The following is a 57671-nucleotide window of genomic DNA, read 5'->3' as shown; positions in this document are numbered from 1 at the left end:
TTTTTCCTTCGTCTCTATAGCCCTTTTTTATCCAATTTGGATTGTGAGGTCCAAACAACTTTTTGTCATTAATGGTACCTTTTCCATAAACTTCAGGGTTTCCCCAACGGAATAAAAGGTCGCCCCCTTTTCCTCTTAAACCACCAGTGTTAGTTGCTGCTTGAGCAGTTGTGGTGCTATGATCAATAATCCAAAATTCATCATAGTTTCTCACACACATTATAATTTGATCCAAATCAGGGTTATAATCTAATCCATTGATGTGAAAATAGTCTTTACTAATCCCATTGTTGTTGGAATAATTGAGGTCTACTTTGTGTGGGTTTTGATCAATAACACCATAATTCGGTAAGCCGACATCTAAGTCTTGAACCAAATGATCCCATAAAAACCACTCCCAAACCACTTGAATTGAGTCAGCACCAATCGGTTTGATTTCTGTTATTTTTTCAGACCACAATTCTCCATCATAATGAGAGATGTCTAGTCCTGCCGCTACCGCATCATTTCTTGATTTAACATCCCATGAGAGCACCAAAAAGTTGCCATTGGGCAATGGCGTGATGTCATGGTGTTGTCGATAATTTGGTCCATCAAATGCATAGGACCAAGTTAAACTATCATCCCAATTGTACCGTTCCAATTGGCCACCTGAGCCACCAGTTATAATTGTTCCTGTTGGGATTTTACCTGTTTTAAGTAAAGATCCATCTTCTAACAAATAAACCGCTGGACCGGGTTTATAAGTACTCGCACTCCATTTATTTACTAATTCTCCGCAGTTATCAATTAAATAAGTTTCTGTAGCATTGATTGGAGCAAAAAGCGTGTAACCATTCAATGCAGTAGAATCGTTTTGAAAGATTCCGACAGTGCGCTGCGCAATTGATGCATTTATCATTAAAAAGGCTCCAACGAGTAGGGCAATTTTGTTCATAGGGTATTGAATTAAATCAAATAAAGATGGACTAAAATACGTTTAAAAAAATAGATTTTAATGAATAGTGAAAATTCTTATTAATAATGACAATGAAATAGCCATTTGGTTGCCTCATTAAAATAATAAAATGACTTACTCTTTAATTTTTGCTAGGTTTTTGTTTTTTACATGCTCTTCCAGCCACATATCTTGTTCCCACAATAAGTGCAGAATACTTTCTTTGGCACTGTAACCATGACTTTCTTTTGGTAAAATTACCAATCGAACAGTGGCACCCAATCCTTTCAAAGCATTGAAATAGCGTTCACTTTGCATCGGATAGGTTCCCGAGTTATTGTCTGCCTCACCATGTATCAATAGGAGTGGGGTCTTCATTTTATCGGCATGCATAAATGGAGACATCGTATTGTATACTTCAGGTGCTTCCCAATAATTTCGCTCTTCACTTTGGAAACCGAATGGAGTCAACGTTCTATTGTAGGCGCCACTTCTAGCAATTCCTGCTGCGAATAAATCAGAATGAGATAATAAATTGGCCACCATAAAGGCGCCATAGCTGTGTCCGCCTACGGCTACTCGGTATCTATCAATGTAACCCAATTGATCTACGGCGTCAATGGCTGCTTTTGCATTGTCAACCAATTGTTTTCTGAATGAATCATTTGGTTCAGTGTCACCTTCACCAACAATCGGAAATGATGCATCGTCTAAAACAACAAAACCTCGATTTACCCAGTAAATTGGCGAACCATAATAAGGGTATGTGAATTCATTTGGATTGGAGGTATTTTGTCCTGCACTGGCTTTGTCTTTGTATTCAGTTGGATATGCCCATATTATCATCGGCATTTTTTCTTTTTTAGCTTTGTCATAACCAACAGGTAAATAGAGTGTTCCTGAAAGTTCTAAACCATCTTCACGCTTGTATGAAATAACTTCCTTGTGCACATTTTGGATGCTTTTAAACGGATTTTCAAATGCAGTGATTTGTCTTAATTTATTTGTTTTTAAGTCTCTGAAGTAATAGTTTGGGTATTCTGTGGCCGACTCTATTCTTACCTCTAATTCATTTTTTGCAACATCATAACCTCTGATGTCTTCAATTTTGTTGGTGTATTTTGATTGATACAATCTTTTGGTTTTTAATGTATTTAAATCATACTGATCCAAGAATGGAAATTGACCCTTTTCAGTAAATCCATCACCTTTTAAAAAGGCAAATGAGCCATTTAGCGCTAAAACATTGCTTCCAAATTGATTTCTTTTCATCTCAAAACTTCCGGGATCGCTGTATTTATCTTGATAGTTTCGATCAAACAAAATGGCTGGCTCTGATACTTGTGAAGGATTGAGTTTATAGACTTTGGTATTTCTAGTGTTCCACCAATAATCGTATACAATAGCAGTAGTTTCATTTCCCCAACGCACACCTGAAAATCGGTTGATGGTTTTAATCAAACTTTTTGGGGTTCCATTAAAAGGTGCTTCCAATTGAAACACTTCATCTCTAAAGTCAACTTCCTTTTCAGGATCTCCTCCATCCAATGCCATTGCAAATGCTAGTGTAGCCGGTTGATCATCTCTCCATTGTATATCTCTTCTGCCTTCTTGAGTCGCCATAAATCCTTGAGGCAATTCTTCCAAAAGTGGAGTTTCTACTATGGTTTCAACCAATTTTCCATCTTTGGAATAAATGACCGTAGAGGAAGGAAATCTCCGGTAAGTTACAATGTAAGAAAACGGTTTCTTGATGGTAGAAATCAATACATATTCTCCATCAGGTGAAAATTTGATTTCGTCGTAAAGATCACTTGCCAATATCAGGTTACTTTTACCATTTAAATCTACTTTGAATAGCTCAGAAAGTGACAATTGCTCGAAATTGTGTTCATCATTTTTATTACTCAATAAATCCTGATACGTTCGGTTTTGAGCCTTTTTTCCATCGTTTACTGAAATAGTTGGACCAGTTGGAATGGCTTCTTTGGTATTGATTAAAGCTTTTCTTTTAGACGAAACCATTTTTACCAACAATGATTCATTGTCTTCATACCAATTTATCGGATCGCCTAAATTGGCATTGACCTTTTCTTCAGTAATCTTGGTTGCTTTCGCTGATTTTAAATCAATCACCCAAACTGAAACACCTTTTGCAGTGGTATTGGTCATTGCTATTTTAGATTGATCAGGTGACCACATAAAGTTGGTCAATTTAGCATTTTCGGGCAGACCTGAGATTTGTTTAGGTACTGTTTTTTTATCAGAAAGGTTCTGAATTTTAATGTTATTGAAGTAATTCGCACGACTACTAATGTTGGTTTTTGGATCAATTCTCAATCCACCCAATCGCATTTCTTCTTGCGATAAGTCTTCTATTGTTTTATATGCATCCCTATATATAAGGAGCATGGACGATTTGTCTTCAGGCATTAATACATATGGTGCTAAAGGCACATCGACCAAATCTAAAATTTCTTTGACCGGTTTTTGATAGGTTAGGTTTTCTTGAGCTGAACTAAATAACATATTCACTGTTAATCCGAATAGAAGAATTGTTTTTTTCATAACTACAATTTAAAAAGATGTTGCAATTTATAGAAAAGTAGCAACTGTTTATTGGCATTATTCTTCAAAAGGCGATAGGGAAGGATAAATGGATAATTGAAGATAAATTTTTGTTTTTTTTAACAGTTGTCCAACTATTTATTAAATTAGTGCGTCTTAAATAGTTAGTCGATTAATTTATATTAATAAGTTAATTCGATTAAGAATAAGTTAATGTTCTTTCAATTAAATCATTAAATGATGAAAAAAAGCTATTTATTATTATTGGGAATTCTATTTTTAGCAGGTAATCTTTTGCATGCACAGCGTTATGAATGGATGAAAATCTACTCAAGCTCTACATTTGGAAACACATCCGCCTCTACAAAAGTATTTGGGAACAATATATACGTTGCTGGAGAATTTCAGGGATCTGTTAGTTTTGGGTCAACTGTCCTTTCAAGTGGGACCAGTTTTAGAAGTCTTTACGTGGCAAACTATGACACATTAGGAAATTTTCGTTGGGCTATAAAAGGAGGATCAGACATTGATTATGATGATTTTATAGATATGGAATTGGACCAATTTGGGAATATTTATATTGTTGGACAATATACCAATACCACCAATTGGAGCTCCTTGGTCCTTAATAGCAGTTCTGGCTCTTCATCCAATGGTAGAGAGGCATTTGTCGTTAAATTAAATTCTCAGGGAGTCGCTCAATGGATCCGAGGAATCTACTCACCTGGTAACTTTTTCCCTGCAAATGGAGTGACTGATATTTCCGTAGTCGACAATAGCTTGTATTTGACAGGGAGCCTCACTAGAACAATTTCTGTAACAAATAGCACTTTCTCACTTATTCAACCTGTCACTCCTTTTCAGAGCAATATTTATGTCGCACGTTGGAATTTATCAGGAGATTTGAAAATGTTAAGTAAGGTCGCTGGTGCAACAGCCTCAAATTCTTCCTCTTCCTCTGTTGGGGCTATTTTTGGATTATCTGATTCTACTTATTTATTATCAAGCGTTTTAAGAAATACGTATTTGCTAGGGTCAAATAATGTATTGGCAACAGGGAACTCATCAGGACTATCAGATCAATACATTATTCGTTACACCAATTCAGCTTGTGATTGGTTTAAAAACGCTTCTGGAGGCGTTTCTACTTCCATTTCAGCTGCTGCACAAATTGAAGTAGGAAATAATAATGAAATCTATTTAGCAGGAGTATTCAGGAATACGTTTCAGTTCCAGGGGCAATCAATAACCGCTCCCGCTTTTGATTATCATTGGTATATCGCAAAAATGGATTCTATTGGTACTTTAATATATCTGAAAGATTATGCGGTAATTGGTTTCAGTACACCTAGAATTAAATATACTGCTAACGATGAATTGGTGTTGGTTGGTAGTTTTAGAGATAGCCTAGAGTTTAATAATAAAAAGACTTTTACTAATGGGAATCAAGATATTATAGTTGCTAACTTAGATACAGCTCTTAATATAAATTGGTACCAAACAGGAGGTGGTGGAAACGTGGAGTATGGTATAGGTATTTCGAGTGATATTGGTCCAAATATATACGTATTAGGGTCTTACACAGGACTGGCACAATTTGGATCTACTTTTTTCACAGGATTAAATACGACAAGTACTTCTATTTTATTTAAAATGAGTGAGTGTGGGTCTTCTCCGATTCCATTCATTTTTAATGGGGATACCAATTTATGTCAAGGTCAAACAGTAAGAATTCAGGCAAACCCTGCTGCTGCGTCCACTTTTCAATGGTTAAGGAATAGCACACAATTAACCGGAGAAGTATACCGAGATGTGGTGGCTAACAGTACAGGAAATTATCAAGTGATTGTTAATGGAGCAGGATGTGTTGATACCTCCCGAAGCGTAAGGGTAGAAGTAGGAACTCCACCAACTGTTACTTTTACACTCAGAGATACTGCTTGCCAGTTTGAAACCCCATTTCCATTATCAGGAGGTCTGCCAGTTGGAGGAATTTATAAAGGTACCGGAATTACAAATGGGGTATTTGATCCTTCTTTAGCAGGAATTGGTAACAAGACGTTAACTTACGTTTATTCCAATGGTGGATGTAAAGATTCCGCTTCCGTTGTAATTTTTGTAAAACCAGCGCCAACAGTTTTCTTCGCACCGCTGTCCAACATTTGTATAACCTCACCTTCCTTTACATTAACAAATGCATTTCCTTTTGGAGGAGTATTTTCTGGCAATGGTGTTTCGGGAGGAATCTTTGATCCTGCCGCAGCAGGAGGTGGTAGTCATGTGATTACATACACTTATGCTGATGGTAATGGTTGTTCAAGTTCTACAACTAGAACTATTAAAGTAGATACCATTCAAACAGCAACTTTAGCTAATTTACCTGTATTCTGTATTAATGATGGAACATATGCATTAACTGAAGGAAGCCCTGCAAATGGGGTGTATCAAGGAATAGGAATTGTAAATGGAGTTTTTAATCCGGCTATTTCAGGAGTTGGAACTTTTCAAGTTAGATACATTTATACCAACCAGTGTGGCAAAGACACTGCGACAGGAACTATAACTGTCAATCCAACGCCTGCAGTAACCCTAGGGAGTTTTGCTTCAGTATGCGAAGGCAGTTCTGTGATTACCCTTTCAGGTGGTTTACCATCAGGAGGAACTTACAGTGGAACAGGAGTCAATAATGGACAATTTAATCCAACTACAGCAGGAACATTTAAAATCTATTATGATTATACCGATGGTTTGGGTTGTTCTGCTAGAGATTCTAGTAACCTGATTGTTAATCCGCTGCCAACAGTTTCTTTAACAAATGATGCTACCATTTGTGCAGGAAGTTCAATCACATTGACCGCTTCAGGAGGTTCAACTTACGCATGGAGTAATTCTGCTACAACAGCTAGTATTTCAGTTTCTCCACTAACTACCACGAAATATTATGTGACAGTAAGCAATTCCAACGCTTGTCAGCAAAGAGATAGCGTAACAGTAACTGTTGTGCCAAATCCAACAGCGAGCATCAGTGGAACAGCATTAATCTGCGAAGGTTCTTCAACAACACTAACAGCAAGTGGAGGAGTAAGCTATGCTTGGAGCAATGCTACTAATACTGCAACGAATACTGTTTCTCCAGCCACTTCAACAACTTATACAGTAACAGTGACGAATTCAAATGGATGTACTTCAACCGCTAGCCAATTAGTTACTGTGAACCCAACACCGACTGTTACTTTAGCTAACTTTACTGCTGTTTGTGAAGGTAGCCAAGTAATTACGTTATCAGGAGGTTTACCAACAGGTGGAACCTACAGTGGAGCAGGAGTAAGCAACGGACAGTTTAATCCAACTGCAGCAGGAACATATAAAATCTATTATGATTATACAGATGGAATCGGCTGTACTTCTAGAGATTCTAGTAATCTAACTGTTAATTCATTGCCAACGGTATCTTTAACGAATGACACGACCATTTGTGCAGGGAATTCAATCAACTTGACTGCTTCAGGCGGATCAACTTATGCTTGGAGCAATTCTGCGACTACAGCAAGTATTACAGTTTCTCCAACCAATACGACAAAATATTATGTAACAGTAAGTAATTCAAATGCATGTCAACAAAGAGACAGCGTTACGGTAACTGTAGCACCAAATCCTACCGCGAGCATTAGTGGCACAGCATTAATCTGCGAAGGTTCTTCAACAACACTAACAGCGAGTGGAGGAGTAAGCTATGCTTGGAGTAATGCTACAAGTGCCGCAGCGAACACCGTTTCTCCAACCTCTTCAACAATATACACAGTAACGGTAACGAATTCAAACGGATGTACGGCAACTGCTAGCCAATTAGTAACTGTGAACCCAACACCGACTGTTACTTTAGCAAACTTTGCTGCAGTTTGTGAAGGTAGTCCACTAATTACACTTTCAGGCGGTTTACCATCTGGTGGAACCTACAGTGGAGCAGGTGTAAACAATGGACAATTCAATCCAACTACCGCAGGAACATTTAAAATTTACTATGATTACATGGATGGAATAGGATGTACTTCGAGAGATTCTAGCGATCTAATTGTTAGTGCATTGCCAACTGTGTCTGTAACAAATGATACTTCAATTTGTGCAGGAAACTCGATTACTTTATCAGCTTCAGGAGGCACAACTTATTCTTGGAGCAATTCAGCAACGATATCCAGTATTACGGTATCTCCATTATCCACCACAAAATATTATGTAACCATTGGCAATGGGAATACTTGTCATAAAGTAGACAGTATCGAGGTAACTGTGGTTCCCAACCCAACAGCAAGCATTAATGGAATATCAAATATCTGTGAAGGAACATCTACCATTTTGACTGCTAGTGGCGGAGTGAGTTATGCATGGAGTAACGCAGCAACTACGGCTACAAATACTGTTTCTCCAATCACTTCAACTAACTATACAGTTACAGTGACCAATTCAAATGGGTGTACTGCCGTAGCTAGTCAATTAGTGACTGTTAATCCGAAACCTGCAGTAACATTAGGAAGCTTTACTGCAGTTTGTGAAGGAAGTTCGATGATAACACTTTCTGGAGGTTTGCCGACTGGTGGAACTTATTATAGTGGAGCAGGAGTAATTAATGGACAATTTAATCCAACAACAGCTGGAACTTTTAAAATCTATTATGAATTCACGGATGGTTTAGGATGTACTTCTAGAGATTCGAGTAATTTGACTGTTAATTCATTGCCTACGGTATCTTTAACAAATGATACGACCATTTGTGCAGGGAATTCAATCAACTTGACCGCTTCAGGAGGTTCAACTTATGTTTGGAGCAATTCTGCTACAACAGCAACCAATGCTGTTTCTCCAACGATTACCACAAAGTATTATGTGACGGTGAGCAATTCCAGTGCTTGTCAGCAAATAGACAGTGTTACGGTTTCTGTTGTACAAAAACCTGTGTTGACCGTTTCTAATAATACCAGTATCTGTTTGGGTGATACTATCGCGTTAACCGCAAATAGTAGCTTCCCTAATTACCTTTGGAACACCAATGCGACTTCTGGTACTATTTTAGTAAGTCCTTCCAATACAAAATGGTATATAGTGCGATCATTTAATGGGAATTCTTGTTTTGCGATTGACTCCATCTTGGTTACTGTAAATACAGGAACTCCATTAAGTATTGGACCTGATATTACTTTAGATTTATTGAATGTGGTTAGCTATACTTACGATGCCGGAGCAGGTTTTAGTGCTTATCTGTGGTTTGATAATTCAACTAATCAAACCAAAACCATCAACTATGACCCGCTAAAAGCCGGTCAAACTGAAATGATAACGGTTATCGCAAATAATACGGTGGGATGCCCATCGGTTGACACAGCTTATGTGCTTTATGATGTGAATACATCGATAAAAACGAATCCAGAAGAAGGTCTAGCATGGGCCATTTATCCAAACCCTACGACGGGACTAGTAAACCTTCAATTTAGTAATGAATTTAACACTCAAAAATTGATTGAGGTATTTGACCTCAATGGAAAGTTAGTTTATCAAATGACGCTGCCAATGAATCAAAATACAACACAAATACAATTGGCCGACGAGAAGTTAAAGCGAGGAGTATATTCGATTAGAGTAACTTCTGATCAAAAAGTATTATTTAAGAAAATAGTACTGAGTTATTAGAATTTTTAATTCATTTAAAGGCCCATTGATAATCAAATTAATGGGCCTTTTTTATTTCAATCTATTTTTAATGAATTGAATCCGCATGCGATGATGTCGTTGCAGAAGAATGGGATACAAATTGCCGATTACATTGATGAAGAGGGTGAAAATAGCCAATTGAACTAAACCAATACTAAGGAAATAAATCATTGAAAGTTTGACGAAAACAAAAGGCATAAAATGTCCCCATTCAGATTTTTTAGATTGAGTGATTAAGTTGTCTATTCCATCAGCTCGACCATTAAAATAGCCTTTTTGTTTCTTTTTAGATCTCCAAATAGTGGCTAAAAGGGCTATTCTGAAATAGTCTACTTTCATCAAGTTATAGATTTTTTTTAAGCGTTTCGGATGTCGAATCCTATAATAGGATTCAGGAAACATTTTTTGAATGGGATAAGCAAAGACTAAAAATGCGAATACTCCAGTGATAAAAAGTGTTAGTAACCAAGCCAATAAAAGTGTTAATAGCCAATTGTCAGAAGTGAAATGTTGTATTTGAAGAATCAGCTTGATAGACTGCCAACCCAAGAAAACCGATGCTACCGAGAGAAAAAATTTCTGCATAAAATTGGGTTTATACGGATTCCCTTTTAAAAAATATGTAGTCAGTTGGAATGGTATCAATTCCTGATTGTGTGATATCTGCCATAATTTGTCCTCGGTGATGGGAGAAGTGATTAGAAACATGCAGTAAAATGTCTACAACACTATGATTGTAAGTTACTCCTTTTGTATTTTTAAAAGTGATCACTGTTTCTAAATCACTCGTTTTAATAATCTCTTCCGTCACTTTAAAGTTTGCAAAATCCATCTCCAAACATTTACCCATTGAATGAACTTCAAACACGCCCAGCTGATCACTACCATTAATTCTAGCATTCCATATTTGATGTGCATTTATGGAATGTGATAACAATTCGATGGTTCTTTCAGAAACGTTTGGCTCATTCAATAACAAATGGTTAATTATTTTTTTATTGGTTACATGATGGTAACTGAATAATTCTTGGAGGTGTTTTTTCATGATGGTTCGTTTGAATTAGAATTTGTTCGGCTTTCATCTGCAGTCTAATTATAAATAATTTATCATAACGTAAAATTTATGGGAAAATTAAAAGAAGTTTCAACGTTATTTCCTTTGTACTTTGCAGGAGTCCAATTGGATTTTGGTAATAAATTAGTAACCCGCAATGCTTCTACTTGTAAGATAGTATCGATGGTTTTGTAGTTTATAATTTTTGGATCCTTTATTTCTCCTTCTACTGTCACTCTAACCGATACAAAAACTCTGCCTTCAATTTTTTTATCTAGTGCTTCTTGAGGATAAATTACATTTTGTTTAATGAATAAATGGATTTTATCATTTCCTTCAGGATAAATTGAGGGAACATCAAATTTTTCTTCTTCGTATCCCAAGGTTTTACGCTCTTCTGGACTCAAGCTATTCACGTATGCCAGTGTAACAGTTTCGCGAAGTTTAATTCCTTCTGCGGTGTATGTCTGACTAGTAAAAAGCGTATCATTTCGATATAGACTTTCCTTTTTTATATTCCCGGAGGGATAATACCATTCAAATTTTCCTTGTTTTACTTCAGGGTTTAAAGATGAATATGCACCTTTCATTTGAATGGTTCCATTTTTAAAATAATCAGTTACGTCAATCAATGCTGACAAGTCATTTTTATTTGAAACTGCAACTCTGTAAAAGTGACTTTTTTTTACTTTAGTCGTTAATTTCCAATCCTTATCAAAATATGAGGTGTCACTTATTTGCGATTGGACAGTTATTACATTCAGCAGGACTATTACCAGAAACGAGGTTCTTTTTTTCATTTTCATAAATTGGTTCATCTATTTATTCTTCAAATAAATCAATCGAATATTGTTTTCACCAGTTTCTTTTACTTCTATTTGAAATTCACCCAAGCTTTTAATGAATGGGTACAGTTTTGGGAAACCGTAGTTACGAGCATCAAAGTCAGGTTTCTTCTTAATGATAAAACTGCCCAATTCTCCTAAGAATGCCCAACCGCTATCGTCTGAAATTTCATCAATGCTTTCGCGGATCAGTTTAATAAGGTTTTTGTCAATTTTACTTACCGAATCATCCTTTTTAGGTGTCGTTTTACTTTGTTTATTTGGCTTTTCAGTCGATTCTTGTTCTTGTGCTTTCTTCAGAATCTCGATGTAGATAAACTTATCGCAAGCTGTTATAAATGGGCGTGGGGTTTTCTTTTCTCCAATTCCGATTACCAACATTGCTGCTTCCCGCAATCGTGTGGCCAGTCGTGTAAAATCGCTGTCGCTAGAAACGATGCAGAAACCGTCTACTTTTTCGGAATACAGTAAATCCATTGCATCTATAATCAACGCACTGTCGCTTGAGTTTTTACCGGTAGTGTAACTGTATTGTTGAATAGGAGTGATCGCATTTTCCAACAACACATTTTTCCATCCGGAAACGTGTGGCTTGGTCCAATCGGCATAAATCCGCTTAATTGTCGGGTTACCATATTTGGCTATTTCGTCCAACATTTCTTTTATGTTGGCATATGGCACGTTGTCGGCATCTATTAGTACTGCTAATTTTTTATCTTTCATAATGTGTTTTCTTTATTTGGGGTAGTATAAGGTTTGGTGGTGAAATTAATCAAAGTTTGGTAATTAAGTTTTTCTCGATAAGGTTTGAATTACAAACCCGAGGATGAAATAAGTGTTGGAAATAATTGCATCTAAATTGTTTTAATGCTGAATAAAATATAGAATTTATGTTGCTGAAATTCAATAACTATTTACTAATATTGTAATATTCAATAATTGCTTTTGATTGAAATGAATTCTAGAAGTAAAAGGGAAAATTAAAAAATGGTAGACTTAAATACTAATGTTTAAGTTAAACAAAAGCACTATATCCTGTAATTGCTCTACCAACAATTAACGAGTTAATTTCTTTAGTTCCTTCGTAAGAGTAAATTGCTTCTGCATTAGCTACAAACCTACCAACGTCGTATTCCAACAGAATGCCATTTCCTCCCATTACTTCTCGTGCTTTGCTTACCACATCTCTAGTCCAAAGAAAAAAAATGACTTTTTTAGGCCCATTTTTATTTTATTGATTGGCTTTAAGTGTTTGTTTTACTGTTGTATAAAAGTATATTAATCGATTATGCAACGGATTAAATTTTCACAACCCGAAGATAATACAAAATATTCAACAAATAGAGTAGGAGTGCTTAAAATTAGAAGGTTAGTGAGAAAGCTATACGATAGTAAAGCTTTAAAACTTATTGCTTTATTATTTGATGTGCTGAAGAATTGGTGCGAATAATATAAATTCCATTTTTCAATTTTGATACATCTAAAACCACATCGCCATTTCCACTCTTCGACTGATCGATTAAATGTGTCACCTCCTGTCCATAAATGGTGTATACGGTTATAGATTCAAAATCGGTTGGGTTTCCATGTAGTGTTACTTTAGAGTGTGTTGGGTTTGGGAATATTTTTGCATTCGCATGACTAGATGTGTTGAGTAGAACGCTTCTTTTTTCGAAGTATTCATAATCACCATTAAAATCGGTTTGCTTTAATCGGTAATAAGACCAACCTTCAATCGGGTTTTTATCAACTGTATTGTAATTTAACAGCGAAGAAGAATTTCCAGCTCCTTTTATCCTTTCAATTAAATCCCAATTATTTCCATCTATGGAACGCTCAATACTGAAGAAGTCATTGTTTATTTCCGATGCCGTATTCCATTTCAATAACACTTGATTTGAGAAGTTAATTGTTGCTTCAAAATTTAATAAATCAATTGGCAAAGCTGCACAAAGAGCCGCTGCAGTATACTCTATGGATACAATTATAAAAGTACTCGGATTTTTTTGATTATTAAATTCTGTTGCCAACCAATCGGATGAAAGTGCAGTTGTGCTAGCTCTTACTTCATCCAAATCTCCATTGAACCTGTTTGTATTTTCACCAGAGGCAATTTCACCCCCAATGGATGCATTTCCCGATGCTGCAGTTAGAGTGCCGGTTACAGTCGCACTGCCGATTAAAGCACCATCAATATATAATCGTTTCACTTTAGTGACATTGTTATAAGTTGCTGCAACAAAGTACCAAGTATTATTGAGTATTGAGTTGATGGGAGAATCTATTGATACTGGTGTTAATCCTCTAATGTAAAACCGGACGGATCCAGTTCCAGGATCTCCAAGACTAATCGCATGACCACCACCATCATTGATGGCATCGTCACAAATGACGCGTTGCCCTGTTTGATTGTTTGTAGTGGTTCTCATCCAAGCAGAGTAAGAAAAACTACTCGTTCTGTTGGGGTGATTGCTCAATTCTATCCAATGATTGGGATCTACAAAATTTCGTCCATCTCCAATTAAAGCAGGAGAGCGGTTGGTTGAGCCATTGTTGGTCCCATTGTTAGAGCTGCCACTTCTGTCATTTACATTATTATTCAGGTGCCATACACCATCATACCCTAAAGAAGACCAAATAGCGGTTGTCGATTGGTTGGTTGAAGCTGAGCTGTTTCCATAATACATGAAAAAGCGAGTATTCGTACTATTACTTAAGGATGGAACTTGTACCCAAACTACTAATTTTCCGGCAGTAGGGCTGTATGATTCCAAATCAAAAAGTAGGGCAGAGTTGCAATTGGTTTGAGTAAATGTAATGTCGAAGCCATTGTTGTTTCTAACCTTACCTCCATTTGCTATGGTTCTTAAATCGGGATCAGTAATACTTACTAATACTGGAAAATTAGACAAGGCAGCTGCTCCAGAAACTTTTGTGGCATCTATGGTGATTGCTTTACCAAAACCATATCCAGCTGGTTGTGCATGTGCACAAAAGCCCATGATTAAGGTTATAAATAGATAAATGATTTTCATATTATTCATCTATTATATAGGTTGATAGAGTAGGTGTTAAGCAAATTTTTAGAGTTTAGGTAGTGTAGTAAAATCAAAAATAAGACATTAATTAAATATCAAAGGTTTTTTGAAAATAGTTTATTCTTGGTTGTAATGCAAATCAATCTTTCCTCTTTGTTCATTGAATAGCATTTCTATTTGTTTTAATAAATTGATTAGTAATGATTTTGCAATTGAGAGAAGTTCAAAAAGTATTCATATTTAACAATAAAGGAAAATCCTTGAATAGTTATGTTTTCAAAAGCTCCTGCTGAAAGGCAGTTAAGTATTTTGAAAGATGTAAACCATCCAATAAACCATGGTGCGCTTCAATTGAAACTGGTAAATATTTTCTGCCATCTCTAATGGAATACTTCCCAAAAGTGATTTTCGGAACAGATTCTTTTTGGTTAAAACTAGTGGGGTGTAGTAAACTAGAAAATGAGGTCCAAGGAATGGTAGAATGACGAATTAGGTTCTTTTTTATAGCATCATTGTTCAACCTTAGTCCTGTAGAATGATGCACCGATTTAATTTCATTTTGCAATTCGGTATTAAATGTCTGAAAGTCGTTTGAAAAATTTACGAAAATAAAGCAAAAGGTTCCATCTTTTCTTCCAATGGTAGCTCCTGCATGGATCACGGGATAAGAAACTACTTGATTATCCTCAATTCGATAAGTTAACTCTTCTACCGAGTTCACTGCAATCATTGATCTGTGCAAATAGGTGGCAAAAAAAGAGTGGCCATTTTCTTTTGCTCCTTGATAAGCGACTGAGCAATCCACCTCAGTGGTTATACCGAAGTAGGGAGAGTCCATTTTAGAAAAAAAGTGATAGTGTTCTTTTCTTTTCCAATTATCAATGTCTATAATTTTCATTCTTAATTAAAGCTTTTATTTAACTCCAAGTTAGTCACAAAAGTAAGTATAAAGCTATTGTTAGGTACAATTGTGTACATGAAATAAATTAATGTCTATTTTATTTATGTGGTTTATATTGTATTTGTTATGTATTTTTTTTAGTTACGAAAATATAACTGTGTTGTAAAAAATAAGGCAAAAAAAAACATCTTCCTTTTCAGGAAGACGGCTCTAGTAATTTTATAAATAATGATTTTAACATTCAACTTTCTTTTCCTTTCTATTCCAATCAATAAGTTATAACCTAAAAGAAGGTTGTCTTCTCTCTTTGATAAATGATTTCTGATGATAATTCCTAGAGCGAAGCTAATAAAGAGGCTACTCTTTTAAATTCATAACCTAGTGTAATAGGCACTGCCAATGATAGTCTTCTGTATTGATAATTAGTTGATCATCTTATTATTTCAGGATATGATGATCCATTCGTATTAATTTGAGATTTTTACAAATTCGAGAACGCTGCACCTGCACCGATATGCCAACCACTATTAAAATCATAATTTGCAATAAGGGATAATTGAAAAGATAAGTTTCTCGTAATTCTTTCTAAATTTTCAATTGTATTTTGATTAGTATCTCTAAAAGGAAAAAATGGCAAATATTTATAGTGTGTATACTGAAAACCTAAGAGATTTCTGATGCTAATCTTTTTCATAACAAATAATTAAGCTTCCTCCTAGATTACCTCCAAAAACTGCTTTTGTAGAGGGGGTATCTAAAATTGTATAATCACTAAAAAAGCGCATTTTAGTTTGACTGAGGCGAACCTGTGAGCCAAAACCTAATTTTGGGATTTAATAGAGTTAAATAGTATAATTCCTTGTATTAATAAGCGAAATGTATGGAGTTATTCTATTACTTATTAACGTTATTATTTCAACGTCCAACCCAAGGTCAGAAAGCTCATTAACAAGTACTCTTCATTCTTCCAATCGTAGGCAATACCGACTCTAATGCCTCCAAACGTGCTATTGAAAAGTGAGTTGTCTTGCCATCCAAAAATTAAACCTGCTAATTCTCTGTTTAATGATTTTCTCTCGATAAGGTATTTATAGGTTCCTGCTATAAATGGCCCAGAAAAGTTGTAATTGCTTTTTCCTTTTTCACTTCTTTTGCCTTGTCTAAAGAAGTATCGAAGTTCAGTTGATACATCGTAATTAATGAATGTACTGGTATTTCTTTGTTGTTTTCCAAAGAAATTCATTCCGATTGAACTGTAGAAAGAAATGGGTTTAGCCACTTTTATTTCGAAGCCCAACTCAGGTCTTAAAAAACTAATTCTACCAATGATAAAATTTGAACTATTAATCACTGAATCATAGGGCAACAGCACTGATCCTTTAATTGAATCATTCTCTTCCATTATTTTAGAAATGAATTGATTTCGGTTTATTTTTGCTTCATTGCTTTCAGATGAATTGATTAATAGGTCAAGTGTTCCACTAAAACCATTTGGTGACACCTCTAAAATATAATTGGAGTTTCTAGAAATTCCAATACCTTCTCCATTTACTTCAAACAAGTTTACGTTTCCTCTATCTATTACTTTTACCAATGCAGTTTTAAGCGGAAAGTCGTGTACAAAGTAATTTTCATTATTGAAAATCAAGCTATCAACTTTCCCAATTGAAATTGCTTTGGTCTTGTTATCTGTAATAATTTTAAATCTAGCTCTTGAAAATAGACTGCCTTTAAGTGTTCCCTGTATAGAGCTTCCTTTGGATGGGTAGATCGTTATGTTTTGATCTGTTGTTTGTGCGGTTACATCACAAAAAGAGAGAACTAAAAAGAGAAATAAAAAGTATTTTAACTTCACAGGTATTTTTTTAAGTCCTAAATTTAATATAAAACTAGCTAACAAGTGGAGTTGGAGTGATTGTAAATTAGAAAGTTATGTTTTTGGACTTTCAATCCACTTTTTTATTTTTCTTGCCAATCAATAAGTTGTAACCCAAAAGAAGGTTGTCTTCTCTCTCTTTGATAAATGCTTCCTTATGATTTCTGTTGGTAATTCCTAGAGCGAAGCTAATAAATAGACTACTTCTTTTCCATTCATAACCTAGTAGAATAGGCACTGCCAATGAGAGTCTTCTGTATTGATAATTAGTTGACCATCTTATTATTTCAGGATATGATAATCCATTCGTATTAATTTGAGATTTTAACAAAATCGAGAACGCTGCACCTGCACCTATATACCAACCATTATTGAAGTCATAAGTTGCGACAGATGTTAATTGAAGAGAAAAGTTCCTAATCATTCTATCAGTATATCCTATTGAACTTCCATTAACGTCTCTGAAATAAAAAATAGGTATATATTTATATTGTGTATACTGAAAGCTCAAGAAGTTTCTGATGCTAAATTTCTCATAACGAACAATTAAGCTTCCTCCAAGATTTCCACCAATTATTGCTTTTGAATCGAGTTCATCTTCTAATTCAAACTCACTTGAAAAGCGCATTTTAGTTTGACTAAGGCCTATCTGTGCACCAAAATCTAATTCTTGAGATTTGATAGAGTTAAGTAGTATTATTCCTAGTATTAATAAGCTGAATTTTTTCATGGTTGATCTCTTTTTAAGAGATGGTCTTGAAAAACGTGATCTCCAATTCTTACTTCACAATAATAGCTTCCATCTTCTTCAGCACTAAAATCGAGATTGAACTCACTTTCAGTAATTCTTAGTTTTTTATAATCGCCTTTACTGTCAGTAATAAATAACTCAATGATTTCATTGTTATAATTAGGACTAAAGCTAAATTGGATATTTGTTTCAAATGGGTTAGGAGCGATGGAATGAGAAATAGAAGTATATGAACCTTTATCTGTGTTTTTTATTGGATCTTTTTTAACACTAATGTATTTAATGTTTAATTCTTTAGGGGTATATTCCTTTTCACAACTTGTCAGTAGAGAGCTCATCAATAAAAAACAACAGCTAATTAAAAGGCTTTTTAGTTTTATCATCTTGTTGGTTAATTGTTATGGCTGTAAAAATAGAATATTTTCTAAAAAGAAACTTATAATATTAAAATCAAATATCCTCTAAATGACTATCCACAAAAAAACCGTCTCCCTTTCAGGAAGACGGCGATTTACACTATAAATACTATCAGAATTAACCGATAGAAACTACTTCAATGTCGAAAACTAAATCCTTACCGGCCAATGGGTGGTTTGCATCTAATTTAATGTGATCGTCAGCTACTTCAACAATTGTTACTGGCATTTGCGTACCATCTTGTTGACCTGCAGATAAAGTCATCCCAATTTCTGGTTTGATTTCAGCAGGTAACTGATCTTTAGGAACTGACATAACCATGTCTTCTCTTGGATCACCGTATGCTTCTGCACATGGAATATTTGCTACTACAGATTCTCCTGCTGCAAGTCCTATCACTGCATTGTCGAATCCTTTAATTAATTGACCTGATCCTACTGTGAATTCCAATGGCTCTCTGTCTTTTGAGCTATCGAAAACAGTTTCGTCAGTTAATTTTCCTGTGTAATGTACTTTAATCGTGTCGCCTTCTTTTACTTTTGACATATGCTTGTTTTTATTCTAAACTCCTTGATTTTTATCAAGTTTTTTGCAAATTTAACAGATATATAAAGGTCTACCTAATTATATTGCGGTAACTTTCTTAAATTATTATAAATTCTAGCCTTTAAATGATGGATCTCAATAAAATAATCAAAAGTGCCCAATCGTCTAGTTTTGGGTTGTGGAAATTTAATTTCATTCTTCATCGAGTGATTCCTTTTAATAAACCGCACAATTTAAAAGTGGTGCACATCGATTCCAACAAAGTTGTGGTCAATATTCCCTATCGAAAATCGAATTTAAATCACATAAAAGGGTTGCACGCCTGTGTGCAAGCAACGGCAGCTGAATATGCTTCAGGGTTGTTGTTGCTTTCGCGATTGGGGTTCAAAGATTATCGGATTATTATGGAAGGAATGGAGCTAAGTTATTTGTTTCAAGGGAAGTTGGATGCAGAAGCGACATTCGAAATCAAAGAGGAGACTTTACAACAGGAAATTATGACTCCCTTAAAAAATGGAGAAGTAATCTATTATAAATGTCACATTTCTGTGAAAGATAAAAAAGGGAACGAATTATGTATTGCTAAGACCAACTGGCAATTGAAGCCATGGAACAAAGTAAAAACCAAAATGAATTAAAATGAAAAATTTAAAAGTAACAGTAGCGGCAATAGCAGTATCACTATTAGGTATAGTGTCTGCCAATGCACAAGAAACAATGAAGAAAAAGCCTGCAAAAGAGATGCAGAAGGAAGAAGCCATGAGCTCTAAAGTAATGGCAGAAACAGTGACTGAAAAGAAAAGTCCACTTCGAAAAGCGGATGCTACTATTAATGGAGTAGCAATCGCAGTTGAATACAGTGCTCCATCAGCTAGAGGCAGAGACGTGATGGGGGGATTGGTACCTTACGGCGAAGTATGGAGAACCGGAGCAAACAATGCCACTACCATCATGTTTTCTAAAAAGGTATTTGTAGAAGGTGAGGAAGTACCAGCAGGAACTTATTCTTTATTTACCATTCCTAATGAGGGTGAATGGACAATCATTTTGAATAAAGAAGCCAAACAATGGGGCGCTTATAAGTATGATGAGAAAAAAGATCAGCTTCGAGTGAATGTAAGCGCTAAAAAAACCGACAATAAACGGGAAATGATGAATTTTAGTTTCAACGAAAACAATGAGTTGGTGCTTCATTGGGACGATGTAATGGTTCCCATCCAAATCAAATAATAGCGCTTAAAAAGATTAAAACCTCATTTAGTAAATTAAGTGAGGTTTTTTTATGCGATTTCATTAAAAAATCACCATTAATTCAAATAGAATTGGTAGTATTTAAGCGATAAATGGCCACCGAAAGAGGACGTTATTCATTTAATTTAGGTAGCTATTTACATTAATGAATTGGTCATTAAAATGTTATGCTTTCTCGATTAGTCATAAATAATCCCTAACTATTCATTTAATAAACTTACTTTTGCACCTTAATAAAATACAACACATTTGAATAAATTTTCAGCATTAGGGCTTTCAGATTTACTGACGAAATCCCTTCAAGAAATGGGCATTGAAACCCCATCAGAAATACAGGAGAAAGCAATTCCAGTATTAGTCAAAAACGAAAACCATTTTATCGGATTAGCGCAAACAGGAACAGGAAAGACTGCTGCTTTTGGTTTGCCACTAATTGATTTGATTGATATTAACGATCGACATACACAAGCGATTGTTTTAGCTCCAACACGAGAGTTGGGACAACAAATTGCTGCACAGTTTCAAAACTTCTCTAAATATTTGCCACAGATTAAAGTGCTTGCTGTTTATGGTGGAGCACCAATTTCTAACCAAATAAGAGCGTTAAAAGACAAGCCACAAATTATTATCGCGACTCCTGGTCGTATGATTGATTTGTTGAACAGAAAAGCATTAAACATTAGTAAAATTCGCTACGTTGTTTTAGATGAAGCTGATGAAATGTTAAATATGGGTTTTAAAGAAGACCTCGATGAAATTTTAAAGCACACTCCAGAAGAAAAATTGACATGGTTGTTTTCGGCTACAATGCCAAAAGAGATTCGTAGAATCGTAAAAACATACATGAAAGACCCGATAGAAATTTCAGTGAATTCTGGGACTTCTACTAATAAGGACATCGAGCATCAATATGCTGTGGTAAAAATTTCTGATAAAACAGAAGCCATCAAGCGAATTATGGATGTGACTCCTAAAATGAAAGGGATTATCTTCTGCAGAACTAAAAGAGATACACAGGCTTTAGCCGACGATTTAAAATCAGCAGGATATCATGTAGATGCATTGAATGGTGATTTATCTCAAGCTCAGCGTGACCGTGTAATGCGTCAGTTTAAAGCACATGCTTTGCAGATGATTGTTGCAACGGATGTAGCAGCAAGAGGAATCGATGTAGATAACTTGACGCACATTATTCACCATGCATTGCCAGATGACATTACCTATTATACACACCGAAGTGGACGAACAGGTAGAGCTGGTAATAAAGGTATTTCGATCGCATTTATCTCTTCAAGAGATCAAAGAAGATTAAGAGATATAGAGCGCAATTTAGATGCTACTTTTACTAAGATCGAAATTCCTTCATCAAAGGATATCGCAGAGAAAAGGGTATTACAGTGGGCTGAATTATTAGCCAAAACGGAGATAGCTAAAAGCATGAATCATGATTTATTAGCTGCTGCTTTAGAAACATTGGATGGTTTTTCGAAAGAAGAATTAATTTCTAAGTTAGTTTCCAATGAATTGTCTAGTTTGAAATTGGATAATTCCAATAGAGACCTGAACGAAGCAGAGGGCAGAGGATCAAGAGGAGGCGACGATAGAGGAAGTAGAGGTCGTGGACGAGATAGAGACAGAGGAGATAGAGGTGACCGTGGTGGTGATAGAGGCGGAAGAAGAAGCGACAGAGGAGACAGAGGTGGAGATAGAGACACTAAATTCGGTGGCGACAAAAAAAAAGAAAAAGAGGGCCGAAGAGATTTTAGTCGTCCAAAAGAATGGATGATGCTTAACATCGGAAAACAAGACGCGATTCGTAAGAAAGATTTAGTTGAGTTTATCGCTGGTGAAGCTAAAATCGACCGAAGAGATATTGGAGACATCGTTGTAAAAAACGATCGTTCTTACTTCGAAATAGAAAAGCGTCAGATGGATAGAGTTTCAAAAAGTTTGAGAAACTTCCCATTGGATGACCGAAAACTAGAAGTAAGTCAAAGTACGCCGAGCGGAAAATAATCCTTTTATAAAGGAGTTAAAAAGTCAAGACTACTACTAGTTTTGACTTTTTTTTTGTCCTATTGTTAGAAGTTTGCATAACCAACACTAGACGAGAGGTTGATAGAAAGTAATCAACAAAAAATAAATTATAATTAATTGCATAAGAATTGTTTTATGAAGTATTTATCTCTTACATTTGTGGCATAATAAAAATAATTACAATGAAAGAAGGAAAAGTAAAGTTCTTCAATGATACCAAAGGATTTGGTTTCATTAAAGATGACAACGATGACAAAGAGTATTTTGTACACGTAACAGGATTAATTGATGAGATTAGAGAAAATGATGAAGTAACGTTTGAGTTGCAGGAAGGCAAAAAAGGCCTTAACGCTGTTAATGTAAAACTTGCTTAATATTTATAGAATTTGAATCTTTAAGCCTAAGCCTTCCTCTTTTTGAGGAAGGCTTTTTCTTTGCCTATTATTTTGTTATTCTTTTTTCTGAAGCACTAATACAGTGTGCACTTCTGTAACAACGCCTCCTTTTTTGTAGTCTAAATCAAATTGTTTTAATAATTCTATGTTGTGCTTGGCGTAGGTCGAAAGAATCAACTCTTTTTGATGGTAATGAAAATATACTCGATCTCCACTACTTCCAGTTTTGAATCCGGATAACGTGGAGTTGCCTTCAATAAAACTGAGGTAAATCTTTACTTGATCTTGAAATAAATGTGAAGAGTCGTTGATAAAGGTGATTAAATCTTCTTTTGAAAGGTAAGGAATACAAAAGCCACAAGAAATTCCATCGTATTTCTGATTGTGACTTTTAATGTCTCTACAGTCCATTATTCTGAAATTTGCAGTAGGGACATTCTTTTTTGCATATTCTATCATTGAAGGAGCGATATCAATCCCAGTAATTTTACTTTTTGGAAGCTTATTTTGTAGATACCTACTAATATTACCAGGTCCACATCCAATATCCAAAATTTGTGGTTGTTCTTTCTGAATTTGTTTGCAGAAGAAATCATAAGATTCATCATAAAGGTCTAAATCCATAAACTTCTCATCATAAAGCGCAGCTATTTTATCCCAAGTATTAAAGGTTTCTTCGTATTAATCCATTGACATTGATTTATTATTTAAAAGTAAAGTAAATAGTCTTGCGTCAAACAATTCACGAGAAACGATGTTTTACCTACTAAACCATAACTATGTTTGGATTATTTAAAAAGAAGACTGAAAAAGAGAAATTACAAGAACAGTACAAAAAGTTATTGGAACAATCATTTGAGCAATCAACGATAGATCGCAAGAAAAGTGACCAATTGCAAGCAGAAGCTGAAGAGGTGATGAAAAAAATAGAGCAATTAAAACAATAGTTTTAAACCATTAAATGATCTTTTCACCGATCATTCCTACTAAGAATCCAAGAATAGCACCCATAGATGTCGCTCTTTCATTCTTTAATTGACTATTTGGAATGATGTCTTGAATCAATAAATATAAAATCCCGCCACTAGAAAAGACCATTAATATCGCCGTGAGATTTGGATACTGACTTAATACAAAGTGTCCTGTTAGTGCACCAATAATTCCTAAAAAGCTAAGGAAGAAGAAAATGACTAAAGTTTTTTTGGTAGAGAAGCCGCTCATGACTAAATCGCGATATGAGTTGAATGCTTCAGGTAAATTTTGAAGACCAATAAATACTGCTAAAAGAGTAGCCGTTGATGGTTCAATTGCAAAAACAGCTCCCAATGCGATAGACTCTGGAACAAAATCCATCAGCATAGCCAATAGTGTGGCAGTTTGTCCACCTTTTTTCGCCAAGTAAGAATCTAGGGCGTAGAAGCATATTGCTCCGGATAAAAATGAAATAATCAAAGGAAACAGACTTAACTCTTCCAGGCCTTTTGGAATTAAAACCAATGCTAAAGCTGATAATATTATTCCTGCACCAAAAGACATCAGTGTATAAATGATGTCATACTTTATTGGACTTTCTTTAACATGATGATTAAACACATGCGCTAAAACGCCACCGAAAAAAACGGTGATCCCTGCAAATCCAGAATAAAGCAATAAGTTGGTTAGCATGTTTCTTGAATTAAAACTTTACGATGACTCTACCTTTTGTTTTTCCCGCAAGGATAGCATCTAAATAGGGATCTAATTCTTCTAAAGTGATGAAGGTGGCGCTACCTTCAGGTAAGTTAGCATTCCATTCGTCTCCTAATTTACGCCATAATGCTGCGCGAAGTTCCATTGGGCATTCTGCAGATTCTACTCCTAATAAGTTGATTCCATTTAAAATAAAAGGATATACAGTTGTTATTAGATCAGCGCTAGCCACTAATCCGCAAGTCGCCACATTTCCATTTCTATCGCAGCCTTTCAATAAAGTTGCTAGAGTGTTTCCGCCAACGGTATCAATTGCTCCTGCCCATTTAGGTCGGAGTAGTGGGCGTCCACTTTCGTCATTGGTAAATGCTCTATTTTGTATATCTGTCGCACCCAACTCCTTTAAATAGGCGTTTTCAGATTTTCCAGTAGACGCAATGACTTCAAAACCAGCATGCGAAAGAATGGCAACTGCCATAGAGCCAACACCGCCTGTAGCACCAGTGACTACAATTTTTCCCATCTCGGTTTTTTGTCCTCCTTGAATCATTTTATATAAAGCTAAGGCAGCAGTGAATCCAGCAGTTCCAAACTGCTGACTTTTTTCAAAGCTCAAACTTTTTGGCTTTTTGACCACCCAATCAGCAGGCACACGAATGTACTCTGCAAAAGCACCATCGTGATTCATTCCTAAATCGTAAGAAGTAACAATGACTTCATCGCCTATTTTGAATCTTGAATCTTCACTAATTTCTACAATTCCTGAAGCATCAATTCCTGGTGTGTGTGGGTAATTTCGTGTAATTCCTTTGTGTCCTGATGCAGAGAGTCCATCTTTATAATTTAATCCTGAAAACAATACTTTAATAACTACTTCACCATTTGGGAGTTGATCAATCGTTTTGTCTTCTATTTTTCGACTAAAAGTTCCGTCGCTATTTTCTCTAACTACTAGCGCTTTAAAAGGGTTTTTCATACTGACTTATTTGGCAATTAGTAATTTAAAATTGTCGTATTTCATATACGTTCGATCTGCGTTCCAGAAATACACTTTTAATTCTTCTTGTTTTTTGAATGGCAATTGAGTTCTGAATTGAATATGTTCCCAAACTCCAGTTGTATCTATATTGTTTTGAATATAATAAGGTTCGTAAAAATCACCAAAGCTAACCACTAAAGTGGCTGTGGAATTGGTGTCCGGCATCCAAACGTCAGCATCAATCACCACATCAATGGGGGTAGAGTCGTTGCGATTAAGAATTTGGCTGTAGGTTAATCCGTATTCAATGTGCTCGTTTAATTCTAGTTGCTGATCCTTATTTGGTGTTATATTGCTATATCCTTTTGGAATAGAATCTTCAGTATTATTAAAATCAAGTTGACTGTAATGGTAAAGCTGTTTGAAAAACCCAATCGAGTTAATGTCAGTAGTCGGTCTGAATAAACGCACTTTAGAGGTTTGATCGACTAAATCCAATTCTCTTATGATGTTTGGATAATTAAGATACACATCTGAAAATAAGAAGGTATCAATCATGGCAACATAATCCAATTGAAGGTCTAATCCATTTTTAATGTTTGTTGAGTCTGTTGTTAGAATGGCAACACCATTTCGATTCATTAGAATAAATGGGCTGTTAGTAGTGACTGCATCCATTGCTAAAACTGTTGCACTTTCAGGAATTTGGATTTTATCCATTAAGATTCTAGCGTCTTTGAATGCACGGTAGGCAATTTTTTCTCGATCTATTTTGTGGGTTTTGTATCGTTCGTTTAGGATTGTTTTGGTGTTAATAACCATATTGATAGTGAAAATTACAAATAGGGTAGCAGCCAAATTTCTATATTCAGCTTTAATTGTGATATAAGAAAGACAAATTCCGATTAATAACAATATGGCAGGAAAGAAAGTATCTATGAAATAGTAATCGTGATCTACAAATTGTTGACCCATTAAAATAAAAAACACCATGCAACCGATCAAATAAATCATAGAGAAACGAAACAGCTTATTCTGAATCGTACTTGGGTTAAATGGATTTACAGTCTTCCATATTATAATCCAGATTATACCAATAATAATTAAGTAGTGATAAGGGCTAAAGTACTCACTGGCCCAATGTAATTTAATTTCACTTAAAGTAATTGATAAAGTTTCAAAGGAATCAATGGAAAGAAATTTACTTAAGAAAATGGAACCATAAATCGTTGCTAAATATTGATTGTAGAACCAATAACCTGTGACTAAAACAATGCCAAAGAAAGGTAGAATAAGCTGTGTTATTTTGTTTTTTTCTTTTATGCTTAACCAAACTTTCAAGCAAAGAAAGGCAAACAATGGAATGACAAAAGGTAAGCGAATTAATGCGGCTAACGTAAGAAATCCAATTCCAATTAAATAATGCTTGTTGTTGTTTGCATTCCAATTGTTTAGTATATAGTATAGGCCAATAAAAAGAAAAGTAAACGCAGGAATAGAAGGTAAAAATCCATTGAGGTAATAGGCGTAAAATGGAGCTAAGAAAGTGAATAGCATCATGACTATTCCTTTTAATCCATCAGAAGTAAATAAAGCAAAAAAGCGATAAACGAAATATAAACCTATCAATCCTAAAATGAGAATGTAAGATCGAAATAAAAGAATAATGTCCCAATTAAAAATACTTGAAATACCTGCAACTATGTATTCACTAACAGGAAAGTCTATTGCAGTGATTCCTTGAGTAGTAATTAAATTAAAATTGCATGGATGGAAAAAATCAAATCCATTTTGTTGAAAACACATTGCTATAGCTAACCGATCTGATTGAGTCCATGCGTGAACATGAGTTGGAAAAAGGGACATCGATGACCAATAAAAAACAACAGCAATAATAGATAACACTAATAGAACTATTCTGTTAGCGTTCTTTGATTGACGGAGATATGCGTGTATTTTTTCCATTTTTTACTAGTCGTGAAAGTAGTCATTTCTATGGAATGTATAAAGTGGTTGATTGCCATTTTTTTGAGTGGAACTGTCGCTTTTGATATTGAAGAAAGGAGGGGTCTGGACAAAAAAAAGTCCCTTGATTGAATGTAAACCAAGGGACTAAACCAATCTAACTATTATTAACTAACTACTTCTTTTTCAATAGGTGCTCTAAAAACAATTTGCTCATCAAAGACATCCATAACAATGGTGTCGCCACTTTGAACTTTTCCTGCTAAAATTTGTTTCGACAACTCGTTCAATACCTTTTTCTGAATCACTCGCTTGACAGGTCTTGCACCAAACTGAGGATCAAAACCTTCGTCTGAAATATATTGTATAGCTTCGTCAGAGAAGCTTAAGTTGATTTCGTTCTTAGCTGCCATTTTCACAACCTGTTGCAATTGAATTTTAACAATCTGAATTAAATTCTTTTTGCTCAATGGAGTAAACATAATCGTTTCGTCAATCCGGTTAATAAACTCAGGGCGCATGGCCGTTTTTAATAACCCGAAGACATCTGTTTTTGTTTTCTCATATACATGATCAAACTCAGCCTCAGTTATGCCTTCAAAATTCTCTTGTATAATGTTGGAGCCTAAGTTCGAAGTCATAATAATGATGGTATTTTTAAAATTTACCAATCGGCCTTTATTGTCGGTCAATCGTCCATCATCGAGCACTTGAAGCAAGACGTTAAATACATCTGGATGGGCTTTTTCAATTTCATCCAATAAAATCACGGAGTAGGGACGTCTTCTAACCGCTTCCGTCAACTGACCACCTTCATCATATCCAACGTATCCGGGAGGCGCTCCAACCAACCTTGAAACAGCATGGCGCTCCTGATACTCACTCATATCAATTCTCGTCATTGCGTTTTCGTCGTTAAACAAATAGTCGCTCAACGCTTTCGCCAATTCCGTTTTACCAACCCCTGTTGTTCCCAAAAAGATAAATGATCCGATTGGTTTCTTTTGGTCTTGTAAACCAGCTCTGCTTCTCCGAATGGCATCAGAAACCGCAACAATTGCTTCATCCTGTCCAACAACACGTTTGTGTAACTCATCTTCTAAGCGCAATAACTTTTGACGCTCACTCTCTAACATTTTACTGATCGGAATTCCAGTCCAACGCGCAACTACAGAAGCGATTTCTTCAGCATCTACTTCTTCTTTAATTAAAGTGGACTTTCCTTTGTTCTCCTTCATTAATTGCTTGAATTTCTCCAATTCAGTTTCTGCATCCTTTATCTTTCCATATCGAATTTCAGCTACTTTTCCATAATCTCCTGCACGTTCCGCTTGTTCAGCCTCCAACTTGTATTGGTCGATGGCTTCTTTTGCTTTTTGAACGCCATCAATTAGGCTGCGTTCGCTTTGCCATTTGGCGTTTAGCTCGTCACGCTTCTCAGAAAGGTTGGCGATTTCTTCAGAAAGTAAAGAAATCTTCTTTTCATCTTTTTCACGTTTAATGGCCTCTCGCTCAATTTCTAATTGCATGATTCTTCGATCCAACTCATCCAATTCCTCGGGTTTTGAATTGATTTCCATTCGCAACTTAGAAGCAGCTTCATCAATTAAATCAATGGCTTTGTCCGGTAAAAAACGGTCAGTGATGTATCGCTGAGAAAGCTCTACAGCTTGAATTATTGCCTCATCTTTTATCTGAACTTTATGGTGTGTCTCGTATTTGTCTTTAATTCCTCTTAAGATAGAAATCGCATCTTCTGTAGTCGGCTCATCAATGATCACTTTTTGAAAACGTCGTTCCAATGCTTTGTCTTTTTCAAAATACTTTTGGTATTCGTTTAAAGTGGTGGCACCTACGGCTCTTAATTCACCTCTTGCTAGAGCAGGCTTTAAAATGTTTGCGGCGTCCATTGCACCTTCGCCACCTCCAGCACCAACTAAAGTATGAATCTCATCGATAAACAAAATGATCTCACCAGCTGAAGAAGTTACTTCTTTTACTACTGATTTCAATCGCTCTTCAAATTCTCCTTTGAATTTTGCTCCGGCCACCAAAGCTCCCATATCTAAACTGAAAATCTTTTTTGAGGCTAAGTTGTCAGGCACATCACCGTTTACAATTCGATGTGCAATTCCTTCTGCAATAGCTGTTTTACCTACTCCAGGCTCACCAATTAGAATAGGGTTGTTCTTGGTTCTGCGTGTTAAAATTTGCAATACTCTACGAATCTCTTCATCTCGACCAATTACTGGGTCTAATTTTCCTGAAGCCGCCATTTTATTCAAGTTGATGGCATATTTCTCTAAGGCGTTGTAGGTTTCTTCTTGTGAAGCGGAAGTTACTTTTTCTCCTTTTCGTAATTCTTCAATTGCTTTCTTTAAGTCCTTTTCATTGACTCCGCTATCTTTTAGTAATTGTGCAATTTGATCTGAATTATTGAGAACTCCTAACAGTAAATGCTCTAAAGAAACGTATTCATCTCCAAAGCTCTTTAAATAGGAGGAGGCTAATTGCAACGCTTTATTAGACCCTTTAGATAAGTAAGCTTCGCCACCACTTACTTTCGGGTAAGAAGCGACAATTCTGTCTAGCGCTTGCTGTACATTGGTGATGTTAACACCTAATTTCTGAAATAGGTAAGGGCTTACATTTTCATCAACATTGAATATTCCTTTAAGGATATGGCCTGTTTCAATGGCTTGTTGTCCATTTTCCATCGCAAGCTGCTGTGCATTTTGCACTGCTTCTTGGGACTTTATTGTGAAATTATTAAAATTCATATCGTGGTCTGTTAAGTTAGTTTTTACTCGTCAAGATGGTATTATCAATTCATTACCCAATCCACAAAAAGGCTTAAAATCGGAAATAATGGCATAAAAAAATGGTCTTTTTTGAGAAAAAGACCATTTTAGTTGACAAAATGTCTGTATTATTCTACAATTAACTTCTTTTTGATTATGCCTTGATCGGTAGTCACAGTTACAAAATAGATGCCTGCATCGAAAGGTGTAACATCAATTTGATTCAAATTAATTGATGACAAAACGCTTTGACCAATAGCGTTAAAAACTTCTAAAGAAAGAACCTTAGTGTTTTGGTTATTAAACTCAATGGATACAAAGTCTTTTGCAGGGTTAGGGTAGAAGCGCATCTTGTTTGATACACTTCCAAGGTCTGCGATAGAAGTAATCGTATTGTTACGCGTTAAAATCCATTGTTCAGGATCAAAGGTGGCATTGGTTATTGGAAACGGAATTGAAACATTAAATGTCTGACCAGTAAAAGTGTGATCTAAAACAATTGTAGTGTCTGCTCCGTTTGGTCCTTCAAAATAAATAGGAACAGGCATTTCAAAAAAGCTAACAGACGAATGCGATGATGTTTGTCTAATGTTGATATCAGTTGTAGCCCCAAGTTGGTTGTATGATACTTGATAATTTGGATACCCCTGTCCGTAATACCAATCGTCTAAAAATTCAGTTAAATTCAATCCTGAACTCGCTTCTAGATGTTGTTTCAATTGAGCAGTCTTTGCATATCCATAAGCCAATGCAGGATCAGTTAGATAGTTTCTGCAACCTTGAAAAAAAGCAGAATCTCCCATTTTCCATCTTAACATATGTAATATATAGGCGCCTTTATTGTATGATAAACGACTACTAAATATAGAGTTTACACTCGTTGTGTCTGTTACGAATACAGAGCCTCCAAACTGGGAAGTAGCAGAATTTGAAGCTGAACTCTTCCAATTGTTCCAAAACTGTGGTTGTATATTTTCATAACTCAATCCTGTTAAGTAGGATGCAAAACCTTCATTCAGCCAGATGTCTTGCCAAGTACCACAAGTTACCTTGTCGCCAAACCATTGGTGAGCTAATTCGTGTGCTACTAAACCAAAACTATAATTAACCATAAAACTCATCGTTTGGTGTTCCATTCCGCCACCCCAACCAAATTGAGCATGACCGTATTTTTCGTCTTTAAAAGGATACGGTATAAATAAACTATCAAAAAGCGCTATTAAATCAGCTGTAATTGGTGTTTGTGTAACTGCGGTCGAATAGGTTTCTGGATAAACGTAATTCAAGATTTCTAAGGAGTCGGTTCCTTTTATTAAGTAATCAGAGTAGATCGTATAATTGGTGACCGCAAAAGCCACTAAATAAGCTGTAATTGGGTATCTGTGGCGCCAATGGCTTCTAGTTTTAGAATTGATGGTATCTCTAGCAATCAAAAGCCCGTTTGAAGCTGCAATATACGCGACTGGATTGGTAATGATAAAATCAATTGAATCTGCTTTGTCGGTCAATGTTTGTTTACAGGGCCACCAATCTCTCGCGCCATAAGGTTCAGATAAGGTCCACATAGCAGGAGTTCCATTGTGTGCTTGAGTTATAAATGAACCGAAACCACCACCAGTGGGGACGCCTTTGTAAAATATTTGAATTGAGTCTAATGTGCCGATTTGTAAATTTGTTGGAAAAATCACCCGCAACACATCATTTGACAAATGCATAAACGAGATGTTTGAATTGTTGTACTTTATTGAATCTACAGTTAATGAATTTAACAAGTCCATTTCTATAGTGCCTGCATTGTTCTGACTTGCAACAAAATGCATCGTTACATCGCCTTTGATGTACAGCACAGCTGGGTCAACATCAATGTTTAGTCGATAGTATTTTACATCGTAATTGGATGAGTTTGCATTGGATTTTTCGTTGTTCTTTATTGTTGATTTTGAACTTAATATATGTGATTTACAATCGTGAGTGCTAAAGTCTGGAAGCTGAGCATTTACACAATTCACTGTCAAATAAGCGGAAAACAATAAAGCGAGTTGTTTTTTTATCATAACTAATGGTTTGAAAATTCAATTGTAGAACCTAAAATTAAACTAAAAGTTGGGAATTTGGGTTGCTTTTTTCTGTCTAATTTTCTGAATAGTAAAGACGATTCCGAAAAACACTCCAGTCATAGTAGCCATAGCACCAGCTATCGAGCCATTTATTGCATAAGCGATATAGTATCCGCTTATCGCCGATAAGATGCCAAATAAGGCAGAAATAAGTAACATTTTCTTTAAATCATCGACAATTAAGTAAGCGGTAGCAGCAGGAACGATCAAAAAAGCAACGACTAAAATAGCGCCAACTGATTCAAAAGCAACAACTGTTGTTAATGAAACAGAGCTCATTAATGCATAATGCCAAAAAGCAGCACTTATTCCAATCGCTTTGGCGTATTCTTCATTGAATGTAGTGATAAATAATCCTTTGTAGCCGATAATTATGAATGAAATAATGACTGCTAATGTAACACCTGCTATCCAAACGGGACGAGGCCCTAGCGCAGTTCCCGCTGCAGTTCTCAACATGTCCAAAGGAACCATTGCGATTTCTCCATATAGAACGCAATCTTGATCAAGGTCGATATTGTCAGCGAAGAACGAAATTAAAATGATTCCTATTGCAAACAACCAGGTAAAGGTGATTCCAATAGCAGCATCGGATTGAAGTCTTGCTTTTTTGTGAAATAGCTCAATGATAACGGTTGTGAGAACGCCCAAGCAAGCCGCTCCAATCAGCATTGGAATTGCTTCTCTACTTCCTGAAAATAGAAATGCCAATACAATTCCAGGCAGCACAGCATGTGAAATGGCATCTCCAACCATCGCCATTTTTCTTAAAATAAGGTAACATCCCAATAAGCTGCAACTTACAGCAATTAATGCACCTGTTAATATGATCCAAAATGACGCCATTAGTTGCTTGAGTATTTAATGAGAACTTGTTGCCATTTGGTTTCTATTTCTTGCTCCGATAGTTGGAGTATTTCAGTCAGTAATTGCATTAATTCTTTATTAGTTGACGTATTTCCATTGATTAATGCATTTATTCCCGAATCACCTTTGTACTCATCTATCAATTCACAAATTGCTGCTCCTGCAGGGTAGGAAGCTTGATAACCATTGTATCGATTTTTTTGGTCAAAAATAGAGTGAAGGTTGATGGAAGAGTCGTTTAGTATGTCATCATTCAATTGCTTCATCTTCAAAATGTACTCTTTTTTATGTTCTCTGGTCCCAAGATAAGTAGCTAATCCTTCTTCAATAATGTGGCCTCTTAGTTTATTGGCAGGTAATAACTGATGGATGAATTCATGTGGATAAAATTCGTCGCCAATCGAGGATATTACTATATTCTCCTTTGATTTGCCAGTTGTGATTCCTGCAAAGTAATAATCAAAGTTTTCCAATTCTCCCATTTGGTCAATATCGTTTGTGATGTAGTAGTTAAACTGATAGTTGAGTGCAGTTGGATTGTATTTTTTTAAAATCATGTGGCAGAATTCATTGGATTGATTTGCTCGTTCGTTGGAATATTGATGTGAAGTTGGAAAGACGAACTTAATATGTTCCATCGTTTCTGTATTCCAATTCGAGGTGACGTTTTGAATTGAGTTTTCTAACACCCACGAATTATCTTCTTTAATGGCAAATAGCTGATGAATGGCCCAAACCTTTGAGCCAATATATTTTGGATCGGTTGTGTTGGTTGAGTAAAGAACTTTGATTCTATATTTTTCTCCTACCGGGTCTACTGATAATATAAAGGGAGGGTAGTAGCGTTGTATTTCTTCTCCTGTAAATGAGTGAAATAAAGATGTTCTCGAAAGGTCGAAGTCCTTGTATTTGGCTTTCTCTGTTGAATTCCAATAAGGGTTATCGCTTATAATTTCGGGTGAAGAGTTTAAGTAGTTGATATAGAGTTTTATAACTGATTTAATAGCTGAATTGTTGGTGTCAACTCGATTGCTAATAGATATCGTTGGTGTTGGCCTTGTTGCCAATGCAGAGCATGAAATAATGGCAATTGAAACTCCAAAAGTGAACCATAAAATGTGTTTTATCTTCATCATCTATCGGTATAAGGGATGTTACTTTGGTGCGGATCTTTGGTTGGGTAATTCAGTTCTTTTTCCAATAATTTTTCTACTTCAGGAGTGATAATGTGTTCAATTGCTTCAGCATCATTGTGAACATGATCTGGCGCTAACTTTAACTTTTGGTTTAAGTACATTTCCCATAATCGATGTAATCGAATGATACGTTTAGCTTCCACTAAACCAGATTTTGTAAGGTGCCACTGATCACCTAATTTCCGCAATAAATTTTTCGATTTTAAGTGAGCCAATCCCTTGGTTAGTTCTTGTGGATAAAAATCTCTTGAGTCCAACAAAGTGGAATAGCTAAATCCTTGATGGAAATCTTGGCTTTCTTCGCTTAGGTGATAAAATAGTTTCAATACATTTTCATTTCTTATTTTCAATCGATTAGATCGCTGTCGTCTGATTTGAGGTAAGATTCCATTTCGTGGAGCAAAAAAGATAGAGGTAAGCGCCATTAGTGACAAACATACCACAATCCAAGGTCCTGTGGGCATTGAAGGATATATAAAGCTGATATAAGTTCCCATAAGTGCCGAAATTGCTCCAAGGATGGTAGCAATTAAAATCATTTTCCACAATTGGTGTGTCCAAAATCGAGCAGCTGTCGCAGGAGTAATTAACAAAGCAGCCATCAACACTACACCGACTGCTTGAATTCCAACTGCAATGGCCAACACAGTTAAACTAGAAAGAACGAACTCTAAAAATTTCACTGGTAAGCCAATAGATCTCGCAAAGTCAGCATTGAATGAAATGAGTTTGAATTCTTTGTAAAAGATAAAAACGACAATAATTAAGGCAATGGCAACGCTTCCGAAAATTTGAACATCATCAGATGTTAAAGAGGCTGCCTTTCCGAATAAAAATTTATCCAATCCGGCTTGTGAAGCATTTCCTGAATGTTGAATAGCAGTTAATAGCAGAATTCCGAAACCAAAAAATACACTCAATACCAAGCCAATAGAAGTGTCTGATTTTAGCTTGGAGTTGTTGGTAATGTAATTGACTAGCAATAAGGAAATCCATCCTGATATAGAAGCTCCAATAAGCAAGTATATAGGATTTTTAGTTCCTGAGATTATAAAAGCCAAACAAACCCCCGGTAAAATAGAATGGGCGATTGCATCTCCTACCAATGCTTGTTTTCTCAAGAATGCAAAACAGCCTACGATAGCTGCTGCAGCTCCTAAAAGCATGGTTCCAAATGCAACAAATCGCACATTTGGATCAGAAAAGGATAGAAAATCAAAAAAGGAATCCATTTACTTTCTTTTTTTTTCTCGAACAGGGAAGTCATGTTCGCGAACTAGTTCACCTACTTTACTTAACACGTTTAGCTTACCCCCATATGCTTCTTGCAATAATTCTTCGTTGAATATTTCAGCTTTCGGACCTGATGCTACTAAACGAGTGTTTAGCAAAACTATCCAGTCAAAATAATCCTTAGCGGTCTGTAAATCATGGTGAACTACAATTACGGTTTTACCTTTAGTTTTCATTTCTTGCATCAAGGTTAAAATGGCTTGCTCTGTAGAGGCGTCTACACCTACAAATGGCTCATCCATAATGAATAAGTTGGCATTTTGAGTCAAAGATCTAGCAATGAATACACGTTGTTGTTGTCCTCCGGAAAGTTGAGAAATTTGTCGATTGCTAAATTCTAGTAGGTTTACTTTTTCCAACGCTTCAACAGCTAACTCTTTGTCGGCCTTACTGATGCGTTTAAAAAGGTTTTTCGGACTGTATCTGCCCATTAATACCACATCCATAACGCTCGCCGGAAAATCCCAATCTACTGATTCTCTTTGTGGAACATAGCTTATTCGATGACGTACATCTTTCAGTTGCTGACCGAAAATTTCGACGTAACCACTACTTAAAGGAGTTAGCCCCATAATGGATTTCAGTAACGTAGTTTTACCCGATCCATTTGGTCCAATAATGCCAATAATTTGACCTTGCGGTAGTTTAAAATCGACATTCCATAAAACTGGTTTTCGATTGTAGCTTACTGTTAAGTTGTGTGTTTCTAATGCAATATTTTCCATTATTTCAATGCGTTGACGATAGAAGTTACATTGTATTTTATCATTCCTAGGTATGTTCCTCCAGCTGTTCCTTTATCTCCCATTGCGTCAGAATACAAGTTCGCTCCAATTTTCAAATCATATCCTTTCCCTTTACAGCCTTCTATTACTGCTTCCATAGATTTTTGATTGACAGAGGTTTCAACAAAAACAGCTTTGATTTTATTTTTTTGAATAAAATCCACCATATCTGTAACATCTTTAAGTCCGTATTCTGATAGTGTGGATATGCCTTGAAGTCCTTTTACTTGAACGTTATATGCTTTTCCAAAATATCCAAATGCATCGTGGGCAGTAATTAAAATTCGCTTTTCCTCTGGTAATTCGCTGATTTTATTTTTAATCCAAGTGTCAATCGCTAATAAGTTATTGGCGTATGATAACCCTTGGTTGGTTATTTTTTCAGCATTAATGCTGTCTTCACTAGCAATCTGCTTGGTTACGTATTCGCAGGCAGATGACCAGATAGTGGCATCAAACCAGATGTGAGGGTCTTGCGCACCCTTGAATTGAGTGGAATTAATTAAAAGTGAAGGATCTACGCCATCAGCAGCAGCAATTACTTTCTTATTTCCTTTCACTTTTTCAAAGATCTCGCCCATTTTTCCTTCTAAATGTAAACCGTTGTATACAATAACGTCGGCATCCATTAAGGACTGAATGTCGTTTTGTGTGGCTTTGTATAAGTGGGGATCCACGCCGGCACCCATTAGAACAGTGACTTGAGCTTGATCTTTCACAATATTGGTCACCATATCGCCCAAGATATTTGTTGTAACAACAATCTTTAACGGTTGTGGCAGTTTTTTTTCACTTATGATTTGTTTTTCTTCAGGTTGACCGCATGCAACCGCAAATAATACTAGGAGGTAAATTATTTTTTTCATTATATCAATTTAATATATAGGTTTTTACTTATGTCGAATGAAATGGTAATGTTTTCTTTGTCAGCAATTTGAATAATCACTGATTGATCAAATTCAAATCGATTCAATAACTTAATTTTAGTACCAAGCACTAGCTTTACGGTGTCTAAGTATTGTAGAAAGGAATTGGAATGTTCTTTAACTCCTACAATATTGGCTTCCTCACCAATCTCAAGAGAAGAAAGTAATTTGTCGTGAGTTTTTGTAAATACTCCATTTTTATCGGGAATGGGGTCACCATGTGGATCAAATTTTGGAAAATCTAGAAAGCTATCCAAGCGATTGACTAGAGCAGAGGAGCGGATGTGTTCCAATTGTTCTGCTATATCGTGCACTTCATCCCATTTAAACTTTAGTTTTTCAACAAGGAAAAATTCCCATAGTCGATGTTTCCGAATGACATCTATAGCTACAGTCATTCCTTTGCTAGTCAGTGATACAGGTTGGTACTTTGTGTAATTCGCCAGTTTTTTTTCACTTAACTTTTTCAGCATGTCTGTTACAGATGACGCTTTTGTGTCAAGTTTTTCAGCAATGGCATTTGTGCTTGCAGCTCCTTGCTGAATTTGGTTTAGACTGTATATCGCTTTTAAATAATTCTCTTCAGCTAATGAAGTCATGTTCTTTCTATTTTGGACAAAGGTACTTTAAGTTTATGTTAATGGGTTTGTAATTTTTAGAGTTGTCTAAAAACTGTGATAAAATGTGTTAATAAAAGGGTTGAAGAGTAGGGTCGTGGCCATTGAGTAAATGTGGTTTCGATTTACTTTAAGCAGGGGTAATTACAAATGTAAAAAGATGCTAATTTACATTTGTCACAACGAAATAATTTACAGAAGTGAATAATTTACAGATGCAATTACAATTGTAAACTCAATTTTTTATTAAACGCTCGAAAGGAATTTACATTTATCAATATTAAAAATTAAACAGAATAAAATTATCATCATTAGATTAATATTCAATTCTATAATGGTTTTAATTGAAGTTTTAGATTAATTGTTTTAAACAATATAATAGATAAATTTGAATCATTTTACTTTTGTAACCTTCAAATTAGTTACATTTGTAATCATGGAATTAATTGATCGATTTAGATATGTAATGAAGGTTTACAATGAGTCACCTTCGAGCTTTGCAGACAAAATTGGAGTGCAAAGATCTAGTATTTCACACATATTAAGTGGAAGAAATAAGCCAAGTTTAGACTTCATTCAAAAGATCATGGAGCACTACCCAAAAATAGATGCTCAGTGGTTAATTAATGGAAAACAGTCCAACCCGAAGGAGGTTGAAGTTCGGTCAGAAAGGGAAAACGAAATTCTAGAAGAATCTATCCAGGAATCAACAACTTCTAAAATAGAAAAAGAAGAATCAAATAAATTAGAATCCACAGAACAAGAAGACAGTGCTCAGATTTTAAAGAATGAATCTGTTAAGCCTCCTTCAAAAGGAAAGCAAATAGAAAAGATTATTGTGTTTTATAACGATAATACGTTTGAAGTCTTTAATCAATAGAATTCAACCATTCTAGTGCCTTTACCTCATTGTTAAATAGACGTGTAGGGATATTCGGTTTGTTGAATCGAATAAAAAAATTAGCAAGTAAACGAGTTCCGATACTATTTACAATCAGTGCACTTCTTAATCCCAATTCTGGCGCTCTCTTGTGATTGGCCACATATTCTCGCGCTTCAGCGGATATATTGTAGTTCATTACTCTAGAGTCTGTGATTAGAAATCGATATCCCTTTTCAGCATATGGAATAAAAGTATTGGTTAGTTCTATCATTTCATCCAGCTCTATGTCAGACCCTTCTTTGAATTTGAAATAGAGTTTATTGCCGGAAAATTTATAGAGCATCACAGACGGAAATTCTTGGATCAATTCTAAATTCTCAGTTACTAAATTATCTGTATGTGTCAATATCTAAGGGATAATTGGTGTGTATTAGTTTACTTGTACTTAAATTTGCATTCAAAATAATATTCTATGTACTCTCTTATCAAATCTGTTCTCTTTAAATTTGACGCTGAAAAAGTTCACCACTTTACTTTTAAGCTTATTAAAGCTACTTTTCAGTATGAATGGTTCAGAAAATTAGCAATTAAAAACTATACATTCAAATCAAATTTGCTTTCTAAGCAGCTAATAGGCTTGAATTTTCCGAATCCTGTTGGTTTAGCTGCTGGTTTTGATAAAGATGCAAAATTATATGAAGAGTTAACTGCTTTTGGGTTTGGTTTTATAGAGATTGGAACCTTAACTCCAAAACCACAAGAGGGCAATCCAAAGCCTCGATTGTTTCGTTTGCCGCAGGATGAAGCGTTGATTAATCGGATGGGCTTTAATAATGGTGGAGTAGACGAGGCTGTCGAGCGACTAAAAAATAGACCTAAGGGATTGATTGTTGGAGGAAATATTGGCAAAAATAAGGTTACTCCGAATGAAAATGCAATGGATGATTATACGTATTGTTTTAAAGCACTTTTCGACTATGTAGATTATTTTGTAGTGAATGTGAGTTCTCCAAATACGCCTAATTTGAGGGATTTACAAGAGAAAGAGCCGTTGACTAATTTATTAAATGGTCTTCAGGTTTTAAATCAACAAAAAGCAGCCCCTAAACCTATATTGCTTAAAATTGCTCCAGACTTGACCAATAGTCAATTGGATGATATAATTGAGATTGTGCGTACCACCAAAATCAATGGAGTAATTGCCACCAACACAACAATAGATCGATCAAAACTAAAGACTTCAACTCAAAAAGTGGAGGCGATAGGTGCTGGAGGAGTGAGCGGAAAACCATTAACTGAAAGGTCAAAAGAAGTTATCAAATATTTAAAGTCAAATTCTAATAATGGGTTTGTAGTGATTGGTGTTGGCGGTATTCAAACTGGTGCTGATGCTATTGAAAAATTGGAAGCAGGAGCTGATCTGCTTCAAATCTATAGTGGATTTATTTTTGGTGGCCCAGGCACTGTTTTGAGAATTAATAAGGAAATTGCGAATTATTATAAAAAACAAAGCTCATGATTAAGTTAACTGAATGCCCAAGAGATGCCATGCAAGGGTTGCATGACTTTATTCCAACCAAGGAGAAAGTGAACTACATCAATCAGTTATTAACTGTAGGTTTTGATACGATTGATTTTGGAAGTTTTGTCTCTCCTAAGGCAATTCCTCAAATGAGGGACACTGCTGAAGTATTGAATCAATTGAACTTAAATGCTACAAAATCTAAACTATTGGCAATTATAGCCAATGAAAGAGGTGCAATTGATGCATTTCAATTTGATCAAATCGATTATCTGGGATTTCCGTTTTCTATTTCGGAGACTTTTCAGCAACGAAATACGAACTCTTCTATTGAGGAATCGTTGAAAAAGGTAGAAGCGATTCAAAATGGTTGTTTGAAGCACAATAAGGACTTGGTTGTCTACATTTCAATGGCATTTGGAAACCCTTACGGCGATTTATGGCATCCAGATGTGGTAACGGAGTGGGCAGAGAAGTTAGTGGGGTTAGGAGTGGCTAAGTTGGCGCTTTCCGATACTATCGGTGTTTCTTCTTCTGAGAATATTAGTAGTCTGTTTTCGCAGCTGATCCCTGAGTTTTCAAAGACACGTTTTGGAGCGCATTTGCACACCACTCCACATACTTGGGAGGAAAAGGTTGCTGCTGCTTATGATAATGGTTGTAGAGAGTTTGATGGCGCAATCAAAGGCTTTGGTGGATGCCCAATGGCGGCAGATGAGCTGACTGGCAATATGCCAACCGAAAAGATGGTGGAATATTTTACTGAAAAGAACATAAAAACTGGATTGGATTTAGAGGTGTTTTCTAAAAGTGTTCAACTTGCGGGACAAGTATTTCCGATTTAAACTTTTATTCCAACCACACATACATCATCAATTTGTTCTTTATTTCCCTTCCATTCAAAAAAGTAATTAGAAAGTAATTCTAGCTGATCTTTCCCGCTTTTAGTATGGTTATCAAGAAATAGGTCTTTAAGAACTTTAATTTTTAACTTTTTATCTCTAGGTCCGCCAAATTGATCAGGATATCCATCAGATGTCATGTATAGGCAATCATTCTCTTCCAATTGTATGATTTCCTTTTTAAATGGTACTCGTTTAAAGAAGTGGCCAACTGGTTGTTTATTTCCTTTAAATTCAATTAATTCATTGTTTCGAATCAAGTATAAACCATTGAATGCGCCAGAAAACTGTAAGGTTTTAGTTTGATTGTTCAAGACAATCAAACTAATGTCCATTCCATCCTGAATTTGCTTTTTTCCTTTACTAAATAGTTCTTCCACCATTTCAGTCAATCTGTTGAGGATGGCGTCTGATTCTCTTAAACCGTATTGATTGATACAACGATTAAGAGAATTGTGTCCCACAATACTTAGCATAGCACCAGGAACCCCATGACCGGTGCAATCTGCTACTGCGATGATCGAATACTCACCAATGTCTTCTCTAAAATAGAAATCACCACTAACAATGTCTTTTGGTACATATAGAATGAATCCATCCTGGAATCCTTTTAGAAAATTAGTTTTTGTAGGTAGGATGCTGTCCTCTAATCGTTCTGCATAATTGATTGAATCAATGATTTCGCGATTTTTCTTCGATAGTTCATCATTTTTAAGACTAATTTCTTGTGTTCTAAAGGTTACTTGTTCTTCTAAATACACATTTTGTTCTTGCTTGATCTTCGATATTTCATCCAATCGATCATATGCTTCTTGTTGTGCCTGTTCTTTTTGCAGCTGAACGTCTCTATATCTACCTGCCATAGCTATAGAAAGAAACCCAATTTCAAAAGCAGAACCTATCTTAATGGCATTTTCCTTTAAAAAATCACTTTCAAAAACACCTACATTAATTAAAATAAAGGTGATGCCACCGATTAGTACAGAAATAAACGCCAATGTAAATGCTAGATCTAGCTTTTTAGATTCCTTGTAATTAATAAAGACACCTACCAAAAATAAAAATGAACTCAAGAATGCAAGAATATTGATCAATGGGAAAGAAATCACATACCATGAATTGGACATGAATCCGAGCCCCAAGCATATAAATAAAAGAAAAATAAATACACTAAATAACTTGTTGAATAGACCTTTGTATAGTTGAAGAAATGCCCGCACATAGGTAAGTAAGAATATCACTGAACTTGTAGCGAAGATTACAATGGCATGATTTGCAAACCAAGTGTTATTTGGCCATAAGTATCGAAAGGCATATCCATCTATGGAAAATTGCATGAAAAACAATAGTGAAACATAGGCTACAAAATAAAAATACAATCGTTGGTTTAAGGCAATGCCGACAAAAATGAAAAAGAGTGCTACAAATAGTAAGAGTCCATAGTAAAATCCTTGAAAAAGATTGTGTTTTGAGATAAAACTGATGTAAGCATCATTTTCCCAAATTTTCATTGAAAGCGTTAATACTTCTCCATCGCTTTTTAATTTTGCGATTAAATACTGACTTTCATTGGCTTTTAATTTAAAAGGGAATATAAAATCTTTGTCAAAAATGGGTCTGCTTTCATAAACTAGATTGTCTCCAGTGATTTGACTTTGTATAAATTGACCTTTTGAGTCGTATTGATATAATTCTACTACATTGGTAAGTGGTCTTGCTAATTGAATCAAGTAATCATTTTCAAATTCTGATGGATTACACACTTTTATGATTTGCCAAAAAGTGGAGGTTGTAAAGTTGACATTGGGGATTGTATTTCCAGAAGAATCGCTCCATTGAGCACGTATGAAATAATCAATGGCGTCACCGGGTAGCAGTTTATCTTTACTATCCTCAATAATGATGGAAGTGGAGGCGACATTTCTAAAATCTTCTAAATAAGAAATATCAATGCATTTTTCTTTCGCCGAAAGGTGCAAAAATAATAATGAGAAAATGACACTAGTTATATATCGTTTCATTTGATAGTGAAAATATACAGATTAAATTTTATTAGTCTTCTCATTAACCTTTTTTATTAAAACAAAGCCATTAGAAAGGTGTTTAAAGTTGTAATTTTAAAATTATGATTGGATTCCGATTTAGTGAATTTACAGAAGATAACACTCAGACGCCTTTTGAGCGTTTGTTGAAGCTTTTTTTAGAGTTAATGACTTATACTTCAGGTGATGTAGAAGAGACATTTGATTGGATGAAACAATTGGATGCTGAACACCACATTACTGACGATGATTATACGTTAGATGACTTTCGTAAGGATTTAGAAAAAAAGAGTTTACTTCGAACTGACCCGAAAGATTCCACTTCAAAGATTACATCTAAGACGGAACAAATGATCCGAAAGCGAGCATTGGATCAGATCTTTGGAAAGATGAAAAAAGGCACTAGCGGTGATCACCAAACCAAGCATGTTGGTAAAGGTGAGGAGTCTACTTCTAATAAACGACCTTTTCAATTTGGTGATAGTTTTGAACAGATTGACTTTACAGAATCATTTAAAAAAGCACAAATCAATCACGGAATTGAAGATTTTCAAATGACAGAAGATGATCTGGAGGTAATGGAAACACGTCATAAAACGCAGTTGTCTACTGTATTAATGATTGATATCTCTCACTCCATGATATTGTATGGTGAAGATCGAATTACTCCTGCCAAAAAGGTGGCGATGGCTCTGGCAGAATTTATTACGACCCGTTATCCAAAGGATAGTTTAGATATTGTAGTGTTTGGAAATGATGCCTGGCAAGTTCAAATTAAAGATTTGCCTTATTTAACGGTGGGTCCATACCATACCAATACAGTTGCAGGCCTTGAGTTAGCAATGGATTTATTAAGAAGAAAGAAGTCTTCCAACAAGCAAATTTTAATGATAACAGATGGAAAACCAACCTGTATCATAGAAAATGGAGAATATTATCAAAACAGTTGGGGGCAAGATCCCAAGATATTAAACAAGACAGTGAACTTAGCTGCGCAATGTCGAAAGTTGAAAATACCAATCACCACATTTATGATTGCTGAAGATCCTTATTTGCAGAAATTTGTAGAGCAATTTACAGAAGCCAATAATGGGAAAGCATTTTATTCAGGTTTAGATGGATTAGGTGGATTTATATTCGCTGATTACGAACGAAATAAAAAGAGAAATATATGAGCGACTTAACGCAAATTACCACTTTTGGAGAATTAAAGAAAAGTGGATATCAACCCAAAAAAGTAAAGGACGAATTACGAGACAATTTGTTGGGTAAATTAAAATCAAAAGAGCAAATTTTTAAAGAAATACATGGATACGAGGATACTGTAATTCCCAGTATTGAGCGAGCCATTTTAGCCAAACACAACATTAATCTATTGGGATTAAGAGGTCAGGCAAAAACGAAGATTGCTAGATTGATGGTTCAATTGTTAGATGAATATGTGCCAATTGTTAAAGGGTCAGAAATTAATGATGATCCGTTTAATCCCATTTCATTTTATGCGAAAGAAAAGTTACTGCATGAAGGGGATAAAACACCGATCGAATGGCTGCATAGAAGTGATCGATATACGGAGAAATTGGCGACACCTGATGTAAGTATTGCTGACTTGATTGGTGATGTTGACCCGATTAAGGCAGCTAACTTAAAGTTGGACTACTCCGATGAGCGTGTCATTCATTTTGGATTAATTGCTCGTGCAAATCGTGGAATTTTTGTCATCAATGAATTGCCTGATTTACAAGCTAGAATCCAAGTGTCATTGTTTAATATTTTGCAAGAAGGCGATATACAAATTAGAGGATTTAAATTAAGATTACCACTTGATTTACAATTTGTATTTACTGCCAATCCAGAAGATTATACCAATAGAGGGGCGATTATCACTCCACTAAAGGATAGAATTCAAAGTCAAATCATGACGCATTACCCAAAGAACATCACTTTGGCCAAAGAAATTACTTCGCAAGAAGTGAAATTGAGTAACTCTCAAAAAGAAATTGTTACCGTTCCTGAACTCTTAAAAGACTTATTGGAGCAAATTGCTTTTGAGGCAAGAAAAAGTGAGTTTGTAGATGCTAAAAGTGGTGTTTCAGCTCGTTTGACCATTGCCGCTTACGAAAGTATGATTAGTTCGGCAGAGCGAAGAAGCATTATAAATGGTGAAAAGAAAACGACTGCTCGTATTGCTGATTTAATGAATGTAGTGCCTGCGATTGTAGGAAAAATTGAAATGGTGTATGAAGGGGAGCAAGAAGGCGCAGTAAACGTGGCTCATGCGATTGTTCAGGCTGCTATTCGAACCATGGTGACCAATTACTTTCCTGAATTGAAGGATTTGAAAAAGAATAAATCAATTGAAGCAGAAAAGTATAACGCTATACTTAACTCATTCTCCAATAATGTAATTGATATAGAAACAGATTATTCTGATATAATTTATCAAGAGGAATTGAGTAATATACCCGGAATGAAAGTATTGATTGATTCAAAATTCAAAGACATGCCTAAAGAAGAGCAGTTTTTAATGATGGAATTCCTATTGCATGGATTGGCTGAATATTCCTTATTGGGAAGAAAGCAAATGGAGACTAAATTGCGATTTAACGATTTATTTCAGTCAATGCTCTACTCAAATGAGGGTGAAAACGAAGAAGACTTTTAAATTTAAAGACTTTGATGCACCTTTGTGAAAACTTTTAATTTATAAAAATGATCAAAAGAATTACATTAGTATTGGCTGTGGCGCTAAGTTTTACAGCATGTAAAAAGGACGACAATAAAGAAACGGTATTGTTATTTTCTCCGGCTCAAGATAAAGAGTTGGGAGCTCAATTGAAAGCGGAGATTTTTGCAAATCCAGCTGAATATCCAGTTCTAGATGAAACTCAATACCCTTTTGCTTATCAGTATATAAGAGGTTTAAAAGACAGTATCTTAAATACAGGAGAGATTGGGTATAAAGATGAGTTTGCTTGGGAAGTATACATCATCAATGATGATAGTGTGTTGAACGCTTTTGCCTCTCCAGGTGGTTATATCTTCTTTTATACTGGTCTAATTAAATATTTGGATAATGAAGATGACTTGATGGGAGTGATGGGGCATGAAATGGCACATGCTGACCGACGTCATTCTGTAAAGCAAATGCAACGCCAATATGGTATTAGCTTGCTGTTAAACATAGTTCTAGGAAAAGAACCAGGCCAATTGTCTCAGATTTTAGCAGGTGTAGCAGGAAATACTGCAGGTTTGGCTTTTAGCCGTGATGCGGAGTCAGAAGCAGATGCTTATTCTGTAGAGTATTTATCAAAAACGCCTTATAGATGCGATGGTGCAAAGACTTTCTTTGAGAAATTAAGCGCAGCCGGCGGAAGCACTATTCCAAAATTCTTGAGTACACACCCTCCTGCAGCTGATAGAGTCATAGAAATTGAAAACAAAGCCATTGAGCTCGGATGTGACACGACTTATTATTCACCAAGTTCTTATCAAACTTTTAAGAACTCTTTACCGTAAATAGCATATGAAAAATACCATTTACACTTCAATTGTATTATTATTTTTAGTTGCTGCATGTGGCAATTCTAAACCTGATTCTAATGACCAGCAAACTTCTAAAAAGGAAGCTCCACAAGATTTGAAAGGATTGAGTAAAGCTTATTTTGCAAGTGGATGTTTTTGGTGTGTAGAAGCAGTTTTTGAAGAAGTAAATGGGGTAGTGGAAGTCGTTTCAGGTTACGCTGGAGGAAATGAAAAGAATCCGACCTACGAGCAAGTGAGCGCAGGAGCGACTTCTCATGCTGAAGCTGTTGAAGTGTATTATGATACGACTAAAGTAGATTTTAAAACATTGGTTGTTGTATTTTTTGGATCTCATGACCCTACTACGTTAAATCAGCAAGGACCTGACCGAGGGACTCAATATCGTTCTATTGCGTTTTATAACAATGTGAATGAACAAAAAATCATTGAATCTTATATCGAAGAGTTGGAAACCAAAAATGTTTTCGAAAATAAAATTGTGACAGAAGTGAAGCCGATTCAAACTTTTTATAAAGCTGAAGAGTATCACCAAGATTACGAACGGAACAATCCAAGCAACCCTTACATTCAAAAGGTTTCTATTCCAAGATTAGAACGATTTGAGGCAAAATACCCTGAATTGTTGAAACATAAATAGATTAGAATCAATCTAATGTCAATAAATCCTGAAGCGATTTTCTAATAGTAGAGAGTTCTTCAGGATTTATTTTTCCTATGCATTTGTCTAGTCGATCTCGGCTAACAGACCTTAAGTGCATGGCCAATACTTCTGAAGTTTCAACTAAGCCATTGTCTTTAGTAGGTTCCAAAATCACATCACCTTTATAGGATTTTATTTTTGTGGTCAATGGACAAATGAGAATAACCGGCGCATATTTATTAACGAGGTTACCACTTACTATTAAAACTGGACGATGACCTCTTTGCTCACTTCCTTTGCTAGGACTTAAGTTAGCATACCAAAGCTCACCCTTTTTCATTGATCTCTATTTGTTTCAGATAGTCAGCCATTCCTTCTTCAGCAAGGGAGATCATGTCTTGATCTTTTGCGGCTTTTGAAAAAGAATGGATGTATTCTAAGCGTGTAAGCTGCTCTAGGTAGACACGAAGAGCCTTTTCTATGAGTTTATTTTTAGGTACTGAGAGCCGTTCTGCTTGAGCAGAAAGCTGAGCCAAAACATCATCCGGAAGTGAACTTGTAAATACTGCCATGGTTCTATATTTATAAAACGTAAATATACAGATTCTTTGTATGAAATATAAATACGATCGATCTACTTCATTTGATTGTACTGATCCAAATATTCTTTTGCTTTAGCAGCATTACCTATATTCTGGTAGGTAATTCCTAAGAAATAATAATTTTGAACATTGGAAGGGTTCAATTCTATGGCCTTCGTGAAATAGGGAATAGAAGCTTGTAGCTGTCCCAGCGTAGCCAATGTTGCTCCCATATTGGCATTGGCGTCTGCCATATTCGGATTGGCCTTTAACGCTTTTAAATAAGTGTTTTTAGCCGCTTCATATTGTTTCATTTCAAAATAGATAGCGCCAAGGTTAGAAAGTACAGTAGCATTTCCTGAATTTAGTTCAATGGCTTTTAAATAGTATTTCTCCGCTTCTGGGTATTTTTTCGTTCGATACTTCAATAAACCGAGGTTTCCATAAGCGTCAGAATAGCTAGGATTCAGTTCAATCGCGTTTAGAAAGTGTTTTTCAGCCTCCTCAAAATACTGCTGTTTTTCTTGAGGATTACTGGTTTTAACTGCTTTTTCTTTCATTACCTCCAATGCATAACTATAGTTACATCTGGCGCTATTTGGGCAATTTTTAATGTCGGTTGAATAAAGAATGATATCACTTTTCCATGCTTTATTTCTACTGATGGTTCTTCCAGAGAATAGAAGTAAGATCGCAGTGGTTCCGATAATTCCAATTGACTTATAATTTTTATGTTGGATTAATTGCTGGATTAAATACCCAATTGCAATGCAAAATCCTAAAATTGGAAGAAAAACCAATCGTTCGCCAAAGTGTGTTCCGATGGTCAGAATTAAATTGGATGATATGCTTAAGGTTATGACATAAAATAAAATACCGAATCCAATTAAACCTTTCATTTTAGTAGATTGAAAAGCAATTACTGCCAAAATAAGGATCACAATTACCGATAATAAGAACTGCCAATCGGTAATAGAAATTACTGGAATTTGACGAATGGAATAGTCATTCATTAAAATATAGGGGAAGATGATTTTATACAAGTACAATCCCATTAAGTAGATTTTAGTAGCGAATGAATCACCAACTGAATCGATGCCAACTAGCATATTGTCTATTTGGGTAACTGGAGCTGCTGAAGTCAATGATTTCAGTGCATTGAATCGCATGATGAAATAAGGAACTAAGAGTATAATAAAAGGAAGTAATTTCTTTAAGCTTTCGCCAAACGTTTGCTTTTCAAAAAAGTATAGCACTAAAACGATGATGCCAAGGAAAGTAATGGCACTTTCTTTCACCAGTAAAGCAATGAAAAATGCAAGGACAGAAAAGAGTAGGTGCTTTTTATCCTTGCCTTCTAACCATTTATGGAGATAGACTAATAAAATCAATAAGAGTAACAAGGAAAGAATTTCATCCAAGCTTTTAATGTTCGCAACGACTTCGGTGTGGAGTGGGTGTGCAATAAAAAGTGCGGTTGCGATGAGTGAAACCATCGGATCCATCCATTTGATGAGTAATTTGTAAAGTAAAGCTCCTGATAAAGCGTATAGCAATACATTTATGAGGTGAGGAAACCAAGGTTGATCAGGAAATAACTCCCATTGTATCGCAAAAATTGAGAGCGAAATTGGGCGATAGAGAGAGCCTGATTGAAAGCCATAACCATATCTGTAATGGGTAGTAAAAATGGTTTGAATGCCTTCAAATCCTTTTTTAACTACAAAGTTCTCTTTGATCAACGAGAAATCATCCAAAACATAACCGTGATTAATGGTATTGAAATACAAGGCAATCGCAAATAAAAATAGGAGGTAAGGCGCGTATTTACTCAAACTTTGGTTCATTCTTTAATATTATGTAGTTGATTTTATTGGGGCAGTTTAATTTCTAGATTTTTTAAATTAAATTGCAGAAACAAATATGAGTATTATGACAGCTAAAGCAAAAAAAATTACATTAAACATTATTACAATTTTACTGATTGTTGTTTTCGTTGCAGCAGGGTTTAGTAAACTGATGCGAACTGAAATGATGGTAGACAATTTTGAGCGTTACGATATTCCTATCGGGTTGATGCTTTTACTTGGATTTCTGGAGCTTTCAGCTGCAATTGGTCTATTGATTCCTAAAGTACGCTTATTTGCCGCTGCAGGTCTTTCAATTATTATGGCAGGAGCAGTGGTGGTTCATGTTTACCACAATGAAATGGATCAGATTGCTGGACCGATCGTCTTTTTTGTGCTGTTGATTACATTTATCACAATGAGGAATCAATTACTCAAGGCTGCAAAAACAAAAAAGAAATAGAGCTGTAAGTCTTCTTATTATCACGGATTAAAAAGGAATTGAATGGTCGGAATGATTTTTGAGGGTTAATGGATAATATTAACTTTCTAAATATCAAATATATTATGTTACAGACTTCCAGATCAAATAAGAATTTTAATCAATTAATGGATTCAGCATTACTTAAAGTAAAGCGAACAGGGTTTGAAGAGATTAAATCCGTTTCTAGCGATTATGAGTCTCCTTTTCAATTCAAGATGAAAGATTCAGATATTGAATTTACTCCTGATATCACTGCTAGAAACAGAAAAGGGAAGCATTATTTTGAGATTGCGCAGAAAACAGACGATGTGAATCAGATTGTCAGTAAATGGAAGCTATTGTCTACTATGGCTGATCTTAAAAATGGCCAACTAAATATCCTAATTCCTTTTGGACAGAATAAATTTACTGAACAATTAATCCATGAACACGACATTAAGGCCAATCTAATTAAACTAGATTAGGCCTTTTTTTCGAATCTTCTTTGTAGTTCGACCATTTTAATGGCTGTAACAGCGGCTTCGTCCCCTTTGTTGCCTAGTTTTCCACCACTTCTGTCAATGCTTTGTTGTTCTGTATTGTCAGTCAATACACCAAAAATAACAGGTCGATTGTAATTGATACTGACATCTACAATGCCCTTGGTTACTCCTTGGCAAACGAAATCGAAGTGTTTTGTTTCTCCTTGAATCACACAACCCAAACAGATGACACTTTCTACATCAGTATTTTCTAGTAGGGTTTGAGCACCTAGTGGCAACTCAAATGCTCCTGGAACAGTAATAATGGTAATATTATCTTCAAGGGCTCCATGCTTCATCAAAGTTGATTTGGCACCGTTTAAAAGTCCTGAAGTAATCTTTTCGTTCCACTCTGAAACAACAATTCCGAATCGCATAGTCTGCGCATTCGGAACTGTTTCTATATTGTATGCTGATAAATTGGCTGTAGCCATATTTTTCTAGTTGATAAAAGTTTCTACTCTAGCAATGTATTTTTCAACTTCGCTACCTTCAGCAGTTGCGCTGTAATCTTTTTTAATGGCTTTAAATGCATTCAAAGCGTCTGTGTATTCACCTGCTTCTTCGTATGCCATTCCAGCTTTCATGAAGTAAATAGGAGAAGTAAACTCATTGGCATTTTCTTTTGCCGCTTTCGAATAAAAACTAGCTGCTTTTGATTTATCACCCAATTCCATGTAGGCATCACCTTGTGCTCCTAATGCAATTGAACTAATTAAAATATCATCACTACTAAAATCTTCCAAAGCATCAATTGCTTTTTCGAATTGTCCACTACGTAAAAAAGATATTCCTAAGTAATAAGAGGCTAAATTTCCTGCTTTAGTGCTTCCAAATCGATCTTGAATCTCTAAAAAGCCCAGATTTACGCCATCTCCATAGATTGCTTTATTCAAAGAATCTTGAGCAAAATACTGCTCAGCAGTAAACATTAGCTCTTTTGCTTCTTGCTCGTTTGGAGCAGCTACGAAATTTGCATAAGCAAAGTATCCTGCTACAACCACCACTATTCCAACAATTACTGAAATAATTGGCGTTTTATTTTCTTCTATAAATGTTTCTGTCTTACCATATACTTCTTCAACATCTACAAATAATTCTTCTTCTTCGTTTTTGTGCTTAGCCATAATTCAATTGTTTATAAGGGTGCAAAAATACTTTTTTTTTACAATCGACAAATTTTTTAAGTCGCATGTTTCAAAGTATTCGTTTGCTTAATTTTGTAAAGCACAAAAACAGGCGCATGCATTTAAAGAATATTTCAGTTCTCAATTTCAAAAATTACAAGGAAGCATCGTTGGATTTACATTCCAATGTAAACTGTTTTGTTGGGAATAATGGAGGTGGAAAAACCAATTTGCTGGATGCTATTTTTTACCTTTCCTTTAGTAAAAGTTATTTCAACCCTGCAGATTCCCAAATTATCGGTCATGATGAACCTTTTATGGTTGTTCAAGGGGATTTTCTTCGATTGGATCAAAATGAAAGCATCTACTGCGGAATTAAAAGGGGGCAGAAAAAACAATTTAAGCGCAATAAGAAAGACTACACTCGGATTTCGGATCATATTGGTTTGTTGCCGTTGGTGATGATTTCGCCTTCTGATTCTTCACTGATACTAGATGGAAGTGATGTTCGTCGACGATTTTTAGATTTAATCATTAGTCAATATGATCGGCCTTATTTAGAACACCTCATGCAATACAATAAAGCGGTTGCCCAAAGAAACCGACTATTAAAGAAGTTTGCAGAGATTAGAAGCTTTGATGAAGACAGTTTGTCCATTTGGGATGAACAATTGATTCATCACGGGGAAAAAGTGCACCAAGGAAGGGCCTACTTCATAGAGAATTTCATTCCTATTTTTCAAAAGTATTATACTTTTATAGCTGAAAATAATGAGGTTGTGAGTTTAGAATATGTATCTCAACTGAATGATTTTAATTTTAAGGAGGCTTTAGTCAATGCTAGAAATAGCGATAGAAGAGCGAGTTATTCGACTGTTGGAGTGCATAAAGATGATTTAGAATTTACTATTGACAACTTTCCAATTAAGAAATTTGGTTCACAAGGACAACAGAAAACCTATTTGTTGGCGTTGAAATTGGCGCAAGCCGAATACATTCAGAAAATCGTTGAAATTCCACCCATCTTATTATTGGATGATATCTATGATAAATTGGATGATAAGCGAGTGGCGAAACTGATGGAAATAGTAAGCAGCAATGATTTTGGACAAATTTTTATAACCGACACACACGAAAAAAGACTCTCAGACATATTTAAGGAATTGGAGATAGATTGTCGTACTTTCGTGGTAAACAAAGGAAGCGTAGATGTCACAGAAGAATGAAGCCCCATTAAAAGAATTAATTGATAAAATGCTGCGAGCTTATGGCTTGTCCAATAAGTTAGACGAAGTAGAGTTGATTCAATCTTGGGAAAAGATTGTAGGCAGAATGATTTCAAAACACACCAAAGAAATATATTTAAAAAATAAGGTGCTTCACTTAGAATTGGATTCATCCGCATTGAAACATGAGCTAAATTTGGCAAAATCTAAATTGATAGAAAAACTGAATGGTGATCTGGGTAAACCAATCGTATCTGACATCGTCATTAAATAAGAGAAAACGCATTGATTGATAATTTAAAAACGAAGGCAGCAAACTTGTTGCTAAGAAGCAAAATAGCTAAGCTAAAGCGAGAGGTGAGGTCTACCGGATTAGAATCAGCAAAAACGGTGGGGATTGTGTATCATTTTGATGTTCAAACAGACAAAACGATTCGAGACTTTGCTCGTTTCTTAAAAGAAGAACGAATGAAAGTGGAGACGTTGGGATATATCAGCAACAAAGAATTGTTTGATAAAGCCAAACAAGAATTGGATTACAATTACTTCAACAAAAAGGATGTCAACTGGCTGTATGTTCCTCAAAAGAAAGAATGCAGGCATTTTATCAATACTGAATTTGATATATTAATAGATTGCACCATAAAATCTTATTTTCCAATCAGATACATTACATCGTTGTCTAAAGCTCGATTTAAAGTTGGTTCTACCATCACCTATAGGGCGGAAGTTTGTGATTTGACGATTGATATTTCAAAAGAAAAAACAATCCCTTATCTGATTCAACAATTAAAACATTACTTGAGTATAATTAAATAGTATGAAAAGAAAATTTTCAGGAACTGGTGTTGCCATTGTAACACCTTTCAATAAGGCCAAAGAAGTCGACTATAAAGGACTAGACAATTTAGTGAATTACATCATTGAGGGAGGCATCGATTATGTAGTTGTTTTGGGAACTACTGGAGAGTCGGTCACCTTAACAAAAGAGGAAAAGAAGAAAGTGGTAGCTCAGGTAATCAAATCGGTTGATAAACGTGTCCCGGTTATGATTGGGATTGGTGGTAACAATACTCAAGAGTTAATAGAAACAATGCAGGAAACTGACTTTACAGGTATTGATGCCATTTTATCAGCGAGTCCGATGTATAATAAACCAACTCAAGAAGGAATTTATCAGCATTATAAAGCTTTGGCTAAAGTGGCTCCTAAGCCTATTTTTCTATACAATGTTCCTGGAAGAACCGCTAGTAATATTTTACCAGAAACGACCTTGAGGTTGGCCAATGACTTTAAAAATATTATTGGAATCAAGGAAGCCTCTGGAAATTTAGAGCAAGCCATGGCGATTAAGCAGGCTATGCCTAAAGACTTTTATTTAGTTTCAGGAGATGATGCATTGGCATTGCCGTTTATCGCAAGTGGAGGCGAAGGGGTTATTTCTGTAGTTGCAAATGCATTGCCGGCCACTTTCTCAAAAATGGTGAACAATGCGTTAAATAATGATGCAGTCGCTGCACAGGAGGATCATTACAAAGTATTCAACATTATAGGAATGTTGTTCGCTGAAGGAAACCCAGGTGGAGTGAAAGCAGCTTTACAAATTCTGACTATTTGTGGAGATGATGTTCGATTGCCTTTATGGCCGATTAGCGCTAATTTATACAATTCACTGAGTAAAGCGTTGACACCGTTTAAGTAATAATTGATAATGGTGAATTGTTAATTATTAATGAGATTTTGCGAAGCAAAATCTATTGTTGGATATTATTTTTAGGTTTTTAATAATTTGAAAACTAACCATTGGTTGTTATAACCGACTAACTAACAGTTGTTATAATTGAAAAGTAAAAAAGCGAGTAGTTAGATAAAACTAACTGCTCGCTTTTTTACTTGTAGGTCTAAAGAGATTAAACTGCTGCGATCGTATCTGATTTATACTCTCCAGCTTCTAATTTTTCTTTTACTTTCTTAAATGTTTCAATGGTGTATTCTACATCTTCCAACGTATGCATTGCTGTTGGAATCAATCTTAGAATAATCATTCCTTTAGGAATAACAGGATAAACCACGATAGAGCAGAAGAGGTTGTGATTTTCTCTTAAGTCAAACGTAAGGTTCGTTGCTTCACCTAAACCACCACTTAAAATAACCGGAGTGACTTGCGTATTGGTCGTTCCAAGGTTTAAACCTGCATTTTTCAATCCGCTTTGCAATGCATTTGCAATCGTCCACAATTTTTCACGCAATTCAGGCATTGTTCTGATCATATCTAATCTTTTCAATGCACCAACGACCAATGGCATTGGCAATGATTTGGCGAAAATTTGAGAACGCATGTTGTACCTCAAATATTCAACAATATCTTCGTTAGATGCGATAAAACCACCAATACTAGCAAATGATTTTGCGAACGTACCGAAGTAAACATCGATTTCATCCTGAACACCTTGAGCTTCTCCTGTTCCTGCTCCTGTAGCTCCCATTACTCCGATACCGTGAGCATCGTCACACAAGATTCTGAAGTTGTACTTTTTCTTAAGCGCTACTATTTCAACTAGATTTCCTTGGTTTCCTGACATTCCAAAAACTCCTTCAGTAATCACCAAGATAGCACCATTTTGCTCTTCAGCTAATTTGGTTGCTCTTTGCAATTGCTTTTCTAAGTTTTCCATGTTGTTGTGCTGAAAAACATAACGTTTTCCTTGATGCAAACGAACACCATCAATAATACAAGCATGAGATTCTCCATCGTAAACAATCACATCGTTACGATCAACCAATGCATCAATACATGAAACCATCGCTTGGTAACCAAAGTTAACCAAGATGGCATCTTCTTTATGAACAAATGCGGCTAATTCGGATTCCAATTGCTCATGGAAATTGGTATTTCCCGACATCATTCGAGCACCCATAGGGTAGCCCATTCCCCAATCCTTCGCAGCTTGCTCGTCGGCTTTTCTAACTTCCGGATGATTCGATAATCCCAAATAGTTATTCAAACTCCACTGTAATCGCTCTTTTCCACGAAAAATCATGCGGTTCTTAATTTCTCCTTCCAACTTTGGAAATGTAAAATAACCGTGACTTTCTTTTGCGTGTTGCCCTAATGGCCCTCTATTGTCGTGTATTTTATCAAATAGGTCTTTCATCCTTTTATCTAAGTTTTCTCAAATTAAACGACAAAAATACTCTTTTATCGAAGCGCAGCAAAATATTCGTGTTTTTAAACTATAAACATTGCGTTGTAGATAAATTTGGTGAGGAGCAGAATGAATCAAAATAGCAGATTTTTTTTAGACTAAAAGATAATGATAAATATTTTTTAGTCTTTGTTATTTCAAAATTTGATTAGTTGGTTAAAGTATAATCTGTATTTTAGATTTTATGAGACTCCTCGCTTTAATATTGTTAATTCTACAAAGCATTAGTAATAAAAGGATAACTGTTCGGTAAGATGTTGATTTAACCCTTATTATTTTAAAGTAGTACAGCGATAAACAATAGGGGTTAATATAAGTAAGTAGAGCCTTGCTTAAATATAACGGTATAAAAATCAACAGTTAAATTAACTACTTTTGTCTTTCTTGAAAGGGCTGTAATTATTAACCTGTTTATTCGTCTCCTAAATCATGAAAAAAGTATTCGTCTATTTATTCTCTTTTGCTCTAGCCGTAGGTTTTAGCACCAGTTTATCCGCCCAAAACTTGAAGGAATCTTTTAAAGCGGTAGCATCTGATCAAACTGCTCAAGATAATTTGGGTACTTCTGTTGGAATAACTGAGGATTATGCGATAGCAGGTGCGCCTAATCAGGATAAAGATACATCAGGTCTAAATTTTCTAACAAATGCCGGAGCTGCTTATATTTATGAAAAAGACGGCTCAGGAAACTGGTTTCAGCAGCAAAAGCTAGTCCCATCAGATAGGGATACCAATGACTTTTTTGGACATGCAGTAGCGATCTCAGGTGAGTATGCAGTGGTAGGCGCTTATGCAGCAGATGAGGACGCATTGGGTTTAAATCCTAAAATAGACGCGGGAGCTGTATACGTATTCAAAAGAGATTCTGCAGGTAGTTGGCAAGAAGTAAGCAAACTAACTGCATTGGATCGTTCCGCAGGTGACTATTTTGGTTTTTCAGTAGCTATTTCAGGTAATACTATCATAGTAGGAGCACACCAAGAAGATGAAGATACCTCCAATACTGCTACTTTTTCCAATGCAGGTTCAGTGTATGTTTTCGCTCTTGATTCTGCTGGAAATTGGAACCAAGTTCAAAAAATAGTATCTAATGACAGAGCTGCAGAAGACTTTTTCGGCTATGCGATTGCATTTGACGGAAACACCATATTGGTCGGGGCTCATCAAGAAGATCATGATGTTAATGGTAATAGCCTTATGTTTTCTGCAGGCTCTGCATACATTTTTAACATTAATGCTGCTGGATTATGGACACAAACCCAAAAAATAACAGCAGGATTACGAAACGGTTACTATTTTTTTGGAAGATCAGTAGCCATTCATAATGATCGAATCGTGATAGGGGCACCAGAGGATTCTTGGGATACGGTCATAAGTATTCAGACGTCTGATGCAGGAGCAATTTTTACTTTTGAAAGAGGTGTAAATGGAGTGTGGGTAGAAACGCAAAAGATTGTTTCTTTTCAGCGAACTTCAGATGATTATTTTGGATATTCTGTTGCTATTTATGGAGATTATGCTGTTTCTTGCGCCATAAATGAGAATAACGGACCAAGCAATAATCCAAATACTTCTCACTCAAAATCAGGT

Annotated in this window: 53 protein-coding genes and 1 pseudogene (1 of these 54 running past the window's edge); 20 read left to right on the top strand and 34 right to left on the bottom strand. The window is 35.6% G+C overall.

All coding sequences use genetic code 11. From position 1 onward, the window contains the following. Both ACTB0X_RS02930 and ACTB0X_RS02925 read right to left on the bottom strand, forming a co-directional pair. Positions 1-937 carry the 5' portion of an aryl-sulfate sulfotransferase gene (locus ACTB0X_RS02930; RefSeq protein WP_463023488.1) on the bottom strand. 716 nt of this gene lie to the left of the window's left edge, so 937 of the gene's 1653 nt are visible here — the first part of the coding sequence; its start codon is at positions 935-937; its stop codon lies beyond the left edge, outside the window. 135 nt (positions 938-1072) lie between these two features. Next, a complete protein-coding gene (locus ACTB0X_RS02925) occupies positions 1073-3505 on the bottom strand; it encodes an alpha/beta hydrolase family protein (protein ID WP_463023487.1) in 2433 nt (810 codons plus the stop codon). Between the two features lie 240 nt (positions 3506-3745). Here ACTB0X_RS02925 and ACTB0X_RS02920 point away from each other — a divergent pair, with 240 nt between their 5' ends. Then, positions 3746-9187, top strand: a complete 5442-nt coding sequence (locus ACTB0X_RS02920; RefSeq protein WP_463023486.1) for a T9SS type A sorting domain-containing protein — start codon at positions 3746-3748, stop codon at positions 9185-9187. 51 nt (positions 9188-9238) lie between these two features. Here ACTB0X_RS02920 and ACTB0X_RS02915 read toward each other — a convergent pair whose 3' ends face one another. The 12 genes and pseudogenes from ACTB0X_RS02915 to ACTB0X_RS02860 form a co-directional block, all read right to left on the bottom strand. Then, the gene (locus ACTB0X_RS02915; protein ID WP_463023485.1) at positions 9239-9793 is read right to left on the bottom strand and encodes a glycosyl-4,4'-diaponeurosporenoate acyltransferase CrtO family protein; all 555 of its coding nucleotides are present in this window, start codon (positions 9791-9793) and stop codon (positions 9239-9241) included. Positions 9794-9803: 10 nt separating this feature from the next. Further along, the gene (locus ACTB0X_RS02910; protein WP_463023484.1) at positions 9804-10253 is read right to left on the bottom strand and encodes a DinB family protein; all 450 of its coding nucleotides are present in this window, start codon (positions 10251-10253) and stop codon (positions 9804-9806) included. Between the two features lie 62 nt (positions 10254-10315). Then, on the bottom strand, positions 10316-11062 hold the full coding sequence (locus ACTB0X_RS02905; RefSeq protein WP_463023483.1) for an energy transducer TonB: 747 nt from the start codon (positions 11060-11062) through the stop codon (positions 10316-10318). An 18-nt stretch (positions 11063-11080) separates the two neighbouring features. Further along, complete coding sequence (locus ACTB0X_RS02900; RefSeq protein WP_463023482.1) at positions 11081-11830, bottom strand: NYN domain-containing protein; 750 nt, start codon at positions 11828-11830, stop codon at positions 11081-11083. Positions 11831-12122: 292 nt separating this feature from the next. After that, positions 12123-12302: pseudogene (locus tag ACTB0X_RS02895) on the bottom strand (acyl-CoA dehydrogenase family protein); the annotation flags it as partial. A 211-nt stretch (positions 12303-12513) separates the two neighbouring features. Next, on the bottom strand, positions 12514-14151 hold the full coding sequence (locus ACTB0X_RS02890; RefSeq protein ID WP_463023481.1) for a DUF2341 domain-containing protein: 1638 nt from the start codon (positions 14149-14151) through the stop codon (positions 12514-12516). Between the two features lie 262 nt (positions 14152-14413). Next, positions 14414-15043, bottom strand: coding sequence for a CatA-like O-acetyltransferase (locus ACTB0X_RS02885; RefSeq protein ID WP_463023480.1), 630 nt, complete (start codon positions 15041-15043; stop codon positions 14414-14416). Between the two features lie 484 nt (positions 15044-15527). Further along, entirely contained in the window at positions 15528-15740 is a 213-nt protein-coding gene (locus ACTB0X_RS02880) for a hypothetical protein (RefSeq protein WP_463023479.1), read from the bottom strand. 216 nt (positions 15741-15956) lie between these two features. Then, on the bottom strand, positions 15957-16901 hold the full coding sequence (locus ACTB0X_RS02875) for a hypothetical protein (protein ID WP_463023478.1): 945 nt from the start codon (positions 16899-16901) through the stop codon (positions 15957-15959). A 91-nt stretch (positions 16902-16992) separates the two neighbouring features. Then, positions 16993-17652: a hypothetical protein gene (locus tag ACTB0X_RS02870; RefSeq protein WP_463023477.1), complete on the bottom strand. Its 660-nt coding sequence runs from the start codon at positions 17650-17652 to the stop codon at positions 16993-16995. Beyond that, positions 17649-18011, bottom strand: a complete 363-nt coding sequence (locus ACTB0X_RS02865; protein ID WP_463023476.1) for a hypothetical protein — start codon at positions 18009-18011, stop codon at positions 17649-17651. The genes ACTB0X_RS02870 and ACTB0X_RS02865 overlap by 4 nt, the downstream gene beginning before the upstream one ends. Before the next feature lie 196 nt (positions 18012-18207). Further along, positions 18208-18636, bottom strand: coding sequence for an FKBP-type peptidyl-prolyl cis-trans isomerase (locus tag ACTB0X_RS02860; RefSeq protein ID WP_463023475.1), 429 nt, complete (start codon positions 18634-18636; stop codon positions 18208-18210). Positions 18637-18764: 128 nt separating this feature from the next. On the opposite strand from ACTB0X_RS02860, the gene ACTB0X_RS02855 reads away from it, so the two are divergent. The 4 genes from ACTB0X_RS02855 (at position 18765) to ACTB0X_RS02840 (ending at position 22298) form a co-directional block, all read left to right on the top strand. Further along, positions 18765-19274: a DUF4442 domain-containing protein gene (locus ACTB0X_RS02855; protein WP_463023474.1), complete on the top strand. Its 510-nt coding sequence runs from the start codon at positions 18765-18767 to the stop codon at positions 19272-19274. 1 nt (position 19275) lies between these two features. Next, positions 19276-19866, top strand: coding sequence for a DUF2911 domain-containing protein (locus tag ACTB0X_RS02850; protein ID WP_463023473.1), 591 nt, complete (start codon positions 19276-19278; stop codon positions 19864-19866). A gap of 270 nt (positions 19867-20136) precedes the next feature. Then, a complete protein-coding gene (locus ACTB0X_RS02845) occupies positions 20137-21903 on the top strand; it encodes a DEAD/DEAH box helicase (protein ID WP_463023472.1) in 1767 nt (588 codons plus the stop codon). 203 nt (positions 21904-22106) lie between these two features. Continuing rightward, positions 22107-22298: a cold-shock protein gene (locus ACTB0X_RS02840; protein WP_160632583.1), complete on the top strand. Its 192-nt coding sequence runs from the start codon at positions 22107-22109 to the stop codon at positions 22296-22298. 75 nt (positions 22299-22373) lie between these two features. Here the strand turns inward: ACTB0X_RS02840 and ACTB0X_RS02835 are convergent, their stop codons facing one another. Further along, positions 22374-22970, bottom strand: a complete 597-nt coding sequence (locus ACTB0X_RS02835; protein WP_463023634.1) for a class I SAM-dependent methyltransferase — start codon at positions 22968-22970, stop codon at positions 22374-22376. A gap of 128 nt (positions 22971-23098) precedes the next feature. Here ACTB0X_RS02835 and ACTB0X_RS02830 point away from each other — a divergent pair, with 128 nt between their 5' ends. Then, on the top strand, positions 23099-23266 hold the full coding sequence (locus ACTB0X_RS02830; protein ID WP_463023471.1) for a Lacal_2735 family protein: 168 nt from the start codon (positions 23099-23101) through the stop codon (positions 23264-23266). 10 nt (positions 23267-23276) lie between these two features. Here ACTB0X_RS02830 and ACTB0X_RS02825 read toward each other — a convergent pair whose 3' ends face one another. The 11 genes from ACTB0X_RS02825 to ACTB0X_RS02775 all read right to left on the bottom strand — a co-directional run bounded on the left by ACTB0X_RS02825 (position 23277) and on the right by ACTB0X_RS02775 (position 37536). After that, positions 23277-23984: a ZIP family metal transporter gene (locus ACTB0X_RS02825; protein WP_463023470.1), complete on the bottom strand. Its 708-nt coding sequence runs from the start codon at positions 23982-23984 to the stop codon at positions 23277-23279. 10 nt (positions 23985-23994) lie between these two features. Further along, positions 23995-24984, bottom strand: coding sequence for a YhdH/YhfP family quinone oxidoreductase (locus ACTB0X_RS02820; protein ID WP_463023469.1), 990 nt, complete (start codon positions 24982-24984; stop codon positions 23995-23997). A gap of 6 nt (positions 24985-24990) precedes the next feature. Further along, the gene (locus ACTB0X_RS02815) at positions 24991-26952 is read right to left on the bottom strand and encodes a hypothetical protein (RefSeq protein ID WP_463023468.1); all 1962 of its coding nucleotides are present in this window, start codon (positions 26950-26952) and stop codon (positions 24991-24993) included. A 167-nt stretch (positions 26953-27119) separates the two neighbouring features. Further along, on the bottom strand, positions 27120-29732 hold the full coding sequence (gene clpB / locus ACTB0X_RS02810) for an ATP-dependent chaperone ClpB (protein WP_463023467.1): 2613 nt from the start codon (positions 29730-29732) through the stop codon (positions 27120-27122). Between the two features lie 149 nt (positions 29733-29881). Next, positions 29882-31807 carry a M1 family aminopeptidase gene (locus tag ACTB0X_RS02805; protein ID WP_463023466.1) on the bottom strand — a complete coding sequence of 642 codons (1926 nt, stop codon included), beginning with the start codon at positions 31805-31807 and terminating at the stop codon, positions 29882-29884. Positions 31808-31849: 42 nt separating this feature from the next. Then, positions 31850-32716 (bottom strand): metal ABC transporter permease, encoded by an 867-nt coding sequence (locus ACTB0X_RS02800; RefSeq protein WP_463023465.1) that lies wholly within the window; start codon positions 32714-32716, stop codon positions 31850-31852. Then, positions 32716-33873, bottom strand: coding sequence for a hypothetical protein (locus ACTB0X_RS02795; RefSeq protein WP_463023464.1), 1158 nt, complete (start codon positions 33871-33873; stop codon positions 32716-32718). Before ACTB0X_RS02795 ends, ACTB0X_RS02800 begins: the two co-directional genes overlap by 1 nt. After that, on the bottom strand, positions 33870-35165 hold the full coding sequence (locus tag ACTB0X_RS02790; protein WP_463023463.1) for a metal ABC transporter permease: 1296 nt from the start codon (positions 35163-35165) through the stop codon (positions 33870-33872). The genes ACTB0X_RS02795 and ACTB0X_RS02790 overlap by 4 nt, the downstream gene beginning before the upstream one ends. After that, positions 35166-35951: a metal ABC transporter ATP-binding protein gene (locus tag ACTB0X_RS02785; protein ID WP_463023462.1), complete on the bottom strand. Its 786-nt coding sequence runs from the start codon at positions 35949-35951 to the stop codon at positions 35166-35168. Next, the gene (locus ACTB0X_RS02780) at positions 35951-36877 is read right to left on the bottom strand and encodes a metal ABC transporter solute-binding protein, Zn/Mn family (RefSeq protein WP_463023461.1); all 927 of its coding nucleotides are present in this window, start codon (positions 36875-36877) and stop codon (positions 35951-35953) included. The genes ACTB0X_RS02785 and ACTB0X_RS02780 overlap by 1 nt, the downstream gene beginning before the upstream one ends. Next, positions 36877-37536, bottom strand: a complete 660-nt coding sequence (locus ACTB0X_RS02775; RefSeq protein ID WP_463023460.1) for a metal-dependent transcriptional regulator — start codon at positions 37534-37536, stop codon at positions 36877-36879. Before ACTB0X_RS02775 ends, ACTB0X_RS02780 begins: the two co-directional genes overlap by 1 nt. 454 nt (positions 37537-37990) lie before the next feature. On the opposite strand from ACTB0X_RS02775, the gene ACTB0X_RS02770 reads away from it, so the two are divergent. After that, a complete protein-coding gene (locus ACTB0X_RS02770) occupies positions 37991-38434 on the top strand; it encodes a helix-turn-helix domain-containing protein (RefSeq protein ID WP_463023459.1) in 444 nt (147 codons plus the stop codon). Here the strand turns inward: ACTB0X_RS02770 and ACTB0X_RS02765 are convergent. Then, the gene (locus ACTB0X_RS02765) at positions 38424-38843 is read right to left on the bottom strand and encodes a DUF7793 family protein (protein ID WP_463023458.1); all 420 of its coding nucleotides are present in this window, start codon (positions 38841-38843) and stop codon (positions 38424-38426) included. The two genes, ACTB0X_RS02770 and ACTB0X_RS02765, sit on opposite strands and share 11 nt — an antisense overlap. A gap of 66 nt (positions 38844-38909) precedes the next feature. On the opposite strand from ACTB0X_RS02765, the gene ACTB0X_RS02760 reads away from it, so the two are divergent. Both ACTB0X_RS02760 and ACTB0X_RS02755 read left to right on the top strand, forming a co-directional pair. Further along, entirely contained in the window at positions 38910-39956 is a 1047-nt protein-coding gene (locus tag ACTB0X_RS02760; RefSeq protein ID WP_463023457.1) for a quinone-dependent dihydroorotate dehydrogenase, read from the top strand. Beyond that, on the top strand, positions 39953-40804 hold the full coding sequence (locus ACTB0X_RS02755; protein ID WP_463023456.1) for a hydroxymethylglutaryl-CoA lyase: 852 nt from the start codon (positions 39953-39955) through the stop codon (positions 40802-40804). Before ACTB0X_RS02760 ends, ACTB0X_RS02755 begins: the two co-directional genes overlap by 4 nt. Here the strand turns inward: ACTB0X_RS02755 and ACTB0X_RS02750 are convergent. Further along, positions 40801-42882, bottom strand: a complete 2082-nt coding sequence (locus ACTB0X_RS02750; RefSeq protein ID WP_463023455.1) for a 7TM diverse intracellular signaling domain-containing protein — start codon at positions 42880-42882, stop codon at positions 40801-40803. The genes ACTB0X_RS02755 and ACTB0X_RS02750 overlap by 4 nt on opposite strands. Before the next feature lie 104 nt (positions 42883-42986). Between ACTB0X_RS02750 and ACTB0X_RS02745 the strand changes: the two genes are divergently transcribed. The 4 genes from ACTB0X_RS02745 to msrA are packed head-to-tail and all read left to right on the top strand — an operon-like array spanning position 42987 to position 47086. Beyond that, on the top strand, positions 42987-44078 hold the full coding sequence (locus ACTB0X_RS02745) for a vWA domain-containing protein (RefSeq protein ID WP_463023454.1): 1092 nt from the start codon (positions 42987-42989) through the stop codon (positions 44076-44078). Continuing rightward, a complete protein-coding gene (locus ACTB0X_RS02740; RefSeq protein ID WP_463023453.1) occupies positions 44075-45568 on the top strand; it encodes a sigma 54-interacting transcriptional regulator in 1494 nt (497 codons plus the stop codon). Before ACTB0X_RS02745 ends, ACTB0X_RS02740 begins: the two co-directional genes overlap by 4 nt. 47 nt (positions 45569-45615) lie before the next feature. Beyond that, positions 45616-46422: a M48 family metalloprotease gene (locus ACTB0X_RS02735; RefSeq protein ID WP_463023452.1), complete on the top strand. Its 807-nt coding sequence runs from the start codon at positions 45616-45618 to the stop codon at positions 46420-46422. A 7-nt stretch (positions 46423-46429) separates the two neighbouring features. Next, positions 46430-47086, top strand: coding sequence for a peptide-methionine (S)-S-oxide reductase MsrA (msrA, locus tag ACTB0X_RS02730; RefSeq protein WP_463023451.1), 657 nt, complete (start codon positions 46430-46432; stop codon positions 47084-47086). Positions 47087-47093: 7 nt separating this feature from the next. On the opposite strand, the gene ACTB0X_RS02725 is transcribed toward msrA, so the two are convergent. From ACTB0X_RS02725 to ACTB0X_RS02715, 3 genes are all read right to left on the bottom strand, one after another. Next, the gene (locus ACTB0X_RS02725) at positions 47094-47429 is read right to left on the bottom strand and encodes a type II toxin-antitoxin system PemK/MazF family toxin (RefSeq protein ID WP_463023450.1); all 336 of its coding nucleotides are present in this window, start codon (positions 47427-47429) and stop codon (positions 47094-47096) included. Continuing rightward, positions 47416-47661 carry a ribbon-helix-helix domain-containing protein gene (locus ACTB0X_RS02720; RefSeq protein ID WP_463023449.1) on the bottom strand — a complete coding sequence of 82 codons (246 nt, stop codon included), beginning with the start codon at positions 47659-47661 and terminating at the stop codon, positions 47416-47418. Before ACTB0X_RS02720 ends, ACTB0X_RS02725 begins: the two co-directional genes overlap by 14 nt. Before the next feature lie 62 nt (positions 47662-47723). Beyond that, complete coding sequence (locus tag ACTB0X_RS02715) at positions 47724-49517, bottom strand: tetratricopeptide repeat protein (protein ID WP_463023448.1); 1794 nt, start codon at positions 49515-49517, stop codon at positions 47724-47726. A gap of 85 nt (positions 49518-49602) precedes the next feature. Here ACTB0X_RS02715 and ACTB0X_RS02710 point away from each other — a divergent pair, with 85 nt between their 5' ends. After that, on the top strand, positions 49603-49980 hold the full coding sequence (locus ACTB0X_RS02710) for a DoxX family protein (RefSeq protein WP_463023447.1): 378 nt from the start codon (positions 49603-49605) through the stop codon (positions 49978-49980). A gap of 104 nt (positions 49981-50084) precedes the next feature. Further along, positions 50085-50465, top strand: coding sequence for a hypothetical protein (locus ACTB0X_RS02705; RefSeq protein ID WP_463023446.1), 381 nt, complete (start codon positions 50085-50087; stop codon positions 50463-50465). Here the strand turns inward: ACTB0X_RS02705 and ribH are convergent. Further along, complete coding sequence (gene ribH / locus ACTB0X_RS02700; RefSeq protein WP_463023445.1) at positions 50462-50956, bottom strand: 6,7-dimethyl-8-ribityllumazine synthase; 495 nt, start codon at positions 50954-50956, stop codon at positions 50462-50464. The genes ACTB0X_RS02705 and ribH overlap by 4 nt on opposite strands. A 6-nt stretch (positions 50957-50962) precedes the next feature. Beyond that, positions 50963-51649, bottom strand: a complete 687-nt coding sequence (locus tag ACTB0X_RS02695) for a tetratricopeptide repeat protein (RefSeq protein WP_463023444.1) — start codon at positions 51647-51649, stop codon at positions 50963-50965. 116 nt (positions 51650-51765) lie between these two features. Here ACTB0X_RS02695 and recF point away from each other — a divergent pair, with 116 nt between their 5' ends. From recF to dapA, 4 genes are read left to right on the top strand one after another with little or no spacing between them, the layout of a single operon-like run. After that, positions 51766-52875 carry a DNA replication/repair protein RecF gene (recF, locus tag ACTB0X_RS02690; protein ID WP_463023443.1) on the top strand — a complete coding sequence of 370 codons (1110 nt, stop codon included), beginning with the start codon at positions 51766-51768 and terminating at the stop codon, positions 52873-52875. Next, positions 52859-53149 (top strand): DciA family protein, encoded by a 291-nt coding sequence (locus ACTB0X_RS02685; protein WP_463023442.1) that lies wholly within the window; start codon positions 52859-52861, stop codon positions 53147-53149. The genes recF and ACTB0X_RS02685 overlap by 17 nt, the downstream gene beginning before the upstream one ends. An 11-nt stretch (positions 53150-53160) precedes the next feature. After that, a complete protein-coding gene (locus ACTB0X_RS02680) occupies positions 53161-53694 on the top strand; it encodes a DUF6913 domain-containing protein (protein ID WP_463023441.1) in 534 nt (177 codons plus the stop codon). A 1-nt stretch (position 53695) separates the two neighbouring features. After that, positions 53696-54577, top strand: coding sequence for a 4-hydroxy-tetrahydrodipicolinate synthase (gene dapA, locus ACTB0X_RS02675; RefSeq protein WP_463023440.1), 882 nt, complete (start codon positions 53696-53698; stop codon positions 54575-54577). A 208-nt stretch (positions 54578-54785) separates the two neighbouring features. On the opposite strand, the gene ACTB0X_RS02670 is transcribed toward dapA, so the two are convergent. After that, positions 54786-56030, bottom strand: coding sequence for an aminotransferase class I/II-fold pyridoxal phosphate-dependent enzyme (locus ACTB0X_RS02670; RefSeq protein WP_463023439.1), 1245 nt, complete (start codon positions 56028-56030; stop codon positions 54786-54788). Between the two features lie 480 nt (positions 56031-56510). Here ACTB0X_RS02670 and ACTB0X_RS02665 point away from each other — a divergent pair. Further along, positions 56511-57671, top strand: a 1161-nt coding sequence (locus tag ACTB0X_RS02665; RefSeq protein ID WP_463023438.1) for an FG-GAP repeat protein, incomplete at its 3' end; no start/stop codon positions are given.

The organism is Acidiluteibacter sp., assembly GCF_055129545.1.
The sequence above is the reverse complement of the archived record's forward strand: the minus strand, read 5'-3'. Positions and strand labels throughout refer to the sequence as shown.

What these genes read in the sequence shown, in the direction of transcription:
- ACTB0X_RS02925 (WP_463023487.1), bottom strand. Translation starts at nt 3,505, where the DNA reads ATGAAAAAAACAATTCTTCTATTCGGATTAACAGTGAATATGTTATTT.
- ACTB0X_RS02920 (WP_463023486.1), top strand. Translation starts at nt 3,746, where the DNA reads ATGAAAAAAAGCTATTTATTATTATTGGGAATTCTATTTTTAGCAGGT.
- ACTB0X_RS02915 (WP_463023485.1), bottom strand. Translation starts at nt 9,793, where the DNA reads ATGCAGAAATTTTTTCTCTCGGTAGCATCGGTTTTCTTGGGTTGGCAG.
- ACTB0X_RS02910 (WP_463023484.1), bottom strand. Translation starts at nt 10,253, where the DNA reads ATGAAAAAACACCTCCAAGAATTATTCAGTTACCATCATGTAACCAAT.
- ACTB0X_RS02905 (WP_463023483.1), bottom strand. Translation starts at nt 11,062, where the DNA reads ATGAAAAAAAGAACCTCGTTTCTGGTAATAGTCCTGCTGAATGTAATA.
- ACTB0X_RS02900 (WP_463023482.1), bottom strand. Translation starts at nt 11,830, where the DNA reads ATGAAAGATAAAAAATTAGCAGTACTAATAGATGCCGACAACGTGCCA.
- ACTB0X_RS02890 (WP_463023481.1), bottom strand. Translation starts at nt 14,151, where the DNA reads ATGAATAATATGAAAATCATTTATCTATTTATAACCTTAATCATGGGC.
- ACTB0X_RS02885 (WP_463023480.1), bottom strand. Translation starts at nt 15,043, where the DNA reads ATGAAAATTATAGACATTGATAATTGGAAAAGAAAAGAACACTATCAC.
- ACTB0X_RS02880 (WP_463023479.1), bottom strand. Translation starts at nt 15,740, where the DNA reads ATGAAAAAGATTAGCATCAGAAATCTCTTAGGTTTTCAGTATACACAC.
- ACTB0X_RS02870 (WP_463023477.1), bottom strand. Translation starts at nt 17,652, where the DNA reads ATGAAAAAATTCAGCTTATTAATACTAGGAATAATACTACTTAACTCT.
- ACTB0X_RS02865 (WP_463023476.1), bottom strand. Translation starts at nt 18,011, where the DNA reads ATGAGCTCTCTACTGACAAGTTGTGAAAAGGAATATACCCCTAAAGAA.
- ACTB0X_RS02860 (WP_463023475.1), bottom strand. Translation starts at nt 18,636, where the DNA reads ATGTCAAAAGTAAAAGAAGGCGACACGATTAAAGTACATTACACAGGA.
- ACTB0X_RS02855 (WP_463023474.1), top strand. Translation starts at nt 18,765, where the DNA reads ATGGATCTCAATAAAATAATCAAAAGTGCCCAATCGTCTAGTTTTGGG.
- ACTB0X_RS02850 (WP_463023473.1), top strand. Translation starts at nt 19,276, where the DNA reads ATGAAAAATTTAAAAGTAACAGTAGCGGCAATAGCAGTATCACTATTA.
- ACTB0X_RS02840 (WP_160632583.1), top strand. Translation starts at nt 22,107, where the DNA reads ATGAAAGAAGGAAAAGTAAAGTTCTTCAATGATACCAAAGGATTTGGT.
- ACTB0X_RS02830 (WP_463023471.1), top strand. Translation starts at nt 23,099, where the DNA reads ATGTTTGGATTATTTAAAAAGAAGACTGAAAAAGAGAAATTACAAGAA.
- ACTB0X_RS02825 (WP_463023470.1), bottom strand. Translation starts at nt 23,984, where the DNA reads ATGCTAACCAACTTATTGCTTTATTCTGGATTTGCAGGGATCACCGTT.
- ACTB0X_RS02820 (WP_463023469.1), bottom strand. Translation starts at nt 24,984, where the DNA reads ATGAAAAACCCTTTTAAAGCGCTAGTAGTTAGAGAAAATAGCGACGGA.
- ACTB0X_RS02815 (WP_463023468.1), bottom strand. Translation starts at nt 26,952, where the DNA reads ATGGAAAAAATACACGCATATCTCCGTCAATCAAAGAACGCTAACAGA.
- clpB (WP_463023467.1), bottom strand. Translation starts at nt 29,732, where the DNA reads ATGAATTTTAATAATTTCACAATAAAGTCCCAAGAAGCAGTGCAAAAT.
- ACTB0X_RS02805 (WP_463023466.1), bottom strand. Translation starts at nt 31,807, where the DNA reads ATGATAAAAAAACAACTCGCTTTATTGTTTTCCGCTTATTTGACAGTG.
- ACTB0X_RS02800 (WP_463023465.1), bottom strand. Translation starts at nt 32,716, where the DNA reads ATGGCGTCATTTTGGATCATATTAACAGGTGCATTAATTGCTGTAAGT.
- ACTB0X_RS02795 (WP_463023464.1), bottom strand. Translation starts at nt 33,873, where the DNA reads ATGATGAAGATAAAACACATTTTATGGTTCACTTTTGGAGTTTCAATT.
- ACTB0X_RS02790 (WP_463023463.1), bottom strand. Translation starts at nt 35,165, where the DNA reads ATGGATTCCTTTTTTGATTTTCTATCCTTTTCTGATCCAAATGTGCGA.
- ACTB0X_RS02785 (WP_463023462.1), bottom strand. Translation starts at nt 35,951, where the DNA reads ATGGAAAATATTGCATTAGAAACACACAACTTAACAGTAAGCTACAAT.
- ACTB0X_RS02780 (WP_463023461.1), bottom strand. Translation starts at nt 36,877, where the DNA reads ATGAAAAAAATAATTTACCTCCTAGTATTATTTGCGGTTGCATGCGGT.
- ACTB0X_RS02775 (WP_463023460.1), bottom strand. Translation starts at nt 37,536, where the DNA reads ATGACTTCATTAGCTGAAGAGAATTATTTAAAAGCGATATACAGTCTA.
- ACTB0X_RS02770 (WP_463023459.1), top strand. Translation starts at nt 37,991, where the DNA reads ATGGAATTAATTGATCGATTTAGATATGTAATGAAGGTTTACAATGAG.
- ACTB0X_RS02760 (WP_463023457.1), top strand. Translation starts at nt 38,910, where the DNA reads ATGTACTCTCTTATCAAATCTGTTCTCTTTAAATTTGACGCTGAAAAA.
- ACTB0X_RS02755 (WP_463023456.1), top strand. Translation starts at nt 39,953, where the DNA reads ATGATTAAGTTAACTGAATGCCCAAGAGATGCCATGCAAGGGTTGCAT.
- ACTB0X_RS02750 (WP_463023455.1), bottom strand. Translation starts at nt 42,882, where the DNA reads ATGAAACGATATATAACTAGTGTCATTTTCTCATTATTATTTTTGCAC.
- ACTB0X_RS02745 (WP_463023454.1), top strand. Translation starts at nt 42,987, where the DNA reads ATGATTGGATTCCGATTTAGTGAATTTACAGAAGATAACACTCAGACG.
- ACTB0X_RS02740 (WP_463023453.1), top strand. Translation starts at nt 44,075, where the DNA reads ATGAGCGACTTAACGCAAATTACCACTTTTGGAGAATTAAAGAAAAGT.
- ACTB0X_RS02735 (WP_463023452.1), top strand. Translation starts at nt 45,616, where the DNA reads ATGATCAAAAGAATTACATTAGTATTGGCTGTGGCGCTAAGTTTTACA.
- msrA (WP_463023451.1), top strand. Translation starts at nt 46,430, where the DNA reads ATGAAAAATACCATTTACACTTCAATTGTATTATTATTTTTAGTTGCT.
- ACTB0X_RS02725 (WP_463023450.1), bottom strand. Translation starts at nt 47,429, where the DNA reads ATGAAAAAGGGTGAGCTTTGGTATGCTAACTTAAGTCCTAGCAAAGGA.
- ACTB0X_RS02720 (WP_463023449.1), bottom strand. Translation starts at nt 47,661, where the DNA reads ATGGCAGTATTTACAAGTTCACTTCCGGATGATGTTTTGGCTCAGCTT.
- ACTB0X_RS02715 (WP_463023448.1), bottom strand. Translation starts at nt 49,517, where the DNA reads ATGAACCAAAGTTTGAGTAAATACGCGCCTTACCTCCTATTTTTATTT.
- ACTB0X_RS02710 (WP_463023447.1), top strand. Translation starts at nt 49,603, where the DNA reads ATGACAGCTAAAGCAAAAAAAATTACATTAAACATTATTACAATTTTA.
- ACTB0X_RS02705 (WP_463023446.1), top strand. Translation starts at nt 50,085, where the DNA reads ATGTTACAGACTTCCAGATCAAATAAGAATTTTAATCAATTAATGGAT.
- ribH (WP_463023445.1), bottom strand. Translation starts at nt 50,956, where the DNA reads ATGGCTACAGCCAATTTATCAGCATACAATATAGAAACAGTTCCGAAT.
- ACTB0X_RS02695 (WP_463023444.1), bottom strand. Translation starts at nt 51,649, where the DNA reads ATGGCTAAGCACAAAAACGAAGAAGAAGAATTATTTGTAGATGTTGAA.
- recF (WP_463023443.1), top strand. Translation starts at nt 51,766, where the DNA reads ATGCATTTAAAGAATATTTCAGTTCTCAATTTCAAAAATTACAAGGAA.
- ACTB0X_RS02685 (WP_463023442.1), top strand. Translation starts at nt 52,859, where the DNA reads ATGTCACAGAAGAATGAAGCCCCATTAAAAGAATTAATTGATAAAATG.
- dapA (WP_463023440.1), top strand. Translation starts at nt 53,696, where the DNA reads ATGAAAAGAAAATTTTCAGGAACTGGTGTTGCCATTGTAACACCTTTC.
- ACTB0X_RS02670 (WP_463023439.1), bottom strand. Translation starts at nt 56,030, where the DNA reads ATGAAAGACCTATTTGATAAAATACACGACAATAGAGGGCCATTAGGG.